Here is a 57671-nt window from a genome sequence, read left to right as displayed (position 1 = left end):
GACCCGGTCTCAGAGTGGTTGTTTTTACCCAGGGATGTCCACATCACTGCCGGGGGTGCCATAATCCGCAAACCCACGATCCTGCCGGAGGAACCCTAATAGATACCAGTGAGATTCTTTCCCAGCTTCGTGGGGCAAGATTAATTCGCGGCATTACATTTTCCGGCGGGGAACCGTTTCTCCAGGCCGAACCGCTGGCGCAGATCGCGGCGCAAGTGAAACGGGTTAACTACGATGTTGTAACATATACGGGGTTTGTATTCGAGAAATTACTAACCATGAGTTTACGGCGCAAAGGGATTTTGGATTTGCTGCAGCATACGGATCTTCTGGTGGATGGACCGTATCAAGAGGAACGGCGGGACTTGCGGCTGGCTTTCCGCGGGTCGGCCAACCAACGGCTGATTGATGTGCCGCGTTCTCTGGCGCAAAACAAGGTGCTTCTCTGGCAGGATCCTGCCGCAGTTCGCCTGGCCTGAAAGCTTATAGTTAATTTTATTAAGCTCACGTGGGTGCGTGAGCTGTTTTTTTTATATTAAGGAAGGAAAAGCTATAACCGGAGTCAAATGCCTAGTTTAGGAAGAAACCAATTTGGAGTGATGATTTTGTCCTGGTTTTTAAAAGAGCAGCAACAGCAGATATTGGCCCAAGAGCAGGGGGCTATGGTATATGCCCCCGGGTCGAGGCACGGCTTTGCTTTGGTCTATCCCAATACTTATCATGTAGGGATGTCCAATTTAGGATTTCATATAATTTATCAGCAAGTGAACTTGCGAGGAGATACGGCCTGCGAACGGTTTTTCTTACCGGACGCCAGAATGAGGCAGGAATATATCCGCACGAATACGCCATTACTAAGTCTGGAGACGCAGCGCCCGCTGTATGAATTTCCCCTGATCGGATTTGCCATATCCTTTGAGATGGATTACTTTCATATGCTTGACATACTTATGCAGGGAAAAGTTCCCCTGTTGGCCGCAGAGCGGGAGGATAAAGATCCATTGGTTATTATCGGCGGCCCTTGTGCAACATTTAATCCGGAGCCGGTTGCCGATTTTGTCGATATGTGCATTATCGGGGAAGGGGAAGAAGTAATTCAAGAACTGTTGGACCAGTATTATCAAGGACGTAGTCAGGCATTATCACGGGAGCAAATTCTGCGCAATCTGGCCCAAATTGACGGCGTATATGTGCCTCGGTTTTACCAGCCCGAATATGACCCGGAGGGAAGAATCCGTCAGTTTCATTTGCAGAGTGAAGTACCGGCGAAAATTAACCGGCGGTGGGTGAAGAAGATTGACGCCTATCCGGCACAAACTGTGGTTAGTACTGAACACACGGAATTTAAGGATATGTATTTAGTCGAATTAGCGCGCGGCTGCGGCCGGCACTGCCGGTTTTGTATGGCCGGCTACTGCTTCCGCCGGCCCCGCGTCCGTTCGCTTGACAAGGTTATGACCGCCGTGCGGGAAGCCAAACGTTTCAAGGGAAAGGTCGGGCTGATGGGAGCGGCCATATCCGATTATCCGGACATTGACACATTATGCCGCTTCATTTTGGAGCAGGATATGAAAATGTCCGTTGCTTCCTTGCGGGCCGATTCTCTGACCGAACCGCTGGTTAAGGCGTTGGCCGCCAGCGGGCAAAAAACAGTCACCCTGGCGCCCGAGGCAGGCAGTGAGCGAATGCGCCGGATTATTAACAAGGGCCTGTCCGACAGGCAACTGTATGATGCCGTTTCTCTGGCAATTCACGCCGGCATTCCCAATGTCCGGTTCTATATTATGGTTGGACTACCGTTCGAAGAGGAGGAAGACGTGGCAGCGATTATTGCTATGGCGGACCGGGTAAAAAAATATATGGAGCAGCTAGGCAGCAAAGGAAGGCTAACGCTGAGTATTAACCCGTTTATTCCTAAACCGTTTACCCCCTTTCAATGGGTGCCCATGGCTCCGCTGGATGTCGTGGAAGCCAGATTGCGGACAATTCAAAAGCAATGCCGCTCCTTAAAAGGAATTGAAATTCTTGTGGAATCACCCAGGGAAGCATATATTCAGGGTGTTCTGGCCCGGGGCGACCGGCGTTTGTCCGCTGTTTTGCTGTCGGCGCAGCAAAAAGGCGGCAGCAAAGGGTTCAAGGCGGCCATGAAAGAGCAGGGGCTGGAGGAATCGTTTTACTTGTACCGGGAACGGAAAACCGATGAGACATTGCCCTGGAGTTTGCTGAATATGGGATTGTCTCCTGACTATTTGCAGCAGGAGCTGGCGCGGGCCGGGCGGGAAGAGGCGACGGCGCCCTGCCAGGCCGGATGCAAACGCTGCGGGGTATGCAGCGATGAATAAAAAATTCTAAGAAAGAGTGTTGAAAATGCAAAAGTTTTTTTTACAGCAGGCCGACAATGGGGTGTGGTTCGGCATGTTTCCCCATTTACTCCGGAAAGGAATTGTCCATGGCATTTCGACCCGCTTGGGCGGAACCAGCTTGCCGCCGTACGCAACTTTAAATTTGGGACTCCATGTTGGGGATGATGCCGAACGCGTCCGGGAGAACCGGCAACGGTTCTGCCAGGCCCTGGAAATCGAAGCGGAGCGGGTTGTGAATGCCGAGCAGGTCCATGGCGACAAGGTGTTCCTGGTTACCGACCGGGAAACAGGGCGGGGAGCCCGGGACTATGCCGGGGCCATTAAGGGAGCCGATGCCCTGATTACCAATTCACCGAATGTGCCGTTAATGCTTTTTTTTGCCGATTGTGTTCCCGTCTTGATTGTCGATCCGATTCACCGCGCGGTGGGAATCAGCCACGCGGGGTGGAAAGGAACGGTTGCCAAAATCGCCCAGAAAACGGTCTTGGCCATGCAGCGGCATTTTGCCACCACCGCCGCCGATTGCCTGGTAGGAATCGGGCCGTCAATCGGCCCCTGCTGCTACGAAGTGGATGAGGTTGTCCTTAGTAAACTAAAAGAAAACTTTATCGCCTGGCGTGATCTGGTTGAACCGAGCGGCGAACGCTGGCGGCTCGACCTGTGGCAGGCGAATAGGCTGCAATTGGAAGAAATTGGCGTGCCGAGCGGGCAGATTGTAATTAGTGAAGTCTGCACCAACTGCAATACGGAATTGTTCTTTTCCCACCGGGGAGAAAAGGGCTGCACCGGGCGGATCGGGGCAGTCGTCATGTTGCAAATGGAATAACGATGAAATTTTACTTGTAATTTAAGCAGGTAGTTCGTTATAATAAAAGTGTCAGATTTTTGACATTAGCAAAGGCGCTTTCATCCGACAGGATGAAGAGCGCCTTTTTTGGAGGGGAAGACTATGCAGGAACTGACCGTCAAGGATGTGGTTGTATTTGATGTTGAAGTGGTTCCCGCCGGGATGCCCCGGCCGAATGTAAAAGAGTTGCTGGTCAAAGCAGGCGCTAAGGTACTGATTGTAAAGAATGCCGCCAATTGGGGCTATATTATGCCCGGCGAAGAACGGGCGGGGGAATGTGCCGGCGAAATGGCCCGCTATCCCTTGGAAATTTACGAGGAAAGTTTTTTGAACCGGAAAGTGGAGCCTGTTTTTGACTTGTTAATGGAAAAAGAGATCCTGATTTATAACGGACGGAAAGCGGTGGCGTTACATACCGGCAAGATATTTGCCCGGCAGCTGCAGTTGCGTTTCCGGGAACTGCAACTCAGGATGCAGGCTGTTTTGGACACGGTGGGTGAGGCGGTATGCCTGATTGACGGACGGAAGCAAGTCATAGCCTGGAATGAATGCGCGGAGCAGCTGTACGGTATTCGGGCCGGCGAGATTGTTGGCGCGCCGATTGAAAAATTTTTTTCCAACTTGTGGGTAACCCGGGTTATTCAGGATGGCCGGACGGTCAAAGCAAAATATCACCGGCCGCGTGCCGGCACCCATGTATTAATTAATGCTATGCCGATTTCTTTTGCGGGGATTACGGCCGGGGCCGTTTCATCGGAACGGGATATTACCGATGTGGTGCAGCTCAATCAGGAACTTTCCCGCACCAATCAGGAAGTGAAATCATTAAAAGAAGAGATTGATAAGATGAATGCTCAACCGGATGCATTTGCCGCCGTTTGCGGGCACAATCCGTTAATTATCAGCGCGGTCGACATAGCCAGAAAAGTAGCCGCAGCCAACGTTCCGATCCTGCTGCGCGGTGAGAGCGGCACCGGTAAGGAAGTATTTGCCCGGGCTATTCATGCCGCCAGCCGGCGTACGGGGAAATTCGTGGAAATTAATTGCGGCGCCATTCCGGCTAATTTGTTCGAGAGTGAATTGTTCGGCTATCGTCCGGGAGCGTTTACCGGTGCGGACCGGAAAGGGAAAGCGGGATTATTCGAAGTAGCCGACGGGGGAACCTTGTTCTTAGATGAAATTGGCGAGTTGCCGAAGGAAATGCAGGTAAAATTGTTGCGGGTGCTGCAGGACAACCGTTTTTATCATATCGGCGGCGATAAACCCATCCGGGTCAATGTGAGAATCATTGCCGCAACCCACCGTAATCTGGAAGAAATGATTGCAGCGCGGGAATTTCGCGACGACCTTTATTACCGGCTCAATGTAGTCAGCATTGTATTGCCGCCGCTGCGGGAACGGCGGGAGGATATTCCGGAATTGGTGCACCGGGGATTGGGCCATTTCGGAGCAATGCATGGAAAAAAAATTATGCGGGTGGAACCGGCGGTTATGACGGCTTTTCTGGATTATGACTGGCCGGGAAATGTGCGCGAACTGTATAATGTATTAGAGCGGCTGACCGTATTGGCGGAGGGGGACGTTCTTAAACCGGTTTATTTGCCGTCGGCTTTAACCGTCGTCCGTCTGCCGCAGAGGGACGGCAAACAACTGCAAACTACCGGTCTCACGGCCATGACGGCGATGATGGAAAAAGAGCTGATTGAGCGGATATTGACAGAGGTGCAGTATAATAAATCGCTGGCAGCTAAAAAACTGGGCATTCCCCGCAGTACTTTGTATTATAAAATGCAACAATTACAAATCAGCGACGGAAATTTGACGGTAGCGTCAAAAAACTGACGGTAATATGGGTAAAGAAATATCGTTGCATTCATTTTAAGCAGGTAGATACCCTGCTTTTTTTCATTGGCACGATTATTGCTTATATTTTAGGATGGGAGGTGCATTGGGAATGCGAATACAAAACCATCCAATATTACAGTTCGATAAACAAGAAAAAGTCCGGTTTCTGTTCAATGACCAAGAGCTGGAGGGGGTTCCGGGCGAACCCATCATAGCCGCCCTCCATGATGCCGGAATTAAAGTACTGCGCCATAGCCACCGCCTGGGGCGTCCCCGCGGGTTATTTTGCGCCATTGGCAACTGTTCATCCTGTTTGATGACAGTTGACGGCGTGCCCAATGTCCGGATCTGTGTCGAGCCTTTACGCGCCGGCATGAAGATTCAAACCCAGGAAGGGAAGGGAAAACTGGTATGACGGAGACGGAAATTGCCATAGTCGGTGCCGGGCCGGCCGGCTTAATGGCGGCTTCTTATGCCGCCGGCCTGGGAGCGAAAGTCTTGTTGCTGGAGCGGTCCGGTTATTTGGGCGGGCAGCTGATAAAGCAAACGCATAAATTTTTTGGCTCCAAAGCCGAATATGCCGGCGAACGCGGCATTGACATAGCACACCGCTTAGTCAGGAAAGCAAAAGGATATTCCAACATTACCATTTGGCAAAATGCCGCCGCCTTGGGATATTATGCCGACGGCGTTCTGACGGTGCAGCATGAGGGCCGGTTTGTTACCGTGAAACCGCGAAAAGTAATTATAGCCGCCGGAGCGGCGGAAAAAAGCCTGTCCTTTCCCAACAATGACTTGCCGGGAATTTACGGTGCCGGCGCGGTACAAACCTTAATGAACCTGTATGGCGTAGCGCCGGGAAAACGGATGTTGATGGTGGGAGCCGGCAATATCGGACTGATCGTTGCATACCAATTATTGCAGGCCGGCGTGGAGGTAGCGGGAATTGTGGAAGCGGCGCCGCAGATTGGCGGGTATTGGGTTCATGCCGCCAAAGTGCAGCGGGCGGGGGTACCTATTTATACTTCGCATACCGTGCAATGCGCCCATGGATATCCGGCCTTGGCAAGCGTGACCCTTCAGCAGCTGGATGCGAAATGGCAGCCCGTTGCCGGTACGGAAAAAGAAATTGCGGTAGACGGTTTGTGTCTGGCCGTTGGTTTGACACCTCTTGCCGAGTTGTTATGGCAGGCCGGCTGCAAGATGCAATATGTGCCGGAACTGGGCGGCCATGTGCCGTGGCGGAATCATAATCTGATGACTACCAACCGGGATATTTATGTGGCCGGAGATGTAGCCGGCATTGAAGAAGCTTCGGCGGCAATGGTGGAGGGCAAGGTGGCGGGACTTTCCGCGGCGTTTGCTTTAGGCTATCAAACGCATAGTTTGGCGGAAGAATATCATCAAGCCATAGAACAGTTAACCGGATTGAGGGCCGGGCCGGTGAGCGCCAAGATCCGGTCTGGGCTGGCGAAGGTTACATTGGAAGAGGTGATTTAAGTGTCGAATCAGGTGGGCTTGCCCAACGGCGAGCAAGTGCGCAGCGTACTCCCATCGCCGGAGAGGCTGGCCAAAGGGCCGGTGGCCATATTTGAATGTTTTCAGAACATCCCGTGCAATCCTTGTGCCGACGCTTGTCCGCGGGGAGCCATAAAGCCTTTTACCGACATCAATGACTGTCCGAAAGTAAATGACAGCCTATGTAACGGTTGCGGCATTTGTTTGACCGTTTGCCCCGGATTGTCTATCGTTGTTGTGGATTACAGCTATTCTCCCGACGAAGCATTGTTAAAAATCCCGTATGAATTTCTCCCATTGCCCGGCGCCGGGGATAAAGTAACTGCGTTAAACCGCACCGGACAGGCTGCCGGAACGGCCCGAGTCCTTAAAGTGCAGGAAAACCGGAACAAAACTGCCGTTATTTGGCTGGCGGTGCCCAAAGAATCGGTCATGGAGGTTCGTCATATACGGCCCGGGGAGGTAATGGAAGCATGAAGGACGATACAATCATATGCCGGTGTGAGGATGTAACCTTACGGGAAATCCGGGAAGCGATCCGGCAGGGATATCATACGATTGAAGAAATAAAACGTTTCTGCCGCTCCGGCATGGGGCCTTGCCAGGGCAGAACCTGCACACCGCTAATTGCGCAGGAAATAGCCAGAATTACCGGCAAACCGGTAGCCGAAATCGGTTTGCCTACGTTTCGGCCGCCAACAGCCCCGATTAAATTGGGAGCCTTGGCCGCCGGAGGTGATCCAAGTGATCAATAAAGCGGATGTTGTTATTATCGGCGGCGGCGTGGTCGGCTGCTCCATTGCCTATAATCTGGCCCGCCTTGGCGCCGGAAAAATTATTCTTTTGGAAAAGGGTTACTTAGCCAGTGGCGCCACGGGACGCTGCGGCGCCGGTATGCGAATGCAGTGGGGAACCAAAACCAATTGTCTTTTGGCCCGCGAAAGCGTGGCCATGCTTAAGCAGTTGCCGGAATTGCTGGCAGTGGAAGGCGACATTGAGTTTGAGCAGGGTGGTTATTTGCTGCTGGCCTATACGCCCCGAATGGCTGACCAGTTTAAAAAGAACTTAGCACTGCAAAATTCGTTGGGAATTCCCGCACGTTGGGTAACGCCGGAGGAAGCCAGGCAAATTGTACCCCACCTGAATACGGAAAATCTGCTGGGAGCCACCTTTTGTTCCCAGGATGGGCATTGCAATCCTTTTAAAGTGACGGCATTATATGCCAAAGCGGCCCGCAAGCTGGGAGTGGAGGTTAAAACCTATACGGAAATGACCGGAATCCGGCAATACCGTGACGGCGTTTTTTCCGTCCAAACCAGCCAGGGCAGTATTGAAACCGGAATTGTAGTGAACGCCGCCGGCGGCCAGGCAAAGCTGGTCGGGCGCATGGCGGGACTGGAATTGCCGATTTACCCGGAGCGGCATGAAATTTTAGTAACGGAACCGGTGGAACCGGTGCAAAAGGCGATGGTTATGTGCTTTCACCACAATCTATATTGCCAGCAGAGTCCCCATGGCAGTTTTATTATGGGGCTTGGTCACCCGGATGAACCGGAAACGTATAATATTCAATCGAGCTGGCAATTTTTGCCGGAAATGGCCCAACGGATAACTAAAATTCTGCCGCTGCTGGCGAGACTGAATGTAATCCGCCAATGGGCCGGACTTTATGATATGTGTCCGGACAGGCAGCCGATCCTGGGAGCAAACCGGGAAGTGGCCGGATTTTATACGGCAGCCGGCTTTAGCGGGCATGGCTTTATGATTTCGCCGATGACGGGAAAAATCATGGCGGAAATGATAATGGGCCAAACAACGTCTCTGCCGGTTCCTATGTTTGATGCCGGGCGCTTCGAACGGGGCGAATTATTTATTGAACCTTCCGTTGTTTAAGAAAGAATATAAATTAAGGAGGAATTTTACATGGTAATCCCCTATGCGAATGAACCGTTTACCAACTTCACTTTGCCGGAAAATAAAAAAGCCATGGAGGATGCGCTGAATCTGGTTGCCAAACAGAAAGGCGAACAGTATCCCCTGGTGATTGGCGGCGAAAAAATTACCACCGAAGCCAGAATTGTATCGATAAATCCTTCCAACACGCAAGAAATTGTCGGCAGCGTGGCGAAAGCGGATACGAATCTGGCGGAAAAGGCGGTCCAGGCGGCATTAAAAGCCTTTTCAACCTGGCAATACGTCGATCCGGCCGAACGCAGCCGTTATCTGTTCAAAGCAACCGCCCTTCTCCGGCGCAGAAAATTCGAGTTTTCCGCCTGGTTAGTGGAAGAGGCCGGCAAGACCTGGCCGGAAGCAGACGCCGATACGGCGGAAGCCATTGATTTCATGGAATACTATGGCCGCCAGATGCTGCAGTATCAAAAAGGCATGGCGGTAACCCCTTTGCCGGGAGAACAAAATGAATGCCACTATATTCCGCTGGGAGTTGGAGTAGTGATTCCGCCGTGGAATTTTCCGCTGGCCATACTCACCGGAATGATGGCAGCCGCCATTGTTGCCGGCAATACGGTCATTATGAAACCGGCCAGCACTACGCCGGTTATTGCGGCTAAATTAATGGCCTTGCTGGAAGAGGCCGGACTGCCGAAAGGCGTGGTGAATTATCTTCCCGGCAGCGGCGGTGTAATCGGTGATTATCTGGTCAGCCATCCCAAAGTGCGTTTTATTAATTTCACCGGCTCGAAAGAAGTGGGGCTGCGGATCAATAAGCTGGCGGCAGAAGTGGCGCCGGGACAAAAGTGGATTAAACGGGTAATTGCCGAGATGGGCGGCAAGGACGCAATCGTCGTCGACAAGGAAGCGGATATTGATGAGGCGGTCAGTGGAATTTTTGCCTCCGCTTTTGGCTTTCAGGGACAAAAGTGCTCCGCCTGCTCACGGGCCATTGTGGTAAAAGATGTTTACAACGCGGTTGTGGCCAAACTGGCGGCGAAAGCCCGGGCGGTGCAGGTTGGAAAGGCGAATGATCCATCTGTATTTATGGGACCGGTTATTGATGAGACGGCTTATAACAAGATTTTGGAGTACCTGGAAATCGGCAGGGCGGAAGGTAAAATCGCAGCCGGCGGCGGCAAAGCCGGTGAAGGCGGCTATTTTATTCAGCCCACGGTAATTGCGGAAGTAGCACCGGGAGCACGGGTTGCGCAGGAGGAAATCTTCGGACCGGTGGTCGCAGTGATTAAAGCCGATGATTTTGATCAGGCCCTGGCCATTGCGAATGATACCGAGTATGGATTAACCGGTTCGGTCTATTCTCTGAACCGGGAAAACCTGGAGAAAGCCCGGCGGGAGTTTTTTGTCGGCAATCTCTACTTTAACCGTAAATGCACCGGTGCTTTGGTTGGTGTTCATCCGTTTGGCGGTTTTAATATGTCGGGAACCGACTCCAAAGCGGGCGGAGCCGACTACCTGCTGCTTTTCATGCAGGCCAAGGCTGTGTCAGAAAAACTATAAACTAATTTTTCCCGGGAACCGTTTAAAAAGACGAGTGCTTTTTAGACGGTTCCTTGTTTATGGATCGAGCCTGCTTAAAAAGATGTGGATACTAGGCGCGGCGAGCATTCGAATGAGGCGTACTCAGGCGTACGTTGAGTGAGAACGCGCAGCCGTAACAACGATAGGTCCCACGTTTCGCACTCTGAAAATAATAACAGAGGACTGCGAAAAGTGGGATTGACGCGCTTTTTAAGCAGGCTCGGATCAGAAAGTATAACTTTTCGGATTATTTCTAAACATAAACGCATTTTTCTCAGACTCCCGAAAAGTAAAATACTTTCTTTCCACTTAAAGATCCTTTGGGTCTTTCTGGTCAAGAAAATAGATAGCAAGGCAATTTAATTAAGGGTATAATTAAATAAAAAGACGGACATCGGTAAAGGTACAGCCGGTAAACTGGGAAGGTGTCAGGCAAGAAGCAATGCAGGAAAATTTAAAATAAAGGGAGATGCCTATGCGTTTTGTTGTTGGTTTAAAATGTGTACATTGCGGCGAACAATACGCTCCGGAAGCTGTGGATTACTATTGTCCGCGGTGTGGCTACCACGATGGCATTCTGGATGTCATTTATGATTATGATGCGGTTCAGTCGGAATTGAACCCGCAAAGCATGCGCGGCAAAAAAGAACGTTCCATGTGGCGTTATCTGCCGCTTTTACCCATTGCGGACGAAGCCAACATTCAGCATTTGCAAGTGGGCTGGACACCGCTGTATCATGCGCCGCGGTTGTCGGCTTATTTGGGGGTGGCGCACTGCTGGGTTAAAGATGAGGGTCGCAATCCGACGGCGTCGTTTAAAGACCGGGCCAGTGCTGTCGGGGTTATAAAAGCGCTGGAAAAAAAGGCTTCCCGGATTACCTGCGCGTCAACCGGAAATGCCGCGTCTTCCCTGGCCGGCTTTGCGGCGGCGGCAGGTTTGCCGGCGACTATTTTTGTGCCCCGGCGGGCGCCGGAAGCTAAAATAGCTCAGCTTTTAATCTATGGCGCCCAGGTTTTTTCCGTGCAGGGCACCTACGATCAGGCCTGGGAGTTATGCATGCAGGCCAGTGAGCGGTTTGGCTGGTACAATCGTAATTGTGCGGTGAATCCCTATTTGATTGAGGGCAAAAAGACGGTATCTTTAGAGCTGGTTGAACAGTTCAATGAAATCGGCGCAGGACATTTTCCCGATTGGGTTGTTGTCTCCGTAGGTGACGGCTGTACTATCGGCGGGATATGGAAAGGACTGAAAGAAATGCACCGGCTGGGGTTCCTGTCCAAGCTGCCGAAAATACTGGGAGTGCAGGCGGCGGGCTGCCAGCCCTTTTTAACAGCCTGGCAGCAAGACAGTCCTTTGGTTCCTGTGGCGGCGGATACATTGGCCGATTCTATTGCCGTCGGTCATCCGCGCAATTTTTACAAGGGCATGCTGGCGGTCAAAGAATCCGGCGGCGCGTTTGTGGCCGTGACGGATAAGGCGATTCTTGAGGCCATGACTGCGTTGGCGCGAAACGCCGCTGTTTTTGGCGAACCGGCCGGTGTGGCGGGAATTGCCGGGATTAAGCAAGCCGTAGAAATGGGGATCATCGGCCCGGAGGAGAGCGTGGCGGCCATAGTAACCGGCAATGGGTTAAAGGATATTCAAAGCGCCGTTAAAGCGGCCGGCGCCCCCGTGGCTGTTGCTCCGGACATGGAAGCGGTGGCCGGGATAATAGGAGGTATACTATTATGAACAAGATTCCGTTTGGTCCGACCTATGATGAAATGCTTCACCCGGAAACAGTAAAGGCCGAGGTCCGGCAAAAGGCATTAAAGGCGCTGCAGGAAGACGAATTGGACCCGGTTAATTTATTTAATATTACCTGGAAAAACAACCGGGACGAAGTGCGGAAAATGGTGCTGCCTTCGGCTTTAACCGGAGTCGATGCGAATATTGTTGTTATGCTGGGCTGTGGTTTCCCTTCGGGCTCGCATAAAGTAGGGCCTGCCTACAGTACGTTGATTGAGGGGATGGTCGATAACGAAATCGTTCCCGGCGAACACACGATTCTGGGACCGTCTACGGGCAATTTCGGCATTGGAACGGCGTATATTTCAAAATTGCTGGGTTTCCGGGCCATCGTGATTATGCCCGACAATATGAGTAAAGAGCGGTATGAACGCATCCGCAAATATGGCGGGGAACTGGAATTGACACCTGGTTCGGAATCCGATGTGATTCTAACCCTGGAACGGACCCACGCCATGATGAAAGACCCGAAAAACAAAGCGCTGGCTCAATTTGAATTGTTTCCCAATTACCGTTTTCATCGTCATGTAACGGGCAATAGCGCGGTTGAAGCCGTAAAAGGCGTAGGAAATGGCCGGATTGCCGGTTTTACTTCCGCGCCGGGGTCGGCCGGTACGATCGCCGCCGGCGACCAGATTAAGAAAGTGTTTCCGGAAGCCAGGATTGCCGCGCTGGAACCCTATGAATGTTCGACCCTTGCCAATGGAGGGCGGGGACAGCACCGGATTGAGGGGATTGGCGACAAGATGTGCACGCTGATTCACAATGTGGGTACGACTGACTTCGTGATCCTGATAAAAGATGAGGAAACCATTCAGGGTTTGAAAATATTTCATGACGGAGCGGAAGCGCTGGTTCATATGGGGGTAGACCGGGAAATCGCCTTGAATCTGCAAAATTCATTTGGCCCTTCAGGCATTTGCAACATAATTGGTGCGATTAAACTGGCCAAATTCTTAAGGCTGGGTCCGGATGACAATGTAGTTACCGTTGCCACGGACGGATTTGACCGTTATCACTCTGTACTGGCCGACTTGAACGGCCGGTATTTGGAGACTACGGAGCAGGTGCTGCAGCGTTGGACCCGGAATATTTTTCTCGACGCCGGGGAGGATTCTGTTTTTGACTTCCGGCAGCAGGCCAGGAAAGAACAGCTTTACCGGCAAAAAGAAAATGACTGGCTTAAATTTGGCTATACCAAGCAATTTCTCGATTCGATGCGGGAGCAGACTTTCTGGGAACAGGAATATGCAAAAGTGCAAACGTACAATGAAAAAATTGCGGCCTTACGCTAAACCGGCGATTATGGCAGGGAAAATGGATTTTTTTCCTTGCCCTTTTTGTGGCTAGCTTATTTTGATATAAAAAATGCTTTTTTTAGTTTAAAAATACTTGTCAATTCCTGAAAATCGTAATACAATGTATAATCATAAAGAACAAAAGTTTTTTGAGCAATGATGCTTTTTGGAGAGTCTAAACGTTACACTTTCCAAAAAGCATTTTTTTATATATTTAAAAACGAAAGGAATTGGTGAGAAAATAACGGGAACGGAAGAGGTGAAAAGGAAAAAAGGGTGACTTTCCGTCATACTGGTATTAATTTTTTATTTCAAGGAGGATGTGCGATGAACCCCAAAATGTTAAAAATTTTGAGTGTCCTATTAGGCGTTGTTATGTTGGCCGGTTTATTGGCCGGGTGTGGTGGCGCCTCGGCCAGCAAGGATATTAAAATCGGTGTGGTTTATGAATTGACGGGAAATACGGCTTCTTTCGGCACCGCGGCCCTTAACGGCGCCAAACTTGCTTTTAAGGAAATTAATGCCAATGGCGGCGTGCTGGGTAAACAAATTAAACTTGTGATTGCCGACAACAAAGGGGAACCCGCTGAATCGACCAATGCAATGACCAAGGTCATAACCGAGGATAAAGTTATTGCGGTTACGGGCTTTACGACCAGTTCCAACGGAATTGCCGCCTCGACGGTGGCGGAAGCGAATAAAATTCCTTTTGTAGCAGCCGCTACCACGAATCCGAAAGTCACTTATGACGAAAATGCCAAAAAGGTAAAAGATTATACATTCCGTGTTTGCTTTATTGATCCGTTCCAGGGTACGGTGGGGGCAAATTTTGCCTTAAATACGCTGAATGCGAAGAAGGCCGTTGTTCTGATTGACAATTCCAGCGATTACAGCAAAGGGCTGGCACAATTCTTTAAAGCGGCCTTCACCAAAGGCGGCGGCACTATCTTAGATGAAGAGGCCTATTTACAAAAAGACCAGGATTTCAAAACCATTTTAACGAAAATAAAAGCGTTGAATCCGGACATGATTTATTTACCCGGTTATTACGAAGAAGTCGGTAAAATTATAAAACAGGCCCGGGAAATGGGAATTACCGTTCCCTTTGTGGGCGGTGACGGCTGGGATTCGCCGAAATTGGCTGAAATTGGCGGTGCAGCTGCCCTGAATAATACGTATTTTACCAATCATTATTCGGTGGAAGATACCAGCCCCCGGTCCAAAGCATTCGTGGATGCTTTCAAGAAAGAATACGGACAGCCTCCGGACGCAATGGCCGTGCTTGGTTATGATGCGGCGTATGTGCTTGTTGACGCTATTAAACGGGCCAACAGCACCGATCCCGCCAAGATTAGAGATGCGCTGGCCGCGACCAAGGATTTTAAGGCTGTTACCGGAGATATCACCATTAACGATACCCATGATGCCGTCAAGAGTGCGGTAATTTTGGAAATGAAAGACGGTAAACAAGTTTACAAAGCAACTGTAAAACCGTAGACATAAAAAAACTGCCTGGCAGCAGGCGGTTTTTTTTTTATGTTAAGGATACAATACAAGAGGAAAATAATGTTTATGGGCGAATATGCAATAATGGAGGGATTGCCATGTCCATTGCGGAAAATATTTTGCAAATTCAAACATCCATCGCGGCGGCCCGGGAACGAAGGCGCTCCTCGACAGGTGTCTGTGATAATGTCAAACTGGTTGCGGTTACGAAAAACCAGCCGTTGACTGCAATTGAGGCCGCTTTAGAGGCCGGCATATCTTCCATCGGTGAGAACCGGGTTCAGGAGGCAAAAGAGAAATATGCTGCCTTGGAGCAGAAGATAGAGTGGCATTTAATTGGCCATTTACAGACCAATAAAGTGCGGCAGGTTGTGCCTTTTATTGACCTCATTCATTCTGTGGACAATGAAAAGCTGGCAGCGGAAATTGACCGGGTGGCCTCAAAGTATGACAAGATTCAAGAGGTGCTTATCCAGGTTAATGTAGCGGGAGAAGAGACCAAGTATGGTATTGCGCCGGAAGGGATGATTTCTCTGGCAAAATCAATTTCGTTATTAAAGAATATGCGGTTGCGGGGTCTTATGACCATTGCCCCGTTTTTTCCTGATTCCGAAATGACCCGGCCGATATTTCGAACCATGTATCAGTTATTTTCTAAATTAAGGGCAGCGAATTTGCCCAATGTGCAGCCGGATTGGCTATCAATGGGAATGACGCAGGATTATGCAGTGGCTATCGAAGAGGGAGCCAATTTAGTCCGGGTCGGGACTGGTATATTTGGACCGCGTCAATAATAAAGGGGGTAGAAGAGCGTGAAGTTAATGGATAAAGTCTGGGGTAGTCTGGGGTTGTTTGAACCGGTCGACGGGGTTGAGGAAGAAAAGCACCCCCGGTTTGAAGAGCCGGAAGTCAAGGTCAAGAAAACAAATACCAATAATGTAGTCAGCCTGCCGACGAACCCAAAACAGATGAAAGTGATGATCGTGGAGCCATTTTCCTTTGATGACGCCCAACACGTAGCGGATCATTTGAAAAACCGCAAACCGGTGGTCGTGAATTTGGAAAGTACGGACAAAGATATTGCCAAACGCATTATTGACTTTATCAGCGGCACCACCTACGCGGTAAGCGGCAGCATTCAAAAGATTGGCAATCAAATCTTTCTGTGCGCTCCTAATAATGTAGATGTCGCGTATAGTCCCCAAGACGACAATATGGATAAGGTGTTCATGTCATGGAGCAGCAATAAGTAAAAATCCGGAGGAATTATGTTAGAGCACAAACAAATTGGTTTTATTGGTGGCGGCGCGATGGCGGAAGCCCTGATCAAGGGCATGCTGAAAGCAGGACTGGTGCAGCCCAACCAGATCACCGTCAGTGATGTCGTAGCGGACCGCCTGAGTTATTTGACGAATACCTATGATATTAGTCCCTGCGCCGATGCGCAGCAAACGGCGGGGAAAGTGGATATCCTCTTTTTAACGGTTAAGCCGCAGGTTATTAACAATGTTTTGGATACGATCGCTCCGGCTGTTTCGAAATCAACCATTGTAATTTCCATAGCCGCCGGTGTTACTATTGCCACGCTGCAAAACAAACTGCCGGCCGGCATTGCGATAGTCCGGGTTATGCCCAATACTCCCGTTGCTGTCGGCGCCGGTATGTCGGCCATATCTCTGGGGAAATATGCCAATCCCCAAACGGGTGAGTTAGCCGCCGCTATTTTTGCTTCCGTGGGGAGAGTGGTGACGGTAGAAGAATCAGTTATGGATGCGGTAACCGGTCTTTCCGGCAGTGGGCCTGCTTATGCCTTTGTTTTGATTGATGCTTTAACGGATGCAGGCGTACGGGTTGGTTTTTCCCGTCAGAATGCTTTGCTGCTGGCGGCGCAGACATTGTACGGGGCCGCAAAAATGGTTTTGGATACCGGCGAGCACCCGGCGAAATTGCGGGACATGGTAACCTCGCCGGGGGGAACGGCCATTGCCGGTGTGCATATGCTGGAACAAAAAGGTGTCCGCGCCGCGTTGATCGACGCGGTAGTAGCCGCAACCAACCGTTCGCGGGAGATGGGAAAACGCCAGCATGAGTGAAAAAGAAAAAATTCTGCGTTATTACCGCAGCAGCGGTGACGGGGAAATGGCGGCGCGGTTGCTGGATTCGGCAGAGAGTGCGCTGAAGAGCCGCAGATACAGAGTCAGTGATTTCATTGACCCTTTTGGCGCCGGGGTGGCGGAAACAATCAGCGCGCATTATGGCCAACTGGTTGTTACCCTTGATGGAGGGTATACCGGTGCGGAAAGAGTAAAAGCTGCTTTTGCCCATCAGGATTTTCTAGGTAAACCGGAGTTTGATCTGGCCGGCCTATCCATTGTCTGGGATACACGGTTTTATCAGCTTACACACCGGGATGTTCTGGGTGCGTTAATGGGACTGGGCATCAAACGGGATGTTCTCGGTGATATTATTATGACCGGGAACGGCTGTCAGGTTGTTTTGGATACATCCTTTGTGCCCTTTATTGCTCAAAACCTGCTTAAGGTGGGGAATGCGCCGGTTATAGTCCAAACGGTTGATTTGGCGGCCATTGCCCCGCATGAGGAAAAAATGAAGGAAATCCGGACAACCGTGGCGTCGTTGCGGCTGGATGTCGTGGCTGCCGCTGGGTTTGGCTTATCACGCACCAAAATGGCCAGTGAAATTTCGGCGGAAAAGATTAAAGTCAATTGGCAGACCGGAAAAAATAGCGCCCAGACCGTCAAAGCAGGGGATGTTATTTCCATGCGCGGACGTGGCCGGGTAGAAATATGCGAGATTATTGGACAAACTAAGAAAGGCCGTACTAGTATTCTGCTGAAGCGTTTTATGTAGGATAATTTATTTGGAGGTGTATATATGCTCACTCCGCTTGATATTCATAATAAAGAGTTTAAAAAAGGTTTCCGCGGTTACAATGAAGAAGAAGTCGACGATTTTTTAGATGCCATTATCAGAGACTATGAAAAGTTGTACCGCGATAATATCGAATTGAAAGAAACGGTAGAAAGGCTAAACAGCAAGCTGGACCATTATCAACATATGGAAAATACGTTGCATAGCACCCTGGTTATTGCCCAGGAAACAGCAGAAGAAGTGAAGCTGAATGCCAAGAAAGAAACGGAACTGATTATGAAAGAAGCGGAGATTCGGGCGCAAAAAATGGTGGAGGAAGCGATGGCCAAGGTGCGCCGGTTGACGGGCGAATACGAGGAATTGCAAAAGCAATCCCAGATTTATCGTACCCGGCTGCGTACCTTGCTGCAAGCCCAGATGGAAATGCTACAGCATGCGGAAGAGGATGAGAATTAAAATTGGCGGGGATTGCTTGGGATATCAGAGAGCTGCCGGATGGTCTTTCCTTTAAAGTAAAGGTGCAGCCGCGGGCAAGCCGGAGCCGGATAACAGGGATTGCGGACGGGGCTTTAAAGCTTGCTCTGACGTCACCGCCGGTAGATGGGGAAGCGAATGAGGCTTGTATCGCCTTTTTAGCCAAAGCATTTCACATACCGCTCAGGCAGGTTAGCATTTTGTCCGGTCAAAAAGGCCGTAACAAAATTCTTAAAATAACGGGATTATCAAAAGAAGCCGTTTTAAATGCGGTTGCCGATTTGACTAACAATGGTTGATTTTGTATAATGATTTTATCTTAAAATTTTATAGAATTCAGCAATGATGGAGCCAGTAGCCAGAAATGCGTTTTCCAGCGAGCCGGAGGGGGTGTAAGTCCGGCAGACGATTGTGGTGAAGATCTCTCCGGAGCAGCAAACTGAAGGTAGTAAAGTAAGTTTTGCCGTTTGACGGGCGTTATTCCGTTATAAAGTGGTTGTCGGCAATCAGTAGGGTGGTACCACGGGAATCTCTCTCGTCCCTTTGGGATAGGGGGATTTATTTTTTTGGAGGTGTTATTTTTGGATTACAGTAAAACCTTAAATTTGCCGCAGACGGATTTTCCCATGCGGGCTAATTTGCCGGAACGGGAACCGGAATTGCTGGCGTATTGGCAAGAAAACAAGACTTATGAAAAGAAGCAGGCCGCGGCCCAGGGAAGGCCAAAATTTGTTTTGCATGACGGTCCGCCATACGCGAACGGCAATATTCATATTGGTACGGCTTTGAATAAAATTTTAAAGGATATTATCATTAAATATAAGTTCTTGCGCGGTTTCGACACCCCTTATGTGCCCGGCTGGGATACGCATGGCCTGCCGATTGAGCATGCGGCCATCAAAATTTTAGGACTGAACCGTCATGAGCTGAATCCGCTGGATTTGCGGCGGGAATGCAAAAAGTATGCGTTGAAATGTCTGGATGCCCAGCGGGAAGATTTTAAGCGGCTTGGGGTGAGCGGTGACTGGGACCATCCCTACGTGACGCTCCATGCGCCCTATGAAGCCAAACAAATTGAAGTGTTTGGGGAAATGGCCAAGAAAGGCTATATTTATAAAGGACTTAAATCGGTGTATTGGTGTCCTTCCTGCGAAACGGCGCTGGCAGAGGCGGAAATTGAATATGCCGAGAAAAAATCGCATTCAATTTATGTTAAATTTCCGCTGGTTAACGATAAAGGAAATTTACCCGTTGGGGTCGATGCCGGCAATGTATATGCCGTAATCTGGACAACGACGCCCTGGACGATGCCGGCCAATGTAGCCATTGCCGTGAATCCGGAATTAGATTATATCTGGGCGGAATGTAACGGGGAAATTTATTTACTGGCGGCGGAATTGGCACAGCAGGTGGCAAAGGCGAACGGGATTGAAAGCTATACCGTATTGGCAACCATGAAAGGGGCCCAACTGGAAGGCATGGTATTTGCACATCCGTTCCTGGAACGGGAGTCGGTCGTTATTCTGGGTGAGCACGTTACTCTGGAACAAGGCACCGGCTGTGTTCATACCGCTCCCGGCCATGGCCAGGAAGACTTCGAGGTTGGTATGAAATACGGACTGCCCGTGATTAATCCGGTAGACCATTCCGGTCATTTTACGGCAGAAGGCGGAAATTTCCAGGGCCTGTTTGTAGGGGATGCCAATGTTCCCGTTATCAAAGAATTGGCGGAGCGGGGAATGCTGCTGGGCAAGGGCTCCGTTAAGCATCAGTATGCGCATTGCTGGCGGTGTAAAAATCCGATTATTTACCGGGCTACGGAACAATGGTTTGCATCCGTGGACGGGTTCAGGCAGGAGGCTCTGGGCGCCATTGCCGGGGTTGAATGGGTTCCGGCCTGGGGAGAAGACCGGATCCGCAATATGGTTGCCGACCGTCATGACTGGTGTATTTCCCGCCAGAGAGTCTGGGGTGTGCCCATTCCGATTTTTTATTGCAACCAATGTCAGGAACATATTGTTAACGATACGACAATCGCCGCCGTCAGGGATTTGTTTCAACAGGAGGGCTCCGATGCCTGGTGGGCGAAAAGTGCGGCGGAGATTTTACCGGCCGGCTTTACCTGTCCGCACTGCGGCCATGATTCGTTCCGTAAGGAAAGTGATATTATGGACGTTTGGTTCGACAGCGGTTCCAGCCATGCCGCCGTCCTGGAGCAGCGGGAAAATCTGACGTGGCCGGCGGATATGTATCTGGAAGGCAGTGACCAGCACCGGGGCTGGTTCCAGTCTTCGCTGCTTACTTCGGTCGCTACCAGGGGAAAAGCGCCGTATAAGACGGTTTTGACGCACGGCTTCGTCGTAGACGGGGAAGGGCGCAAAATGTCCAAATCCGTGGGAAACACAATCTATCCGCAGGAAGTTATTAAGAAATACGGCGCCGATGTATTGCGGTTATGGGTGGCATCGGCGGATTATAAAGCAGATATCCGCATTTCTAACGATATTCTGAAACAGTTGTCCGAAGTATACCGGAAAGTCCGCAATACCTTCCGCTATATCTTAGGCAACCTGCACGATTTTAATCCCGGGACGGATAAAGTTGCCTATGATTCCCTGCCGGAAATTGACCGGTGGGCTCTTTTGCGGCTGGAACAAGTCCGGGAACGCGTTACCAAAGCCTACGAAGACTATGAATTCCACTTGTTGTATCATACGGTGCACAATTATTGCGTTATCGATTTGAGCGCCGTTTATCTGGATATTCTGAAAGACCGGGTTTATACCGCCGTTCCTGATTCGCCGGAACGCAGAGCGGCGCAAACAGTAATGTACGAAGTGCTGAATACGCTGGTGATTATGCTGGCGCCGGTTTTGACTTTTACTACGGAGGAAGTATGGCAGTATATGCCTAAGAACGGGTCAATGCCGGAAAGTGTGCAACTGGCTGCCTGGCCGGCTGCCCATCCGGAATACTTGGATCCGGCTTTGGAAGCCAAATGGAGCCAGCTATTGTTGCTGCGGGGTGAAATCACCAAAGCGCTGGAGACGGCCCGGCGGGATAAAGTGATCGGTCATTCCCTGGATGCTGCGGTCGACCTTTACGCCGGTGAGGCCGAATATAAACAGTTGTCGGCCGTAGTCAATGATTTGGCCAATATTCTTATTGTTTCCCGGGTAAATCTCCTGCGGCAGGATGCTGCCGTACCGTCCGGCGCCTATCAGGCGGAAAATATGGCCTTGGCTGTTCATGTTTCTCCGGCCGGGGGCGCGAAGTGCGAACGCTGCTGGACTTACAGCGAAACGGTGGGCCAAGACCCGCACCATCAGACTTTATGTAAGCGGTGCGGCGATGTTGTTCAAAAGATGGGAATTTAACTCAATTAAACGGCACGGAGTTGGTGACAACTTCGTGTTTTTTTTTTCTGTACGGAGATACTAATTAACGGAGGCGGGTTCATGGAAAATGAAGGAGATAAAACAACCTTTATGGCGGTGCAGATGGAAAAACTGGTCCATCATCTGGAAACCATGCGGATAGCGGAGTATGTGGAATTAATGGAACGGCCGGCCAGGGTTATTTTCCTTAATTTTGTGGCCGGCATTTCACGGGGGTTGGGTATCGCTATCGGCGCTACCCTGATTTTCGCCATTATGCTCGAATTCTTAAGACGCCTGATTTTGCTGCACATACCGGGTATCGGCAATTTTATTGCTGAAGTTATGCATATTGTAGAGATGAAAAACGGAAAATTTTAAAGGAGGTATGATATATGACGAAAGATGTATTTGATTGTATGCGGGAATGCCACAGCGTTCGCTCTTTTCAGCCGGACCCGATACCGGACGCGACGCTGGGCCGGATTTTGGAGGCCGCCTCCTGGGCGCCAAGCGCCGGCAATTTGCAACCCTGGTATTTTTATGTTGTAATCAATAGCGAATTAAAACACCGTCTGGCGGAAGCGGCTTTCGAGCAGCAACAAATTGAAGCGGCGCCGGTCGCCATTGTTCTTATGGCCGATCCGGCCCGTTCCAACGAACGTTACGGTGAACGGGGCGCGCAATTGTATTGTATTCAGGATACTGCCGCCGCTGCTCAGAATATGTTGCTGGCGGCGGAAGGATTGGGTCTGGGAGCTTGCTGGGTCGGTGCCTTTGACGAACGGCGGGTGCAGGAACTGGTAGAAGCGCCGCCGAGGCTGAGAGCGGTAGCCATCCTTTGTATCGGCTATAGCGACGAGCCGGAGGATGAGTACAAAGAGCGGTTTAGTGTAGCGGAAGTGACCAAATTGCTTCACTAAGGAGGGGAAACTTTGGAGTCGCAAACAATACAGAATCTGAAAACAAGATTAATTCAGGAGCAGGAACGGCTCAATAAACAGATTGAACAACTGGAAGACACGGGGTTAGACGATAGCCTGGCCGACTCCACCAGTGAGTTGTCCCGCTATGATAATCACCCGGCCGATTTGGGAAGCGAAACCTTTGAGCGGAGCAAAGATTTTGCTTTGAGGGGAAATGAAAGACTGCTATTAAGCAAGGTAGAACGCGCTTTGGAAGACATTGCCGCCGGAACTTACGGATACTGTAAAAAATGCGGTAACCCGATTTCAGAGGACCGTTTGGAGGCCATTCCCTGGGCAGGTACCTGCCTGAGTTGTCAAGAGGAGGATGACCGGCCGGATCCGTTTCCACGGCCCCTGGAAGAAGAAATTTTGGAGACCCCTTTCTATCGCACGTTTCTTGACCGGGAGAATGAGCATCGGGAATCGGTCGGTTTCGACGGCGAGGATGCTTTGCAAGCCGTACTTCGTTGGGGCAGTTCCGACAGCCCCCAGGATATTCCGGGGTCCCATGATTATAAATCATTATATCCCGACAGCGAGGAACACGACGGGATTGTGGATCCGGCCGACCGGATCCCGACGCAGCCGCGCAGTAAGCGGTAGGAAGAATAGGAACCTAAACCGGGCTGGAAAAGTCGGCCCGGTTTACTTTGCAGGAATTTTCGCCGGTGCTATGGAAACTAAACGATGGAATTTTACGGAACAGAGGAAGGGACTGTGATTATCAAATGATACAACGGGGGGGAACGAAAATGGCGGAACGGACAGCAAAGGCCGTGTATATTCTAAAATTTGGCGTATTGGGCCTGGTTGTTGCGTCCTATTATTTGTTTCCCCCCGTGCATGATTTCGTTATTAACGGTGCCTCCTATTTAAAAGACCGGGACTTTGAAGGCTTGCGGCGGTTTATCCTGGCATACGGGATATGGGCCCCCCTTACGAGTATTCTCCTTATGTCCGTTCAATCGCTGCTTCCCTTTTTGCCGGGTATTTTCCTTACGATTACCAATGCCTGGATCTTCGGCTGGCAGTTTGGCTCTTTCTATTCCTGGCTGGGTGCCCTTTTGGGCGCTGTCCTGGATTTTGCTGTTGCCCGCTGGTACGGGCGTCCGGTTGTCCGAAAATTGGTCAGGGAGAAATATTTGGTTATTACGGACCGATTTTTTGTAAGATATGGCGTCATGGCTGTTTTAATAACCCGGTTGACACCGATTGTTCCATTTAAAGTAGTCAGCTATGGCGCCGGTTTAACAACGATTTCCACCGGGCAGTTTATCCTGGCAACAGGAATCGGACAAATACCGGCGATTATTGTGTATTCGATCCTGGGGCAGAATATCACCCATAGTATTTGCGCTGCCATAACAGCTACTTCCTTATTAATTTTATTTGCCGTTTTCGTTTATTTTTACCGGGATAGCATTGAGCACCTATTATTTTGTAAGAAAGACTCGTGAAATGGAAAGGATTGCATGATAATCCGGCCCGTTTGTGTTATAATAAAAGCAATCTGATTGGGAGGTGAAAGAATGTATAAAATCAGCAGTGAATGTATAAAATGTGGAGCTTGCGCATCGGTTTGTCCCGTAGGAGCGATTTCTGAAGGGGATACGCAATACAACATTAATGAAACCTGTATTGATTGTGGTTCCTGCGCCGCTGTCTGTCCCGTCGGAGCAATCAGTCCGGGAGAATAAGCAAGTCCAGAAAGACCTAAAAGGTCTTTAAAAAAGTCCAGGCTGCTGGACTTTTTTTATTTACAGGGTTATTGCGTCTTTACGTTTATGCTATTTTTGTATATTATGTAATTATTACGGAATATTGGCATAAAAATTAAAAAAGCAGGTGACATGATGAAAACAATCGCATTAATTGCGCACGACCGGAAAAAACAGGAGATGTTGAAATTTGCGCAGGACCACAGTGAGATTCTTATGCAATATAGTTTGGTTGCTACGGCTACTACCGGGAGAATCCTTAATGAGAATACCCAGCTAAAAGTGCAACCTTATCTTTCCGGTCCTATGGGCGGTGATCTGCAAATTGGCGCGAGGATTGCAGCCCAGGAGATTGACTTGGTGATTTTTTTACGGGACCCGCTTATGGCGCAGCCTCATGAACCGGATATTACGGCCCTGCTGCGGGTATGTGACGTACATAATATACCCGTAGCCACCAATGAAGGGTGTGCCCATTTGCTGCTTAAGGCGCTGGCGCAAATGAACGGATAGGAGCGAGTCTTTTTGCTGATATTATTGTTAACCTTTCTTGTTATTATTGTGGACCAGGCCGCGAAATATTATATTCAGGCGCATATGCTACCGGGAATGTCGATTCCGGTCATTCCGGGGATATTTCATATTACGTATGTGCTGAATCCTGGAGCTGCCTTTGGCATTATGGAGCATCAGACGGTTTTTTTCATTATAGCGGCATTGGGGTTATTGATTGCTGCTGTATACTTTTATCCCCGCATTCCAAGGCAAGGCTATCGACTGATGCGGTTTGGCGTTGGCCTGATGGCCGGAGGAGCTGTCGGCAATGTCATTGACCGGGTTAAGACGGGATATGTGGTGGATTTTTTTGATTTCCGGATCTGGCCGGTGTTTAATATGGCTGATATTGCAATCGTTACCGGTGTGATCTGCATTCTGGTCAATCTTGTTTTTATGCCGAATTTAAAAAAGGATGAAGTATCGTGACGACTCAGGTGCTTGTTGCGGGTATGGCGGATAAAGAGGAACGGCTCGACGTTTTTATTACGAAGCAAATGCAGGATGTTTCCCGCTCGCATATTCAGAAACTGATTCTTGCCGGCGATGTAACCGTGAATGATAAACCGGTCAAAGCCAATTATAAAGTTCAGCCGGAAGACAACGTTGCAGTGACGATGCCGGAGGCCAGACCAACGGAGATTAGACCGGAAACCATTCCGTTGAATATCTTGTATGAAGACGGCGACGTAATTGTTGTGAATAAAGCCCGGGGAATGGTGGTGCATCCGGCTGCCGGAAATTTCAGCGGTACCCTGGTTAATGCTTTATTAGAGCATTGCGGCGATTTATCCGGCATTAACGGGATGATTCGTCCCGGTATTGTACATCGTTTGGATAAAGACACTTCCGGGGTTATGGTGGCAGCCAAACATGATCTTGCCCATGCCCGGCTGGCGAAACAGATTAAAGACCGCTCCGCCAGCCGCCGTTACCAGGCAGTTGTTTTTGGCAATATTACGGAAGATCAGGGCATGATCAATGCGCCAATTGGGCGTCACACGGCGGACCGTAAAAAAATGGCTGTAACTTTTACGAATAGCAAAGAAGCCATTACTAAATTCCGGGTTTTGGAACGGTTTGGCGACTATACTTTGGTGGAATGCCGGTTATTGACCGGCCGTACGCATCAGATACGGGTTCATATGGCATATATTGGTCATCCCGTTGTCGGTGACCCCAAATATGGTCCGGTGAGAAATCCGTTTTGTATAAAAGGGCAGGCGCTGCATTCGGCGGAACTTCGGTTTACCCATCCCGTTTCGGGGGAACCGATGATTTTTACCGCGCCTTTACCGGATGATATGCAGGATATTCTGGTTGAGCTAAGAAATAAAAAATAAATATTGAGGGGGGATATCCGTGGTGCAACTGGCAGAAAAAGCGTTAATAATGGATGAACAGGGGATACGCCGGGCTTTAATTCGGGTAGCGCACGAGATTATTGAAAAAAATAAAGGCGTGAGCAAAGTGGTGCTGGTAGGCATCCGGACCCGCGGGGTTCCATTGGCGGAAAGACTGGCCCGGGAAATTGAAAAAATTGAAGGAATCGCTTTGCCTGTAGGTATTTTAGATATTACGTTGTACCGGGATGATTTATCAACTCTCAGTTATCAACCCATTGTCCATGAAACGCAAATTCCGGTGGATATCAATGGTAAAAAAATTATTTTAGTTGATGATGTGCTTTATACCGGGCGCACGGTACGGGCGGCTTTGGACGCGCTAATTGACCTTGGACGGCCCAAAACAATTCAGTTGGCTGTGCTGATCGACCGCGGCCACCGGGAACTGCCGATCCGGGCCGATTATGTAGGGAAAAATGTTCCCACTTCGCATAAAGAGATAGTGAGTGTGCAGCTTGCCGGCATTGACCGGGTTGACCTGGTGTTTATTAAAGAGATTGTCGAAGAGAACGGAAACGGTAGTATACAGGAGGAGTTATGCTGATACAGTTAGCCCGGCAGCGCGGCTTTTGCTATGGTGTAAAACGGGCGGTTGATATGGCCCTCAGTAATATTGATCCGTTAAAAGGAACTTGCACATTGGGTCCGATCATTCATAATCCCCAAATGGTGAACCACTTATCGGAGCGGGGCATCAAAGTGGCTGACCAGTTGACGGATGTTAGCGAGGGAGTCGTTATTTTCCGGTCTCACGGCGTGGGGCCGGAAATTTACCGGCAGGCCCGGGAAAAATCCCTGCAGGTGGTGGATGCCACCTGTCCGCATGTGAAAAAAGCGCAATTGACCGCTCATAAATTGATGACGGACGGCTATCAGGTCATTCTTGCCGGTGAAAGAAACCACCCCGAGGTTCAGAGTATTTACCAATGGACAGAACAAAAGGCAATTATCGTTGGAACTCCGGAAGAGGCAATGCAATTGTCTTTTTTTGCGAAAATCGGGGTTGTAGCGCAAACTACTTTTTCCGGAGCAATGTTTCAAAAGATTGTTGATATTCTTAAATCGAAATGTAATGAGCTGCAAATTGACCGGACGATTTGCACGGCAACCGATGAGCGGCAGCAGGCTGCGGTCGAATTGGCGCGCCAGGTTGAGGTCATGATTGTGGTGGGCGGCAAAAACAGTGCGAACACGGCACGATTGGCGGTTTTATGTTCTGAGGCCGGAGCCGGCGTGTTCCATGTTGAAACGGCAGCGGAACTGGAACCGTCCTGGTTTGAGGGTGTTCACAGCGTAGGTATTACCGCCGGCGCATCCACGCCGGAGTGGCTAATTGAGGAGGTATACAGAAAAATGCAGGAGTTTGACCAGACTTTAAACAGCGAAGTAAACACGTTGGAAACCGGAAGTATTGTAAAAGGAAAGGTAGTCGGGATCCGCAAGGATGAAATTTTTGTGGATATTGGTTATAAGGCGGAAGGGGTTATCCCTTTAACCGAGCTGGCCTATCCGGTTCCGGAACAAGCCGCCGACGTCGTTGCCGAAGGGCAAACAATTGACGTATATGTACTGGATGCGGATTCTGCCGAGGGGGCAGTCAAATTATCCAAAGTGAAGGCGGATAAGATTGTTGCCTGGGATAAACTGGAGCAGGCGCTGGAGGAAAAGTCTATCTTGCCGGTTCAGGTTGTAGAGGCTGTCAAAGGCGGATTGGCGGTATCCGTGTTCGGTATACGGGGATTTATTCCCGCGTCCCAGGTGGAACTGCGGTTTGTTGAGGACCTTGCCCCTTATGCCGGACAGACGATCGATGTTGTTCCGATCGAAATTGACCGGACCAAACAGCGGGTTGTACTATCCCGCAAGGTTCACTTGCTGGAGCAGGTCCGTCAGGCGGAAGAACGGGTTTATGCCGCGCTTAAGCCCGGGCAGACCGTTAAAGGAATTGTAAGCCGTCTGGCCAAATTTGGCGCCTTTGTAGATATTGGCGGCGTGGATGGACTGATTCATATATCGGATTTATCATGGCAGCGGGTAGCTTCTCCGGAGGAAGTTGTAAATGTGGGTGACGAGGTGGAGGTCGTTGTTTTAAAGGTTGATCCGCAAGCCAAACGGATTTCTCTTAGCCTGAAAGAAACCCGGCGTGATCCGTGGCTGGATGAAATTGACCAATTTAAAGTGGATGCGGTGGTACCGGGAAAAGTGTCTAAAACGGCCCGTTTTGGCGCCTTTGTAGAATTGAAGCCCGGTATTGAGGGCTTGATCCCCTTATCGGAGCTGGCCGAACGTCATGTTGCTAACGCTGAGGAAGTCGTCAAGGCCGGACAGCCGGTGAATGTAAAAATATTGAGCATCGATAAAGCGGCCAAACGGATTAGTCTTAGTTTGGTAAAGGCGCAGCAGGAAGCAGAAAGAAAAGAGTACCAGGGCTTTTTGGACAATCAGCGCAGCCTGGGTGTGACACTGGGAGATAAATTTGCTCATCTTTTTAAAGAAGGAGACTAAGGAGCTGGCACGGTGCGTCAATCACGCAAGTTAGATCATTTGAAATATTCCCTGACTCTGGAGGACGGTCCAACGCCTAATGGATTCAGCGATTTTACCCTGGTTCATCATGCTCTGCCCGATATTGCCAGTAATGAGGTTGATCTTAGAAGCCGGTGCGCCGGACTGCCCTTATCTCATCCCGTCATAATTAACGCGATTACCGGCGGCGCGGGAGACGTAACGGAGATTAACGGAATGCTGGCGGAATTGGCGCGTGCGACCCAGACTGCGATGGCCGTAGGGTCGCAGTTTGCGGCCGTTGAATGTCCCGCTGTCGAAGAGTCCTATAAAGTTGTACGGAAAAACAATCCCGATGGAATTATTTTCGCCAATATCGGCGCTCATGCTACCATTCAGGAGGCACGGCAGGTTGTGGCCATGATTGAGGCGGATGCAATTCAGGTTCATTTGAATGTAGCCCAGGAAATGGTTATGTTGGAAGGGGACCGGGATTTTTCGCACTACATCGAAAATATTGCCGCCATTGTCGCCGCCGTAAAGGTGCCGGTAATTGTGAAGGAAGTTGGCTGCGGGATCAGTAAGGAAGCGGCTGAGGAACTGGTCCGGGCGGGAGTGAAGACGATTGATGTCGGCGGGGCCGGCGGCACCAATTTTATGGCAATTGAATCGGCTCGCAGTCAAACCGGTTTAGACAGTGAACTGTTAACCTGGGGAATACCTACCGCAATCAGCGCGGTAGAAGTTGCTTCCATTTTGCCGGTGGGAGCGGACTTTATTATTTCCGGTGGTATTCGTACCCCGCTGGAAGCAGTCAAATCCCTGGCCTTAGGCGGCGCTGCCGTCGGTATGGCCACCCCCTTTATCAAAAGGCTGCAATCTTCCGGTTTGAAGAGCACCGTTCACTGGCTGGAAGATTTTTTAGCCGGAATGAAACGCTATATGGTTCTGGTCGGGGCCCGGACGATAGAGGATTTGAGACAGATTCCCGTTGTGATTACCGGTTACAGCCGGGACTGGCTTACAGCCCGTGAGATTCATATTGAACAATATGCAACGCGGGAAAAGCATGGCTTGTAGCCATGCTTTTTTCTTTCTTGTATGATTTTAATATTTGCCGGGCAATCTAAAATAGCGATTCAATTTAAATTAAAGTGCGAGGGGTGGAAAATAATGGGTATGCCGATAGGAATGATTGCACTATTAGTTGTCGGGGTGCTTGTCTATTTTGGAGTAACCCACCGGATACTAGACCGAATGAGAATGACGGATAAACAGGCACTATTATTTATTGGCGCCATAATTATCGGCAGTTTTATTGATATTCCGGTTATGCGCGCTCCGGTTGCCGTGAGTATCAATGTGGGCGGCGCGTTACTGCCGCTTTTATTGAGTGTATGGCTGATTTTCAAGGCCGATGAAACCGCGGAAAAAATCAGGGCCGTATTGGCGGCCGTTCTGGTAGCGGCTGCTGTATGGCTGGGCTCAAGATACTTGCCTTACGAGCCGGAGAATATGTTTATGGATCCTAAATTGATTTATGGCATAGCGGCCGGACTGATCGCCTATTTGGCAGGGCGGTCGCGAAGAAGCGCTTTTATCGGCGGCGTGCTGGGAATTGTTTTGAGTGATGTCGTTCACATGATAACATTGATTGGTTTGGGCGTGCCCGGTACAACCGCAATTGGAGGAGCCGGGGCATTCGATGTGGTAGTCATAGCCGGTGTTGTTGCCGTGATGATGGCGGAACTGGTAGGGGAGACAAGGGAAAAGTTACAAGGTGGGCCCGTTTTGGGAGCGCATCGTCCCGAGGGATTGTATGAATTTAGTGAAGAGCTTCATAAGAACCCCAAGAAAAAGGATAAAGAAACGGAAAATACTGAGGGGAGGGAGAAGAAACAATGAATAGGATATGGCGCGTAGTTGTTTTCGTATCCTTGCTGCTGCTGACTCTCCCTGCCGTAAGCTTAGCCCATGAACGCAGCGATGGCGGCTATTATAATATTGTTGACGAAAATGGCCGCGTAGTATTTGTGACAGGATGGGGCGTTCAGAACGGAGACCAGTTTTTGACAGCCGATAACAAACGATATGAAGTGACCAGTGTTCAGGGAGACCTGGCCCGGGCAAAATTTATCGGTAGTGTAAATTTGTCCCAATATATGGTAGACAAAGACTCAAAGCTGACTTTCTGGCAGAGAATCCTATCACCCAGTATTGCCCGGGCGCAAGGTGAAAAAGTCGCTATCTATCATACCCACTCCGATGAATCGTATATTCCGACCGATGGCAAACCAAGTATCTATGGTGCCGGCGGGGTATATAAAGTGGGGGATGCCTTTGCCAATGCCTTGCAGAAAGATGGGATCCAACCCATTCATTCTTATGCCAAACATGATCCCCATGATGATATGGCTTACGAACGGTCGCGCCGGACGGTGCTGCAGTTATTGAAACAAAAGCCGGACGCCATCTTTGATGTGCACCGAGATGCGACACCGCCGGAAGTATATAGAACAACGATTAACGGGCAAGATGTGACTAAGGTGCAATTAGTTGTCGGCAAATACGGACCGACCGGAAAACAAATCGAAGATTGGGCCTTGCATCTTAAAGCGGCCGCCGATAAAAAGCATCCCGGCCTTGTCAAGGGGATCTTTTTTGCCAAGGGTGGCGACTATAATCAGGATTTGTTTCCCCGTTCCATGCTGGTGGAAGTAGGATCGGACACCAACACCCGTGGGGAGGCGGAGCGCGGTATTGCCCTGTTTGCGGACGCTATCCCGGCCGTTTTAAGCGGAACCTCCCCCACTCCTGCCAATCAGGCGGGAACGGCGGGAGTAGGCACAGCGGCCTCGGGACCTTCGGGGGCCACGAAATCAATCGGCTGGATCCTGGGATTCCTGGTTGTCGGCACCATCGCCTTTTTGTTCTTGAGCACGGGCGGCATGAAAGAAGCCAAATCAAAATTGAAACATTTTGGAAAAACGGAATTTGCTAACTTCCTGGGCCCGGTAAAGCGAAAAAATAAAGCAAAAGAAAATAAGGAAGACCACGACCAGGAACCAAAGTGATCATTATTTATCAAGGAGCTCAATATTATTTACCCTGGCTGGCTTGCTGCGCTCATCTGGAAAATTTCTGTCTGAGTAGAATGGAAATGAGTCTGCACTCCTTAACCGGGACCAATCCACTAATGCCGGTTGGCACGGACCGGGACGGGAATCTGGTTTGCCTGCTTGTTTCCGGCCGGCATCGGCAGATGTATCAGCGGAACCTTAGCGATATTGCCACAATGTTTGCCGTGGAAGTAAAAATAATTGATGTGGATTGTCTATATTGGCAGGGCTTAAAAGGACATGCCTGGGGCAGGTGGTTGTCGTATATAAAATACTGCTACCTGCCGGCTTTCCTGCGTTGTTCCTTAAATTGGCCGGTCTATGACGTATTGCGGCAACAACTCGCATTACTCCGGAGGGAACCTGTTTGAAGATTATTTACTGCTGTTTTGCCGGGGCCCATGCGTCGGTCGTTGCGTCAGCCATTCATTGCGGTTTGTTGCCTGCCGGCTGTATTCCTACCCGGGACCATATCCTGGCTGTGCCTTATTATGACCGGACCGAGCCGGAACTGATCGGTAAAGTATACTTTATGGGCATGGATGACAAAGAGAATCAAATTTACTTCGCCGGGATGAAGAACGAACGGGCAAGAATGATGGCAGCTATTATGCTCTTGTTAGATGCAGCGGGGATTTGCCGGCAGACCTACATTTTACAGGATACGTTTCCGCTGATTAATTTTTCCACCAAGTTTGGCGGCTTATTATCGAAACGCATCTATTTGACGAGGCTGGGAAGAATTTTATCCGTCTGGGGAATTCAGCGTCAATATGAACAATTTGTCAAGCTGGTAGACAATGTAAAAAGGAGACGGGAGTGATGTTTTTTCTCATCACTCTTTTCTTATTTGCAGGAGAAATAAGCTGGAAAAAGGAATAAATTACTTGAGGTGAGTTTTTTGAAATTGCAAGGCGTCATAGCCAAAGTGGTACCCGGCAGCATCGCCGCTGAAACCGGTCTGGTCCCGGGGGATAAACTGCTTGCTGTTAATGAGCAGCCCCTGCAGGACATTATTGATCTGAGTTTTTCCCTGGCCGAGGAAGTAATCGAGTTATTAATCGAAAAAACAAACGGTGAGCAGGAAATTATCGAAATAGAGAAAGAGTACGATGAAGAACTGGGTATTGAATTTGAAAACGCAGTATTCGATCAAGTGCGTTGTTGTGCCAATCAATGCATTTTTTGTTTTGTTGACCAGATGCCGGCGCACCTTCGCGCCAGCTTATATGTAAAAGATGACGATTACCGGTTATCTTTTTTATATGGCAATTTTATTACCCTGACGAATTTGACGGAGCAAGATATAAACAGGATACAGCGGCTGCATTTATCGCCTTTATATGTTTCGGTTCATACGACGGATGGCCAATTGCGGGCTCAAATGGTGGGGTCAAAAAAAGCAGCCAACATCATGAGCCAGTTAACCCGGCTGGTGGAAAGCGGCATTGAACTGCACACCCAGATCGTTTTGTGTCCCGGAATGAATGACGGTGCCGTATTGGAGCAAACGGTCCGGGATTTATTTCAGTTTCAGCCGCATATTTTGTCGGTGGCTGTTGTACCGGTCGGTCTCACTCAATTTCGTGAAACTTGTTATCCCTTGCGTGTATTTACAGCGGAAGAAGCTGCCAATATAATAAAAAAGGCGGAACAATGGCAGCAGGAATATTATCGGCAGAGTGGGAGTTATTTTGTCTATTTGGCGGATGAATTTTATTTAGCTGCCGGTTATCCGGTTCCGGCCGATGAAAGATATGACGGGTTTCCCCAACTGGAAAATGGTGTCGGCCTCGTTCGCAAGTTTTTGGCGGAGTGGGGAAAAGACGGAGTGGGCAATGGTTCCTATACGGAGCCTGTTTATTTGGATGTGGTCTGCGGCATGTCGGCGGAGAAAATTCTCCGGCCCTTGCTGGAAGCAGTCAAGATACCCAATTTACATATTCGTTTGGTTCCTGTTGCTAATCAGTTCTTTGGGCCCCACATAACCGTAACCGGTTTACTGACCGGAAAGGATATCGCTCAATGCCTTTTGGCTCAGGACGGTTTGCGGACCGGTGTCATTATACCGGGCGTTGCCTTGCGAACCGGCGAGGATGTCTTTTTGGACGACATGACCCTCACCGAGTTGGAGACCCATTTAAAGGTTCCGGTACGCAAAGCTTATTTTGCCAAAGACTTACAATCCTTACTGAGGAGGTGGCAATAAATGCCGGAATTTGGTCTCATTCAAGTATATACCGGTAATGGGAAAGGAAAAACTACTGCTAGTCTGGGGTTGGCCCTTCGCGCCTGCGGACATGGTTTTCATGTATATATGGTTCAATTTATGAAGGCAGCCGGAGTTTACGGTGAAAATAAGGCTGGTTTACCCGGGCTGACGATCGTGCCGGCGGGACGCGCCAGTTTTGTCAATTTACAGGAGCCTGACCCGGTGGACCGGAAGCTGGCCCGCGAAGGCTGGGAGAAAGCCAAAAGGAAGATTGCGTCGGGTGACTGCCAAATTGTCATTTTGGATGAGATTAATGTCGCTCTTTCCTGTGGGCTGTTGGACGTCGATGAGGTTGTCGCCTTTTTAAGGGAGAAAAAATATCCCGTGGAAATTGTTCTTACCGGTAGAAACGCACCGTCCCCAATTATTGAAATTGCCGATTTGGTAACGGAAATGAAGGAAGTAAAACATCCCTTTCAGAACGGGGTGGACGCCCGGCAGGGAATAGAATATTGAAATGAATTTATAAGGGTGATATAGCATGAGTAAACCGATTGTTGCCATCGTAGGCCGGCCTAATGTAGGCAAATCAACATTATTTAACCGGATTGCCAAAAAAAGAGTTTCCATTGTGGAAGATATTCCCGGGGTTACCCGTGACCGGATTTACATGGAAGCGGAATGGACCGGCCATGAATTTACCATGATTGATACCGGTGGTATCGAACTGGAATCGTCGGACCGGATTACCTCCGCCATGCGGCAGCAGGCCCAACTGGCTATTAAGGAAGCGGACGTAGTTGTGTTTGTGGTTGATTGCAAGACCGGATTGACGGCCGCCGATGAAGATGTTGCCACGATCTTGCGCAATGCTGATAAACCGGTATTGCTGGTGGTAAATAAAGTAGACAGTATAAAAGACGAGAATGAGATTTACGAATTTTATAATCTGGGACTCGGCGATCCGCTGCCCGTTTCCGCCGTCAATGCCCTGAATATGGGGGATTTGCTGGACAAGATTGTCGATAACCTGCCGTCCGAGCCGCAAATCGCCGAGAATAGCGATGAAATCAAGGTAGCCGTTATCGGCCGGCCGAATGTGGGAAAATCGTCGCTGGTCAATGCGCTGATTGGAGAAGAACGGGTCATCGTCAGTGATATCCCCGGTACGACCCGGGATGCGATTGATACCCATTTTAACAAGGATGGCACCGATTTTGTCCTGATTGATACGGCGGGAATGCGGCGTAAAGCTAAAATTGATATGCCCGTGGAACGGTATAGTGTAATCCGCTCTTTACGGGCTGTGGATCGTTCGGATGTAGTGCTGATGGTCATTGATGCCGTAGACGGAATCACGGAGCAGGACAAAAAAATTGCCGGGTATGCCCATGAAGCCGGCAAGGCTGTGGTTATTGTCGTGAATAAATGGGATTTAGTTGAAAAAGACGGCAAAACCTCCCTGCGGTTTACCGAAACCATTCGCGGGGAACTGGCCTTCATGCAGTATGCACCGGTTTTGTTTGCCTCGGCATTAACCAAACAACGGGTGCACCGGGTTACGGAACTGGTCAAATATGTAGCCGAACAGCACGCCATGCGGGTGGCGACCAGTGTCTTAAACCAAGTCATTGAAGATGCGGTGGCAATTAATCCTCCTCCAACGGACAAGGGGAAACGGTTGAAGATTTATTTTGCCACGCAGCCCGATGTGAAACCGCCAACCTTTGTGTTTTTTGTGAATGAACCGGAAATTATGCATTTTTCTTATTTGCGGTTTTTGGAAAATAAGTTGCGGGAAGCTTTTGGGTTTGAGGGGACACCGTTAAAATTGGTTGTGCGCGGACGCAAGGAGGACGAATAACAGATTTATGAGTGGGGGAGAAGGAATGAATCTGCTTGCGGTGATTGGCTTGAGTTATTTAATTGGGTCCATTCCCAACGGTTTGCTGATCGGTAAAGGGTTGACGGGAGTCGATATTCGTCAGTTTGGCAGCAAAAACATCGGTGCGACCAATGCGTTCCGGGTATTGGGACCCTGGCCCGCCCTGGCCGTGTTCGTCTCGGATATGTTAAAAGGGGTGGCCGGTGTTTACTTGGGGTCGTGGCTGGTAGGAACGCCTTTGGCGCAGCTGCTGGGCGGAATTGCCGCCATTGCCGGTCATAATTGGTCTGTTTTTTTAGGCTTCAAAGGGGGACGAGGTGTATCCACCGGCCTGGGAGTCATTGCGATGCTGGTTCCCAAGGTGACTTTAATTATTTTCCTTGTTTGGGGGGTCATTGTTTTTACGACCCGTTATGTCTCGCTGGGTTCCGTTGTCGGCGCCGCTTTGCTGCCGGTCCTGGTCTGGCTGTTTCGTGAGCAGACGGAGTATTTATATTTCAGCATTATTGCCGCTCTCTTTGTCATTATCCGGCATAAAGCCAATATAGAACGTTTATTAAAAGGAACAGAATTAAAGATTAAAGCGGGCAGTATGGGCAATGCAAAAAAGGAGAAGTGATTGATCCATGAAAATTGGCGTAATTGGCGCCGGCAGTTGGGGAACGGCTATTGCAGGCATGCTTGGCCGGAAGTACCCAGTCGTATTGTGGGCGCGCAATTCCCAGTTAGTCGATGTGATGCGGCAAACCAGGCAAAATGCGGCGTATCTGCCGGATGTGCTGTTGCCGCAGACCGTTCGTATTACGGCGGACCTGTCGGAAGCCGTCCATAAAGCAGATTTGGTGGTAATTGCCACACCCTCTCACGCCGTTCGCCGGACGGCAGCGGCAATCGCCGCGGCAACGATTGATAAAGATACGATTTTTGTTAATGCCGCTAAAGGATTGGAACTGAATTCCCTAAAACGGATGTCGGAAGTACTCGCAGAAGAACTGCCTGTCTGGTCGGACCGGATTGCCGTTTTATCCGGTCCCAATCATGCCGAAGAAGTAGGCCTGCAATATCCCAGTACGACTGTGGTAGCCGCCCGGTCGCGCCAGGTGGCGGAAACAGTACAGGATATTTTCATGTTGCCTTATTTCCGGGTCTATACCAATCCGGATCTTATCGGTGTAGAATTGGGCGGCGCGTTGAAGAATATCATTGCCTTATGCGCCGGTGCCGCGGAAGGACTGGGATTTGGCGATAATACCAAAGCGGCATTGATGACGCGGGGGCTTGCCGAAATTACCCGTCTGGGGGTGGCCATGCAGGCCAGCCCGCTTACTTTCTCCGGACTCGCCGGGATTGGCGACTTAATCGTAACTTGCACAAGCTGCCACAGCCGCAACCGGCGGGCGGGAATTCTGCTTGCCCAGGGAAAAACCACGCAGGAAATTGAAACGGAAACCAAAATGGTTGTGGAAGGGATCCGGTCTACCCTTGCCGCTTATCAGCTTGCCCAGGGGCTGGGGGTGGAAATGCCGATAACGGAACAGGCCTATAAAGTATTGTATCAGGCCCATTCTCCCCGGGATGCCGTTCTCGACCTGATGTCCCGGGGCCGAACCCATGAAGTGGAAGAAGTTGTAATTGACCCTGTGAACTGGGAAAAAAAATAGACTGGCAGATTTTAGAGTATGGAGTTTCCATACTCTTTTTTACTTTGTAATATTCTGGGCTGCCTGTCATATATTTATAATGATTAATTGGGGTTTTCCTGCATTTTTGGCAATACCAGTCCTTCTCGCCGTAGGTACTCAAGATCAAGGGAGGGATGACTGAGGAGCTTTTGGGCTTTGTGCTCATAGTCTTACATAAATGCAATATGGGGAGGGAAAATGGATAAAATGGAAAAATTCGACCTGTTTAAAGATATTGCCGAACGTACGGGAGGTGATATCTATATTGGCGTCGTAGGTCCGGTGCGGACCGGAAAGTCTACCTTTATTAAAAGATTTATGGAAACCATGGTATTACCAAACATTAGTGACCCCTATGACAAAGAAAGAGCCAAGGATGAACTGCCGCAGAGTGCCGGCGGCAGGACAATCATGACGACCGAACCGAAATTTATTCCCAATGAAGCGGTCAAAATTGATATTAATGATAATGTATCGGTAAAAGTCAGAATGGTTGATTGTGTGGGATATACTGTGGAAGGCGCTTTGGGCTATGAAGAGGAAGCTGGTCCGCGGATGGTTTTAACCCCCTGGTTTGATGAGGAAATTCCTTTTGAAGAAGCAGCGGAAGTAGGAACCCGGAAAGTCATTGCGGAACATTCCACGATCGGTCTGGTAGTCACTACCGACGGTTCAGTGACCGAATTGCCCCGGGAAAAATACATAGCCGCCGAAGAGCGGGTTATTAATGAATTAAAGGAATTGCAGAAGCCATTTCTGGTAATCCTCAACACCAGCCAGCCAACAATTAAGGAAACGCGGGAATTAGTAGCCAAGCTGGAAAGCAAGTATGATATACCGGTTATTCCGGTAGACTGCGCGCAGTTGAATCAGGATGATATCTATGCTATTTTACAGGAAGTACTTTATGAGTTTCCGGTTAAAGAAGTTAATATTACCTTGCCCAAGTGGGTGGAAGAACTGGAAGAGCAGCAATGGCTCCGCCAGAAATTTGACGAGGCTGTACGGGAAGTGGTGCAATATGTGCGCCGGTTACGCGACATTGACAGAGCCATTGACGATTTGTCCGGATATGATTTTATCGCCGACGTGATCCTGCATGATATGGATTTGGGGTCCGGAATTGCGGTCATTGAAATTACCGCCCGTAACGACTTATTCTATCAGGTGCTGGAAGAACTGACCGGCTTTACCATTGAAGGGGAGCATCATCTTCTGCGTCTAATGAAAGATTTGTCGGTGGCGAAACGGGAATATGACAAAATGGCCGATGCCCTGGAGCAGGTTCGTCAGACCGGCTATGGAATTGTTCCGCCTCAATTGGATGAAATGGTGCTGGAAGAACCGGAAATTATCCGTACCGGCAACCGGTTTGGCGTGAAATTGCGGGCGTCCGCGCCTTCACTGCATGTGATCCGGACGGAGGTCCAGGCTGAAATATCGCCCATTATCGGCACTGAGAAACAAAGTGAAGACTTAATTCAATATTTAATGCGGGAATTCGAAGGCGAACCGGAAAAAATCTGGCGTACCAATTTATTTGGCAAGTCATTAAATTCGCTGGTCCGGGAAGGTATTCAGAACAAATTGGCAAGCATGCCCGAAAATGCCCAGGGCAAAATGCGGGATACATTGCAAAAAATCGTTAATGAAGGCAGCGGCGGTCTGATATGCATTATTTTTTAAAAAAAAAAGTCAGTCTGTATAGGCTGACTTATTTTTTTTATATTTTACTTGTATTCTATGTTAGGCTAATGATATAATGTCTACTGTGAAAAGATAATTATCCATAGGTGCAACACCGGGGGAGGAAAATAAAATGATAATGGGACAAAAGTCAATTTTTTATCTTGTCCGGGAAGAAATTCTGCCGGAAGCAATTAAAAAGACTATCAAAGTAAAGGAACTTTTAAAACGGGGAGAAGCCCGGACAATTAACGAAGCTGTGGAAAAAATGGAATTAAGCCGCAGCGCTTATTATAAATATAAAGATTATGTATTTCCCTTTTACGAAGCCAGCCAGGAGAAAATTGTTACGCTGGCCTTATTGCTCGAGCACAAGCCGGGGGTATTATCGAAAGTATTAAATACCATTGCGAATGAACGGGGCAGTGTGTTGACCATTAATCAGGGTATACCACTGCAGGGAGTGGCTAACGCTACCATCTCGATCGAAACAGCGAACCTGGCAATTGACCTGGAAGCCCTCTTAGATAAACTGCGGATGGTGGACGGGGTGAAACGGCTGGAAGTACTGGGACAAGCTTAACGGGAGGCACGCTTTATGAAAGAAGTAATCAATATCGGTCTGCTGGGTTTTGGTACGGTAGGAACGGGCATCGTAAAAATATTGACGGAAAACGCCGGCAGTATCGCGCAAAAAGTCGGCGCTCCGGTTGTAATAAAAAAGATATTGGTCCGCAATCCCAAAAAAGCGCGGGGAAGTAAGATTGATGCGGACATTGTAACGGACGCGGCCGAGGTGATTCATGACCCGGATATTGATATTATCGTGGAAGTCATGGGCGGAGAACAACCGGCTAAGGATTACATGCTGCAGGCATTAAATGCCGGTAAACACGTTGTCACGGCCAATAAGGACGTTGTGGCCAAATATGGACGGGAACTCTTTGCGGCGGCGGAAAAGAACCATGTGGATTTTCTGTTCGAAGGCAGCGTGGGCGGCGGTATTCCCATAATTACGCCCTTGAAACAGTGTCTGGCGGCCAATCAGATTACGGAAGTAATGGGAATCGTAAATGGTACTACCAATTATATGCTGACCAAAATGACCCGGGAACATCTGGATTTTGATAGCGTATTAAAGGAAGCCCAGGCCCAGGGATATGCGGAAGCAGACCCGACGGCCGATGTCGGTGGCTGGGATGCAGCCAGAAAAATTGCCATACTCGCTTCGATTGCCTTTGGAACCAGAGTTTCGCTGGAGGATGTATATGTAGAGGGCATTACGAATGTTTCTCTCGAAGATGTCGATTATGCGAAAGAGTTAGGTTATGTTATTAAACTGCTGGCAATTGCCAAACGGGACGACCAGGGAATTTCTGTCCGGGTTCATCCGGCGTTTATTCCGGCCACGCACCCTCTGGCAGCGGTGAACGATGTATATAATGCTATTTATGTTAAAGGCGATGCAGTGGGGGAAACGATGTTTTACGGCCGGGGCGCCGGTTCATTGCCCACGGCCAGTGCGGTTGTCGGTGATATTATTGATGAAGCAAGAGACCTGCAGAATCAGGTCAGCAGCCGGATCTTGTGCACTTGCTTTGAACAAACGCCGATTTATTCGGTGGAACATACAGAGTCGCCCTATTATATTCGCTTATTGGTGCAAGATAAACCCGGTGTGCTGGCTGCGATTGCCGGAGCGTTCGGCGCCCAGCAGGTAAGCTTGCATTCGGTAATTCAAAAACGGAAAGTGGATCATTATTCAGAAATTGTATTGATTACTTACCGGGTTTTGGATGCCAATCTCCGTTTGGCCATGAGCACCATTTCCGGCATGCATGTTGTCACTAAAATTCGCAGTGTAATCCGGGTTGAAGCGGAAGAAATTGATTAATCAGGGTACGTGGAGGGGAAATGGGAACTTTAGTTAAAGTGCGGGTCCCCGGAACGACAGCAAACTGCGGTCCAGGATTTGACAGTATCGGTATGGCTTGTACGATCTATAATGAATTGGAATTGACCCTGTCCGGACGAGAGAGACTAAGCATTGAAGTATGCGGCGAAGGGGCCGGAATGATTCCCTGTGATGAGCATAATATTGCCTTGCAAGCGATTCAGGCCGTGTTAACCCGGGTTGGGACAAAGGAGCGGGGAATTGTTCTGCGGATGGAGAATACTATTCCCCTGGCCCGCGGGCTCGGCAGCAGCGCGGCAGCGATTGTAGCCGGTCTGGTAGCCGCGAATGTGGCTACGGGCAATCAACTGTCCCGGGAAGAAATTTTCAATATGGCAACTCAAATCGAAGGGCATCCGGATAATGTAGCCCCCGCTCTCTATGGCGGAATTACGCTCAGCGTTGTCGAGGGGAAAAACGCTCATTGCCTGAATTTTACCCCGCCGGCGGAACTGAAGCTGGTTGTGGCTATACCGGCCTTTGGACTGTCAACGCAAGTGGCCCGCCAGGTTTTGCCGGATGCGGTATCCCTGGAAGATGCTGTTTTTAATATTAGCCGCGCCGCCCTATTGATTGGGGCTTTAACCCAGGGAAAACTGGATTTTTTGCAATATGCGCTGCCGGACCGCATCCATCAGCCTTATCGTGAAAAATTGATTCCGGGTATGGCCGCTGTTTTTCAAAGTGCTATCCAGGCCGGTGCGCTGGGGGCCGCTATCAGCGGGGCAGGGCCTTGTCTGGTGGCGTTTACCCGGCAAAATTGCGACACCATCGGGGAGGCTATGGTAGCAGCGTTTGAAAAACACGAAGTGGTGTCCCGGTATATAGTAATGGATATCGATTTGCGCGGTGCCGTTGTCATATAAAAATGCCGGTTTTGCCAATAAGAATAAGAAGGAACAGGTTCTCTCATACTAATGGGGAGAGCCTTTTTTGTTTTTTAATACGGTCAAATCGGCGTAAAAAGGTTGCAGCTTGTGTTTTCATTTTTTTAAGCTTAAAAAAGGGTAAGGAGGTTATTAAATGAGTGCGGAAACGAAACTTAAGGAACTTGGAATTTCTGTTCCGGAGGCGCCAAAACCGGTGGCTGCCTATGTTTCTGCCGTAAAAATCGGCGAATATGTATATACTTCCGGTCAAATTCCCTTTGAAAACGGGCAATTAAAATATAAGGGAAAAGTGGGTAAGGATTTGAATGTGGACCAAGGCTATGATGCGGCCAAAATTTGTGCGATAAACTGTCTGGCGGCGATAAAAAGTCTGATTGGTTCATTGGATAACATTGAAAAAGTAGTGAAAGTAGTTGGCTTTGTGAATAGCGCTCCGGGATTTATCGACCAGCCCAAAGTGATTAACGGCGCATCGGAGTTAGTGGGAAGTGTTTTTGGCCAAGCCGGCGAACATGCCCGGTCGGCGGTTGGCGTGGCGGAATTGCCTGTTAATGCGCCCGTGGAAGTAGAATTTATTGTGAAGGTAAAATAAGGGGGCCAAAGAATGCGCAAGTTCAAGTATAAGTTTCAAATGTATCGCAACTTGCAGGCGAATATTGCCAACATTTATAATGAGGCCCGCCGGGCTGCCGACGAATTGAATATTCCCCAGGAACTGCGCGGTCGGTTTGGTTTGACAGGTGCTATTTCCGGTTGTCCCGCACCGCTGCGGGACGATATTTTACATGCCGGCGAAGCGGGAGCTACGGAAGTCATTCCTTTGGCTAAATTAGTCGATGAAATTCGGGAATTGGTGAAAGATGTTTATGGCGATGATTTTGACGCGGCCCCTGCCTCCACTTGTGAGGCGGGTTTGTGGGTTACTTTTGACAGTCTGTTCAGTCCACCGATGATGGGGCGCGGCGACAATTACCGGTCCCGCTATATCGCACCCTACGAAAAACACATGCATCACCAAGGGGGATATGGACGGCCCTTTCCACCGCGGTTTAAAGATTTCTTAGCCGACAGAGGATCGACAGCGGGTGAACTCGGTTTTTATGGCAAGCGTCAGAACAATCTGGACACGGTCATTGTTCCTTTGGCCGGCGCCTGGTATGATGTCCATGGCATAAAATATCATCCTGTTCCATTATTGACAAATGTTGATCCGGAAGAATCCATCGAGATTTTGAGTCAGTATGCCGATATTCATGCCCCCTTTCTTGCCGGTATTACGTCTTTAGGCTATGAAACGCCCGGTTATGGCTACGGCGCGAAAGATGAAGAAGGGACACCGGTGCTGCAGAAATATTTATCGGAACTGGCCCATTCCTACGATTTGCCATATGTTATTGATAATGCCTGGGGCTTGCCGTTTGTTGGCGCCAGTCCGCTGAAAAACGGAGCCGATGTTATTGTCTACAGCATGGATAAGGCGACCGGAGCGGCAACGAGCGGACTGATTATCGGCCGGGAAGAATATATGGTTCCGATTCGCCGGGCCATGGGACTGCACGGTGACCGCTACGGAACAACCGCTTCCTATGGAAGAGCTGCCTATGTAACTTACGATCCCGGCAAGGAAGCTTTATTGACTCAAATTCAGGCGCTAAAAGTGCTGCGGGACCGTCCTCAAGTGCTTACCCAACCGGTTGATGACCTGGAGCGAATTATAAAAGAAGAATTCGCTCAGATTCAACTGCCCGACCATTTGAAGGATGGCATCCTGATATCCAAGTCGTACAACTCAACAGCGGTGGAAGTAAACTATGAAAAAACATGGCAAAACCGGGAAATGGGAATTCCCATTTTTTCGATTGAAGACATGTATGCCGGCACAAACCTCTTCCAGACCGGGCTGTCCCAAATGGGCGTCATTCCAACAGTGGCCTATGACGGCAACATCTATATATCTCCCGGCCTGGGCACCTGTGACAGCAAGGGACAGCTTATTGAAGAGAATACACGGTATGCAATTAAGGCATTGGTACGATTGATAGAAATTGTCTGCCGTTATGCCGGAATTACCGAATAGCTTCCAGACGGATTACATACGGGAAACAAGCCTGCAATGGTAATCGGAAGATATAGCTTGACATAGGAGCCAAAAAGAAGTAAAATAGTCTTTGTCAGTCGGGGCGTAGCTCAGTTTGGTAGAGCGCTACCTTGGGGTGGTAGAGGCCGCACGTTCAAGTCGTGTCGCTCCGACCAGTAAAATAAGTAATATCTAGAGTTCGCGGGAACGCGGACTCTTTTATTATGGTAACATTTCCTCGAGCTGTCCTTCAAAGGTGTTTTTAGTGGACAAATAGGATGAAATGTATATATAACGAAATTCAGTGAATATATTAATAGGGAAGAGGAGGAATAAAAGCCATGACTACCAGACTTCAAGAGGGTTATATGAAAAAAGGTCTCGTAAATTCTAGACCTACTACACCACGGCCTCAAAAGCCAAGGGCAAATGAAAATTCCAAAGGCCGCTAATAACTAGTGCGTTAAGGAGGCTATCTGGTACCTGGGATGGTAGAGGCCGCACGTTCAAATCGTGTCGCTCCGCCAGTTTGAAAATTAATAGATACAGTAGAATCAAGAGTCCGTGAAAATACGGACTCTTTTATTTTTGTCACTTTTTTGTCACAAATTTATTATAAGCTTTAAAAAGAAAAATTTTCCATTCCATATTATTGATTTAAGGGAATTTTATCCCATTTCAAATGAAGGAGGTTGCTATGTCATTGAAATACATGGACGAAGAAATTATAAAACTCATGGTGGAACAAGAAGAACGGGAAGAACTCGCAGCGAGGGAAGCCGCAGTCCGGGCGGAAACAACATCGCAAACCATTTATGACGGACAAGTCACCGTTTTGGGGGAAACAATCCAGTTTGCTCCCCGTGATTTGCTGGCGGGAACGATCCGGATGGTCTTACCGGAGGAATGGCAGGATATGCCGATGGAGCTGGTAAAGACCAAATATCCTTATGAATCCCGCCCGCAAGTAATTCTTACCGATTACACCACTACCGTCAACCTAACCATAAAACCATTGGCGCAACGGTTGCGCAACGAACAGGTAGCCGATTTTGCGGCGGCTTTAAAACTGCTGACGGGTAAAAGCATGAAAGCCTCCTTTCTAGAAGAAGGTTTTATCGAAAATAGAGAAAACCGCCTGCCGGTCGCCTGGTATGACTTTATCCTGCCGGCTGCCGATGAAGAGATCTATAACCTAATGGGCTGTATAGTATTAGATGGGCAGGCCGTACTGATTACCTTCAATTGCTTGGCGAAAGAGCAAGCACGCTGGAAGCCGGTTGCTCTGGAAATGATGGGCACATTACAGTTTGTATATCAGGAACAAAGGTAGAGGAGGCCGAAAGATACGATGGATATCAGCGCAACGGGCAGCATAAAAGAAGCTGTCGCCAACGCAGGGCAAGCCGCCGGTGGAGTCAAAACGCCGGCGGCTCTGGGGATCAACAACCTAGCCAATATTTCGCAATTTGTCAATGCCGCATCCAGCCTGGGCCTTTCGGGTGCCGGTAAAATCAGTTCCTTTATGAACGGAGCCGCCGGGGTAGGAGCCTTATCAGGCGGCAAATTAACGGCAGAAACGGCAGCAAGCTATATCGGCGGCGCGGTGCAAAGCGGTCTGGTAGAGTCCAATTTGGCCAAACCGGAACAAGCCATGGCTCTGGTCAATACCGGAAAAGTTTTGGGAATTACTTCCGCCAATATCTCCGACAAAATACCGGCAATCCTGGAGAAAGCGGAAAAAATGGGAATCAAGGCGGTCGAACCACAGAATGATGAGAATAACGGCAGCGGGTTGCCCGCTTCGGCAGGACCGGCCATAGCCGTCCACAAGCTTCGCTTTGTTCCCTTTGATTTCTCGGACATTTTGGATGTGCGCATTCGTCAGGAAATCAATGAACACGCTGCCTTAACCGTAAAAGGCGTGTTAAGAGCAACGGAGGATTACACTGTCCAGCATACCGGCGCAGGTACGGCGGCCGCTCTGTACAGTGTGGATGAAAACGGCCAGACCGAATGCCTGTTTCAGGGAATCATCCTTACGGTGGAGCAAAAGCAAACGACCGATTTAAAATATATCGAAGTGCAGGTCGTCAGCCCCAGCTATAACCTGGATGTAAAGAAAAACAGCCGTTCCTTTCAGCGTATGACCGCCACGTATGATGATGTTATTCAGGCGGTAGTCCGGGGAGAAGCCGAAGTCAACAACCGGGAGGGAAAAAAACAAACCGGAAAACTCATCGTGCAATATAAAGAAACGGATTGGGAATTTATGCGCCGTATGGCCTCACACTTCAATACCGGCCTTGTACCGGTCGTCACCTCCGACAAAGTCCAGATCTACTTTGGCGTACCCATTGGGCAGCAAGCCAAAACTATCACGACAGCCTCATACCGGGTAAAAAAGGAAATTGGAAAATTTCGTACCGCTCAGGCCAATGACGCGGTCCATTCTCAGCCAAGTTTAAGCGAGGCGGATTTTATCTGCTATCAGGTAGACAGTATTGACCGGTTTACGATTGGAGACTGTATTCAATTTTTGCAGCATACCTTGTACGTAAACTCCATCGAAGCGGCGTTGGAACAAGGCGTGCTTACCTATCATTATTTATTGGTCAGCAAAAACGGACTTTTTCAGAAAGACCGGTTTAATCCCCTGCTTGCCGGTGTATCCGTTATGGCGCAGGTAAAGGTCGTTACCAAAGACCAAATCAAAGCGTATCTGGTAGAAATTGATCCCGCATGGGATAGCGGGGCGGACTGGTATTTTCCTTACTCTACCGTGTTTTCCTCGCCGACGGGCAGTGGTTTTTATGCCATGCCGGAACCGGGCGATACGGTCCGCATTTATTTTCCCACCCATAAAGAAGAAGACGCGGTAGCGGCAAGCTCGGTCAACCGGGACGAATCCCTGCAAAGCCAACAAAGAACAGCCGGCGGCATCGGCGATAATCCGCCACCCCGGACCGACCCGGACAGAAAATCCTTCAGCAACAAATACGGTAAAGAAGTGCTCTTTACGCCGGAAGGAATCTATATTACCGGTCAGGCCGGAAAAATCTTCATTTATCTTACCGACGCCGACGGCATTACCATTGTCAGCGAAAAGGATATCCAGATCAAAAGCCAGGAAAGCATTCTTATTCATGCGGACAAAGACGTGGTTTTTCAAGGGGGCGAAAGCGTAAAAATCAATTGCGGGCCGGCGCTCATCCAAAGCGAGAAAAGCGGTCTGATTACAATCAAAGGGGAAGAAGTCAAGACCAACTAAACCCACATTCCGCACCCTGAATGTATGGCGACAATATTTCTCCCAATTATAGCCACGAAGTAAATAATTAAGTTTACATTCCGTTTAAAATTCATCAAGTTGATTTTTCTCTGGAGAATTATTGTCGATTGACAGAGGACTGCGGAAAATGGGACTGATGGAGGGTATCCGTTTCTATGAACCAATATGAAGCACTGCTGCATCTCTTGAAAAACGGCGCCGCCGAGCCATATTACCAAAACCTGGAGGCTTTGGACGCCTACTATCTATCGCATCTAGAAAAGCTGACCGAAGACTTCGTGCTGGTTTTCTGCCGCTTCTGCCGGAAAGTCCGTAAACAGCAAGAACAAGGCCGGAAAGGCAAAATTGCCTATATTCACTGTTCTTTCCTCTATACCTCGTTAATGGAGGGAAAAGGGGGCTATCGCCTGGATGCATTGGATGAAAACTGGTATCTCGATAAACAGGAATGCGCCGGTTCCTACGATGGCGCCTGGGCCTATTCCTTTCTCCATGAATTTTGCTGCCGGCTGAATGACGCCCGAAAAAAATATGCCGGCCGGATTACCGTTTATGACATTGACTTAATAAAAAGGACGGAAGCCGCCCGATATGGCGCCTATGTAGAAGCAATCGCCCGCCGGGGAATGAAAAAAGCGGTAACCTGTCCGGAATTCATCGCCATGGAAAAAGAAGACGTAGTCCACATAACCATTGGCGAATACAAAGACCAGTCCCGTGAGATATACCGTTATGATATTCGTCCCAAGGACTGGGAAGCCGTCCAAACCAGTCTGGCCCAACAGGAAAGGCGCTTTACCGGCGAAGTGTGGACCGCACTGGACTTTCCGGCCATGAATATGGACCAACTGGAATTACAATACGTTCGCTTTGCGAAAAGTACATTTCAACAAACCCAGCTTCGCTACAGCGAATTATGGGGAGCGGATTTTACCGGCGCCCGGATTTCTAAGTCCGATTTCTTCCACAGTGTCATGCCGGGAGCGGACTTTAGCCAGGCGGAAATTACCGGCAGCCGGTTTCACTATATTGACGGAGCCCAATGCAATCTAACCAGAGAACGATTCATCGGGATTCTGCCGGGCATCTCTTTTGCCCAGGCGACACTGCGCAACGTGAACTTTTATCACGCACAATTAAACCAGGCCAATTTTCGGGAAACCCGGTTCATTGATTGCGATTTTATGGATTGCTGTTTAACCGGCGCCGATTTTTCCCGGGCGGAATTTACTCACTGCCACTTCACCCGGGCGCAAATGGGGGCAGCGGTCTTTTCCCCGGACACGAACCTGGAATGTCTGGGGTTGGATCCGCGGCAAAGACAAGAAGTCATTCGGCGGGGGGTATAAGGCGATGGAATATTTTAGCTTAAAATCAGGCGAACACACCGGCAGACTTCGCCTGCCGGCTCCTGCCGTCCTGGCTAATAAGAAACTACTGACCAAAGAACAAGCCGGGCAACGGGATGACATGAACCTGGTGATGCAAGCCGGCGGCAGTACGGAACGATATGCCGACGTCATAACCAGTCCGGTTTGTCTCGTCAGCAATGAAATCAAAGAACTGTTCGCCAAATACGACAAAACCCTGATATTCAAGGCTTGCCGTATCATCCGGGAAAAAAGGCAGGACCAGGCTCTGTATTGGCTTTTAGGAGTCGAAGAACTCGACTGTCTGGCGGCGAGCGCCGTTTTTTACCCTGACAAAAGAATCAAACATCTGGTGCTTGACCCGGCAAAAATCGGCAATAAGCCAATCTTCAAACTGGCCGAAACCCTGGAAATGTTCCTTGTCGTCCGGCTGGACGTGGCGGAGAGCCTGCTAAGGCGTCTAACCTACGGCATTGAATTGAAACGGATCGCTACAGAAGGGGAGGAAATAGAAGATGAGCAAGGGCCTGTATGATATGGGGACCAATCTTTCGCCCGCCGGAGGCGGGGAATTCACCTATGTGGTTCGCGGCGCGCAAACCGCCTGCGACAAAGGCAGCAAACCAAGCAACCTGAATATTCCTTTTTCTCACGGCGTCTTTTTAAAAAATCAACCGCAATTAAACACAATGGACTATGTACCCAATGTAAACATCATGCCCTACGGAACCTGCAGCGTATTGGACGGGCCGTGCCAGCCCGCCACCAGTCCCTGGGCCGGCGGGAAAACGGACGTGCTGATTGAGACACAACCGGCCTTGCTCAACCGCTGCACAACCGCCTGCGCCGTCGGCGGAAAAATCAGAATTACCAATGACGGACAAGGCGGTTAGAGCGAGGGAGAAACCCGATTCTTGCACAATAGGGAGGGAGAACGCTGAAACAGCAAGAACAAGAAAAAATAAACCAGGCAGACTCCGGACAGGGCGGCCAAAACCCGACGAACCCAATTCCCGAGGCGTATACCTTTAGCGATATCACCTGTACTCTGCCGGTGGAGCTAAGCCGTATAACGGCCCTGGAAATTGTACATTCTCTCAATGAACATGGTAAAATATACATAAAGGGCATCGCCCCGGATACCTTGGAAGCGAAAGAGATTGAACAAGTCGCAGACAAAGCGAAAATCGAAATCCATCTTCCCGGGCAGCCGCAGCCGTTTTTTGCCGGGGTATGTATACGCATCGAACTGTGCTATCAAGCGGGCCTTAAAATCGTGGAAATCGAGGGACGTTCCTGGACCTATGAACTGGATATCGCCAAGAAATCCCGTTCTTATCAGCAACTGGGGATCAGCTACCAGGAATTGCTCAATGAGGTTCTGAAGGACTATCCTGCCAAAGCCTTTTTAATTACTCTGCCGGATAGCAAAAAATACGACCGGTTTGCCGTACAGTACTGGGAAACGGACTGGGATTTCCTCCGGCGAATTGCTGCCAGAGAGGGGACTGTACTGGTTCCCGAATACTGCGATAGCAGCCACCGGCCGCGCTTTTGGCTGGGACTGCCCAACCTTTCCGCCAAGTCGTTGACTCAAACAGCGGAACAGGCAAGCCGCAGCGAACTGGGCAACTATCTGAAAGTTGCCCTGAACGCCGATGACAGCGTGAAAGAAAAAGATTTTATCACCTATCAGGCAAAGGGGCACGAAATACTGCGGCTGGGAGATCTCGTCGACTATGGCGGCAAAAAATTGACCGTTGTCCATATTGTCAGCAAAGTCGACAAAGGTGTGCTAACCAGCGCCTATATGCTGGCTGGTTCGGAAAAAATGGCGCTGGCCAACCCGGAAAACCGTAACATTCAGGGGGTCTCCCTACCCGGCAAAGTACTGGACAGCCGGGGAATCAACTCCCAGGTCCACCTGGATATCGACGCCAGGCAGGAGAAATCCGCAGCGCTTTGGTTTCCTTATGCTTCGGATTTAGGCAACTTCCTCTACTGCATGCCCCATAACGGGGAAAGCGTCAACCTGTACTTTAAAGACGGCTATGAGGCCAATGCGATCCTCGTGACCAACGCCCGGAAAAACGGCGGTCAATGCCCCAAGACAGCGGACTATAACAACCGCTACTTCACCAACTATGAACGCAAAGAACTGTTCCTTTCCCCGGATACCGTATCCTTTACCGTCGATGAAAGCGCCGCTGAAAAAATAGCCATAAAACTTAACGATGCGGACGGAATCACCATCGAAAGTACTAAGCCCATTGTATTCGGGGCCAAACAGGGCCTCCGTCTGGAAGCGGCAAAGAACATCGACATCGAAGGGATGCTGGGAGTCTATGGCTTTTCCGGACCGGCCAGCATCATCCTGAAAGACAACAAAACTAACTTCTATGGCGGCAACGTACTTGTCGACGGCGCCAATAAATCCCCTTGCCCGCCGGTGGAACAACCGGCAGAGCCGAAAAAGAAATCTATTTTGGGCAAAATTGCCAGTGTAGGTGAAGCGGCCTGGGAGACTTTCAAAAAAGAGCCGCTAATCGACAAAGTCCAGACCGTGCTGGACATAGCCAGCTGCTGTCCGGTCATTGGTTCGGCCGCCAGTGTCGTCAATGGGGCTATCTCCATAGGCCGGGGCAACTACGGGGAAGCCGCCCTGAACTTTGCCTGTGCCGTACCGGGGGCCGCCTGGGCCAAAGCCGGAGCTAAGCTCGCCGAAGGGGTAAAGCTAGGGGCCACAGCGGCCAAAGAGGCATCGGTAGTGGCCAAAACAGCAATTAATGCTGCCGAAGATGCCGCCAGAATAGCGGCCAGAGGGGCGAAAATCGCCAAAACGGCGGCCGAAGAAGCCGGCCGCGTGGTCTTAGGCAAAGGCAAAACCATGGCATTAAAGGCCCTGGAGAAAATACCCAAGCCGAAGATTGTCTGGGAAGAATCCCTCGTCCTCTGCGCCGACGGCATGGGCCATGGAACTCCGTTTCGATTTCCAAGATTGCTGATTGAAGCTGGGGAAGGAAGCGGGAAGGCTGCGGAGAACATGGCAAAAAAATATGCTAAAGAGATTGAACAATCTCGGGCAGCGTATAAACGGGCGGCAGAAGTTGGAGAGCAGTATGAGGAGAAATTTGGTACAAAAACTTTTGCATCAAATGGAAAGAAAACTATGAGTGGATGGGATGGTAAAACTACGATAGCCCCAACAGAATGCACCCGAGTAGAACCTAGAGAAGTTATGGATTATAGTGAAGAGATAGGGCATAAATTAAAGAACTCTGGAAGTAACGATCACGGAATCCCAGGGCAGTTCCAAGCTTGTCATGCAGAAAAACAACTTTCTCTTCTAACGGATAGTCCTATTGGGGTAAATCGAAAAATGTGTACAGATTGTCAGGGATATTTTCAAAAACATGCTGCGTACACTGGTGAGGAAAAATTTGTGACAGATCCCGAAATGACAAGAATCTTTCATCCAAATGGAGAAGTTTCTAAGATATTATGGTAAAGGGGGATAAAACTGTTGTCCACAGAATTATTGGTGATGTTAGATGAAGCAAAGCGAGGCGTTTTTTCTCATCCAAAAGGTGAATTAGTTCTACCTATCAGAAGAAAGGTATGGAATAAATTTGGGGAATACGGAGCTAAAGATGCTGGAAAAGTAATTCAAACAATAGGCTTAAGAAGGCGAGCAGAGTTAGATATTCTATGTGTAAAACATGTTATGAATATATGGAATAGTGAACGACCTAATGATAATAGGTTGATAGAAATACTCAAAATGATAGATGACTATTTTAATAGTAATATTGGAAAAGATGCATTGCGGCATATAAAAAATAATTTTTGGACTGATTGTGAAGAGATGCTTTATGAAAATGAATCTTCGATGGCATGTTATGTAGGTTTTGCAACTATTGGTGCAGTATGCACTTCTTATCTTGATAAATCCCTTGTTAGTGATCATATTGATAGTAGAGTTCTCGATGATGAATTAGATCCTTTCAGTTGGGATGCATCATATTATGCTGCTATAGCATATGCGGGAGGAGCTTCTACCGAAGAAAATTCTAGTATTGATAAAAGAAGAGAATTCTGGCTTTGGTACTTAAATGAAGCTGTACCAAAGGCTTATGAGGCTTATAAAGATTAGAAAATTGTCTGTCGGGGGGACGGAGTTATCAACAACAAATTTAACTTATTTGTCGATAAACCCGTCCTCTATGAAAGACAAGGTAATCATGATTTCCGGTACGGATTAATTTAAATCTTCTTTATAAAAATACAATTCCCAAGAATCGAGGGAGAGATATGAAAAAAATATTATATTTGTTATGTCTTGGATTGATCGTGTGCGTAGTATGCAATTTTGCATTACCTGATGTTACCTATGCAGCGCCCGGCGGGATGATAGTAAAGGCGGCCACTAAAACCTGGTATGGAAAGGCAATTGTAATTATTCTAACAATAATCTTTTTGCCTCTACTTCTATATATTATGGTTAAAGAAAAAGTAGCGAGTAACAGGGCTAGCAAGGCTTTAACTGAATTAGCAAAAATAAACAACATCTTTCGCTGGACGGTATTAAATCAAAGAGCTTATGAAGTAATTACTCATGTATACTATGCCTGGAAAAAGAGCGATGTGAGTCAGGCAACAGAATGGATGACAGACTGGTACTGGCAAAATCAGAAAATTACGGTGTTGGATGAATGGGAAAGCGAAGGGTTGAGCAATTATTGTAAGTTAAATAAAATCCTCTCCGTTAAGCCGTTGTACGTAGAATATAACGAAAAAACAACCGGTGATGGAGAAGGCTCCCGGGTAGTATTGCTGGTCAAAGTTAAATTAATCGACTATCTTATAAATGATAAAACCGGAGAAGTGGTTGAAGGCGATAAGAAAAACAAAAATTTCGAGTCAGTGTGGACCTTGCTCCTTGAAGAAGGGCAATGGAAGCTTACCTTGATTGAAGAGGGAGCATTAAGCCTCCGATATGCGAAAATGAAAAGTGATATTGAAGGTGCAAACCAGCATTTAAAGGCAGGCGGGGACAGTACCTGTTCCAAAGCCGATTTAAATATTAAAACGGATTAAGTCTCAAATCGACTGAACAACAGAAATCTTAAAGGGGACGGGGTTAATGACACCTGTGTGTCGGCAACCCCCTCCCTTGACACTATTGTCTTTGACACTATTATCCCGGCTGCAACCTGACTGAAATGAAAGGAGTTGACGATTGGATTATTTTAGAGTAAACTTATATCCATAATAAATGAACGTTCATTCCTAAACGCTAAAATCATACAGAGCCTAAGCCTGATGATGCCACTATTAACGCGGGAGTAGAAGTTGTATGGGATGCAATCAAACGTTAATACTATTACAATTAAGGAGTGAATATTCATTCTCTACCGTTAAAATATTTCGGATAGGCCGGTTATTAGGATATTGGAAAAGTGTATGAAGGGAGGGAACATTTGAAGATGATGAATACCATTTATGGTATTCCGGTTGCTGCAGACTTGGAATTGCCTTATTCAGAAAAGGAAAAAATCGTCAAAGAACTTATGACTGAATGGGCTTGGAATGGGAGGCAGCTTGGTAAAGTGGAAATAATTAGCGACGAGCAATTCATTCATGTATGTGCTTATGAGAAACCGATAGTCAAAGTTTATAAGGAAATAATAAAAAAATATTAATTCTTGCTAAAATTATTTTGTGGAGGTCAGTATGACATATTTAGGTGAAAATATTCCGAAACTCGGTTTTGGATTTATGCGGCTGCCGATGATCGGTGAAGAAATTGATATGGAACAGACAAAAGAAATGGTCGATCTGTTTATGTCCAAAGGATTCAGTTATTTTGATTCCTCCTGGGGCTATATCGGCGGCAAATCCGAAGCGGCGATGAAAACTGCAATCGTTGACCGCTATCCGCGCGAGAGTTTTCAAATCGCGACAAAGTGCCCTGTATGGATTGTGAAAACGGAAGAAGAAGCCAAGAATATGTTCTGGACTTCACTGAAGCGCACCGGAGCAGGCTATATCGATTTTTATCTGCTTCATAACTTGGGCGAAAGCCGTACGAAAATTTTTGATGACTTCGGGATGTGGGATTATGTTCGGGAATTGAAGGAAAAAGGACTCATACGTCATATCGGCTTTTCCATTCATGACAAAGCAGATGCGATAGACAAAATCCTAACCGAGCATCCTGAGATGGAATTCGTCCAGTTCCAACTCAACTATGCCGATTGGGAAAGCTACTCCATCGAGGCGCGCAAGTGCTACGAGGTGGCTCTGAAACACAACAAACCCATCGTCGTTATGGAACCGCTCAAAGGAGGCGCTCTGGCAAACCCGGTTGACAGCGTTAAAAAAATATTCGAAGAAGCGAATCACCAAATGTCTGTTGCTTCTTGGGGAATCCGGTATGCGGCTTCGCTGGACAATATCGTCACTGTACTGAGCGGGATGTCATCCATCGAGCAGGTCAGAGACAATGTTTCCTATATGGAACATTTCCAACCACTTACTGAAGGCGAGAGAGCCGTTGTTGAGAAGGCGCGGCAGGCATTTAGTGAGATACCGTGCATTCCCTGCACTTCCTGCGAATATTGTGTTGAAGGCTGCCCGCAGAAAATACACATTGCCAATGTTTTTGCGGCGTATAACCGTAAAATGGTCTACGACGATTTTCTCCACGCAAAGCAATTTTATCAGTTTGCGGCCAGGCAGGGAGGAAAAGCTTCGGACTGCATCGCCTGCGGCAACTGCGAAAGAGTCTGTCCTCAACATATTAATATTATTGAGAACTTAAAAATTATAGCTGAGGAACTGGAAAAATAAAAAGGCATGATGTTACATCAAGTACATTCATGTCCATCTTACAGGGGACGGGGTTGCTGACACCTGTGTGTCGGCAACCCCGTCCTTTTAATTATGTAAAATGGTTTTCATACGGTCTGCCGTTCCCTGGACACGATTTCAACCCTAAACAGCCAATGTTTTCTTTTCACCCGACATGGTTTGGCAGACCGCCTGTGCATCGTCTAAACAGAATATCTCAAATTTGCCATCACCCACGGCGTACATCTTACCAAGAGCAGGCATGACCTCCAGAGCCTTCCGTTGTGTTTCCGCCGAAGTGCAGAACACCGCCTTGCCGCAGAGGCGAAGGGTATTATAGTTGGCAGCAACACAACAAATTTCCACATTGGGATTAAGCGTAAGCTGCTGATACATGTCTTTTTGATTGGAAGTACAAAAAGCCAGTTTTCCGTTATACTCCATTACAAACCCCATTGCCCGGACATGTGGCTGATCTCCGCTGGTTGTTGCGAGGTAAAATACCTTGTTTTCCTTTAAAAAATCCAGAACCTCTTTCACGCCGAATCACTCCTCAATAAATTTTCTTTTGTTTCTTGACTAGCTTATGGTATTATTCTATTATAAAATCAGTTTAATACAAGTACGCAGATTTAAATGATTAAGTATGAAAAACATACCTGGCGAAAGGAACTGTACATGAGTAAAGAAGTTATGGAGGAAACAACTGCCGGAGAGAATCTACTTTGCCCGATCCGCTATGCCATAGATATCGTAGGCGGTAAGTGGAAGCTGCCAATAATTTGTATGCTTGCCGGGGGATTGCCGACAAGGTACAGCAGTATTAAGCGTAAATTGACGGGGGTAACTAATATGATGTTGGCGCAGTCGTTAAAAGAATTGGAAGCAGCCGGTCTTGTCCATCGTGAACAGTACAATGAAATTCCCCCGAGAGTGGAATACACGCTGACAGAAAAGGGGAAAAGCATGATCCCCCCCTTGGTAAAGCTGGCCGAATGGGGCGCCGCCCATATTCGGGAGGATAAGACATGCGCGGCTTTCTGTGAAAGGTGTCAATCGATGAAATAGATGAACCATCCAACACATTTCCCATATCCGGTATACGTAAAGACATTAGATGTTGTTAGATTAAATTATTCTTATAAAGCCGAACAAGGGAAGCCGACTGGCTTCCCTTATTTTCGTCCGTCAAGGGGATGGGTTATTAGATCAACAAAATTAGTCATGGCTGCCGTTGGGGTTACATCTTTTCTTTGTATTAGCATTGTTGTGCAAATTTGTATATGAGGTGGCAACTCGTAGGCGGTTAGTACGCCTGACTGAAGCTTATCTTCTATAACAGACCTGGGTAATAAGGAAATTCCGATGCCAGCCGAGACGCCACCGATAATAGCATCTAGAGAACCAAATTCAAAACGCCTCAGGGGTATAATATTACTCTCCAATAAATATCGCTCAAGCAATGCCCGATAAGAGCAGCCCGGACGGAAAACCAATATCGTTCTATTTCTTATCATATCCAAAACATTTTGGGTATTTTCTTTTTTTTCGGCAACCAGGACCATCTCTTCTCTAAAAATTTCAATTTCTGTAATTTCGGGATGGTTAACAGGTGCTGCCACAAAGGAAAGGTCAAGTCCATAATTTAGAACTTGATTAATTAGGTATTCCGTAGGACCCGTCTGAAGGGACAACTCGACCATATCGTATAAGGAATGATATTTCTTGAGCAGTGAAGGCAGGCGAATCGCTGCAGTTGTTTCCATAGAGCCAAGTCGCAGCAATCCGCCAGGTATTTCACTTGAACTTAAGCGGTGGTGCAATTCTTCCACAAGTCGTGTAATCTTTAATCCCTGTTCTAAGAAAATTTGACCGGAGGGAGTGAGCTGCACTCCTTTTGCATTGCGATAAAATAAATTTACTTTTAAGTTTACTTCTAGCTTTCGTATGCGAGCAGTAATGCTGGATTGCGCATATCCCAGAGCTTCCGCCGCTTGGGTCATGGAACCATGTACTGCTACCTCACGGAATACTTTTATATCTTCCAAATCCATCTTTAACAGCTCCCATAGATAAATCCGATTGCCATCATAGAAACT

At 48.7% G+C, this 57671-nt stretch carries 59 protein-coding genes, 1 tRNA gene and 1 other annotated feature (1 of these 61 running past the window's edge); of the genes, 58 read left to right on the top strand and 2 right to left on the bottom strand.

All coding sequences use genetic code 11. The features are described from left to right. From nrdG to LUCIF_RS06695, 57 genes are all read left to right on the top strand, one after another. Positions 1 to 479, top strand: partial view of an anaerobic ribonucleoside-triphosphate reductase activating protein gene (gene nrdG / locus LUCIF_RS06975; protein WP_122627142.1) — the 3' portion only. The gene continues 46 nt to the left of window position 1, outside the view; the window shows 479 of its 525 coding nt (coding positions 47–525); the start codon falls outside the window, past its left edge; its stop codon occupies positions 477 to 479. A 183-nt stretch (positions 480 to 662) separates the two neighbouring features. After that, the gene (locus tag LUCIF_RS06970; protein WP_370744945.1) at positions 663 to 2342 is read left to right on the top strand and encodes a TIGR03960 family B12-binding radical SAM protein; all 1680 of its coding nucleotides are present in this window, start codon (positions 663 to 665) and stop codon (positions 2340 to 2342) included. A gap of 25 nt (positions 2343 to 2367) precedes the next feature. Continuing rightward, a complete protein-coding gene (pgeF, locus tag LUCIF_RS06965; RefSeq protein WP_122627141.1) occupies positions 2368 to 3189 on the top strand; it encodes a peptidoglycan editing factor PgeF in 822 nt (273 codons plus the stop codon). Positions 3190 to 3312: 123 nt separating this feature from the next. Then, positions 3313 to 5052 carry a sigma-54 interaction domain-containing protein gene (locus LUCIF_RS06960; RefSeq protein WP_207857143.1) on the top strand — a complete coding sequence of 580 codons (1740 nt, stop codon included), beginning with the start codon at positions 3313 to 3315 and terminating at the stop codon, positions 5050 to 5052. 112 nt (positions 5053 to 5164) lie between these two features. Further along, on the top strand, positions 5165 to 5470 hold the full coding sequence (locus LUCIF_RS06955) for a (2Fe-2S)-binding protein (RefSeq protein ID WP_122627140.1): 306 nt from the start codon (positions 5165 to 5167) through the stop codon (positions 5468 to 5470). Further along, positions 5467 to 6555, top strand: coding sequence for an NAD(P)/FAD-dependent oxidoreductase (locus tag LUCIF_RS06950; protein WP_122627139.1), 1089 nt, complete (start codon positions 5467 to 5469; stop codon positions 6553 to 6555). Before LUCIF_RS06955 ends, LUCIF_RS06950 begins: the two co-directional genes overlap by 4 nt. Continuing rightward, positions 6556 to 7050 (top strand): 4Fe-4S binding protein, encoded by a 495-nt coding sequence (locus tag LUCIF_RS06945; protein ID WP_122627138.1) that lies wholly within the window; start codon positions 6556 to 6558, stop codon positions 7048 to 7050. Beyond that, positions 7047 to 7328, top strand: coding sequence for a (2Fe-2S)-binding protein (locus tag LUCIF_RS06940; protein WP_122627137.1), 282 nt, complete (start codon positions 7047 to 7049; stop codon positions 7326 to 7328). The genes LUCIF_RS06945 and LUCIF_RS06940 overlap by 4 nt, the downstream gene beginning before the upstream one ends. Then, the gene (locus tag LUCIF_RS06935) at positions 7318 to 8466 is read left to right on the top strand and encodes an NAD(P)/FAD-dependent oxidoreductase (RefSeq protein ID WP_207857136.1); all 1149 of its coding nucleotides are present in this window, start codon (positions 7318 to 7320) and stop codon (positions 8464 to 8466) included. The genes LUCIF_RS06940 and LUCIF_RS06935 overlap by 11 nt, the downstream gene beginning before the upstream one ends. A gap of 30 nt (positions 8467 to 8496) precedes the next feature. After that, positions 8497 to 10044: an L-glutamate gamma-semialdehyde dehydrogenase gene (gene pruA, locus LUCIF_RS06930; RefSeq protein ID WP_122627136.1), complete on the top strand. Its 1548-nt coding sequence runs from the start codon at positions 8497 to 8499 to the stop codon at positions 10042 to 10044. Between the two features lie 496 nt (positions 10045 to 10540). Beyond that, on the top strand, positions 10541 to 11797 hold the full coding sequence (gene thrC, locus LUCIF_RS06925; RefSeq protein WP_122627135.1) for a threonine synthase: 1257 nt from the start codon (positions 10541 to 10543) through the stop codon (positions 11795 to 11797). After that, positions 11794 to 13149: a PLP-dependent cysteine synthase family protein gene (locus LUCIF_RS06920; RefSeq protein WP_122627134.1), complete on the top strand. Its 1356-nt coding sequence runs from the start codon at positions 11794 to 11796 to the stop codon at positions 13147 to 13149. The genes thrC and LUCIF_RS06920 overlap by 4 nt, the downstream gene beginning before the upstream one ends. A 330-nt stretch (positions 13150 to 13479) precedes the next feature. Beyond that, on the top strand, positions 13480 to 14649 hold the full coding sequence (locus LUCIF_RS06915; protein ID WP_122627133.1) for an ABC transporter substrate-binding protein: 1170 nt from the start codon (positions 13480 to 13482) through the stop codon (positions 14647 to 14649). A 107-nt stretch (positions 14650 to 14756) separates the two neighbouring features. Next, a complete protein-coding gene (locus tag LUCIF_RS06910; protein ID WP_122627132.1) occupies positions 14757 to 15452 on the top strand; it encodes a YggS family pyridoxal phosphate-dependent enzyme in 696 nt (231 codons plus the stop codon). Positions 15453 to 15479: 27 nt separating this feature from the next. Then, the gene (locus LUCIF_RS06905; protein WP_243638698.1) at positions 15480 to 15911 is read left to right on the top strand and encodes a cell division protein SepF; all 432 of its coding nucleotides are present in this window, start codon (positions 15480 to 15482) and stop codon (positions 15909 to 15911) included. Positions 15912 to 15926: 15 nt separating this feature from the next. Beyond that, positions 15927 to 16751, top strand: coding sequence for a pyrroline-5-carboxylate reductase (proC, locus tag LUCIF_RS06900; protein WP_122627130.1), 825 nt, complete (start codon positions 15927 to 15929; stop codon positions 16749 to 16751). Next, positions 16744 to 17529, top strand: coding sequence for a YlmH family RNA-binding protein (locus LUCIF_RS06895; RefSeq protein WP_122627129.1), 786 nt, complete (start codon positions 16744 to 16746; stop codon positions 17527 to 17529). Before proC ends, LUCIF_RS06895 begins: the two co-directional genes overlap by 8 nt. A 24-nt stretch (positions 17530 to 17553) precedes the next feature. After that, a complete protein-coding gene (locus LUCIF_RS06890; RefSeq protein ID WP_122627128.1) occupies positions 17554 to 18006 on the top strand; it encodes a DivIVA domain-containing protein in 453 nt (150 codons plus the stop codon). Positions 18007 to 18008: 2 nt separating this feature from the next. Beyond that, positions 18009 to 18323 (top strand): DUF167 domain-containing protein, encoded by a 315-nt coding sequence (locus tag LUCIF_RS06885; RefSeq protein ID WP_207857134.1) that lies wholly within the window; start codon positions 18009 to 18011, stop codon positions 18321 to 18323. Between the two features lie 34 nt (positions 18324 to 18357). Then, positions 18358 to 18570: a binding site (T-box leader), on the top strand. Between the two features lie 35 nt (positions 18571 to 18605). Then, on the top strand, positions 18606 to 21401 hold the full coding sequence (gene ileS, locus LUCIF_RS06880) for an isoleucine--tRNA ligase (protein WP_122627199.1): 2796 nt from the start codon (positions 18606 to 18608) through the stop codon (positions 21399 to 21401). Between the two features lie 81 nt (positions 21402 to 21482). Beyond that, positions 21483 to 21782 carry a DUF5665 domain-containing protein gene (locus LUCIF_RS06875; RefSeq protein ID WP_122627127.1) on the top strand — a complete coding sequence of 100 codons (300 nt, stop codon included), beginning with the start codon at positions 21483 to 21485 and terminating at the stop codon, positions 21780 to 21782. A 14-nt stretch (positions 21783 to 21796) separates the two neighbouring features. After that, on the top strand, positions 21797 to 22324 hold the full coding sequence (locus LUCIF_RS06870; RefSeq protein WP_122627126.1) for a nitroreductase family protein: 528 nt from the start codon (positions 21797 to 21799) through the stop codon (positions 22322 to 22324). Between the two features lie 12 nt (positions 22325 to 22336). After that, positions 22337 to 22972, top strand: coding sequence for a TraR/DksA C4-type zinc finger protein (locus LUCIF_RS06865; protein ID WP_122627125.1), 636 nt, complete (start codon positions 22337 to 22339; stop codon positions 22970 to 22972). A gap of 149 nt (positions 22973 to 23121) precedes the next feature. Beyond that, a complete protein-coding gene (locus tag LUCIF_RS06860; protein WP_122627124.1) occupies positions 23122 to 23826 on the top strand; it encodes a TVP38/TMEM64 family protein in 705 nt (234 codons plus the stop codon). Positions 23827 to 23898: 72 nt separating this feature from the next. After that, a complete protein-coding gene (gene fdxA, locus LUCIF_RS06855; RefSeq protein WP_122627123.1) occupies positions 23899 to 24066 on the top strand; it encodes a 4Fe-4S ferredoxin in 168 nt (55 codons plus the stop codon). Between the two features lie 153 nt (positions 24067 to 24219). After that, complete coding sequence (locus tag LUCIF_RS06850) at positions 24220 to 24600, top strand: methylglyoxal synthase (protein WP_243638696.1); 381 nt, start codon at positions 24220 to 24222, stop codon at positions 24598 to 24600. Positions 24601 to 24612: 12 nt separating this feature from the next. Further along, complete coding sequence (gene lspA, locus LUCIF_RS06845; RefSeq protein WP_207857132.1) at positions 24613 to 25071, top strand: signal peptidase II; 459 nt, start codon at positions 24613 to 24615, stop codon at positions 25069 to 25071. 23 nt (positions 25072 to 25094) lie between these two features. Further along, positions 25095 to 25985, top strand: a complete 891-nt coding sequence (locus tag LUCIF_RS06840; protein WP_122627197.1) for an RluA family pseudouridine synthase — start codon at positions 25095 to 25097, stop codon at positions 25983 to 25985. Between the two features lie 28 nt (positions 25986 to 26013). Beyond that, the gene (pyrR, locus tag LUCIF_RS06835; RefSeq protein ID WP_165865915.1) at positions 26014 to 26592 is read left to right on the top strand and encodes a bifunctional pyr operon transcriptional regulator/uracil phosphoribosyltransferase PyrR; all 579 of its coding nucleotides are present in this window, start codon (positions 26014 to 26016) and stop codon (positions 26590 to 26592) included. Further along, on the top strand, positions 26586 to 28553 hold the full coding sequence (locus LUCIF_RS06830; RefSeq protein WP_122627120.1) for a bifunctional 4-hydroxy-3-methylbut-2-enyl diphosphate reductase/30S ribosomal protein S1: 1968 nt from the start codon (positions 26586 to 26588) through the stop codon (positions 28551 to 28553). Before pyrR ends, LUCIF_RS06830 begins: the two co-directional genes overlap by 7 nt. A gap of 12 nt (positions 28554 to 28565) precedes the next feature. Then, positions 28566 to 29633 carry a type 2 isopentenyl-diphosphate Delta-isomerase gene (fni, locus tag LUCIF_RS06825; RefSeq protein ID WP_122627119.1) on the top strand — a complete coding sequence of 356 codons (1068 nt, stop codon included), beginning with the start codon at positions 28566 to 28568 and terminating at the stop codon, positions 29631 to 29633. A gap of 93 nt (positions 29634 to 29726) precedes the next feature. Then, a complete protein-coding gene (locus tag LUCIF_RS06820) occupies positions 29727 to 30458 on the top strand; it encodes a DUF1614 domain-containing protein (protein ID WP_122627118.1) in 732 nt (243 codons plus the stop codon). Further along, positions 30455 to 31627 (top strand): stage II sporulation protein P, encoded by a 1173-nt coding sequence (spoIIP, locus tag LUCIF_RS06815; RefSeq protein ID WP_122627117.1) that lies wholly within the window; start codon positions 30455 to 30457, stop codon positions 31625 to 31627. Before LUCIF_RS06820 ends, spoIIP begins: the two co-directional genes overlap by 4 nt. After that, positions 31624 to 32043 carry a hypothetical protein gene (locus LUCIF_RS06810; RefSeq protein WP_122627116.1) on the top strand — a complete coding sequence of 140 codons (420 nt, stop codon included), beginning with the start codon at positions 31624 to 31626 and terminating at the stop codon, positions 32041 to 32043. The genes spoIIP and LUCIF_RS06810 overlap by 4 nt, the downstream gene beginning before the upstream one ends. After that, positions 32040 to 32495, top strand: a complete 456-nt coding sequence (locus LUCIF_RS06805) for a DUF3189 family protein (protein WP_165865910.1) — start codon at positions 32040 to 32042, stop codon at positions 32493 to 32495. The genes LUCIF_RS06810 and LUCIF_RS06805 overlap by 4 nt, the downstream gene beginning before the upstream one ends. 69 nt (positions 32496 to 32564) lie before the next feature. Continuing rightward, entirely contained in the window at positions 32565 to 33881 is a 1317-nt protein-coding gene (locus LUCIF_RS06800; RefSeq protein ID WP_207857130.1) for a DUF512 domain-containing protein, read from the top strand. Continuing rightward, positions 33882 to 34400, top strand: a complete 519-nt coding sequence (gene cobO, locus LUCIF_RS06795; RefSeq protein ID WP_122627114.1) for a cob(I)yrinic acid a,c-diamide adenosyltransferase — start codon at positions 33882 to 33884, stop codon at positions 34398 to 34400. Positions 34401 to 34425: 25 nt separating this feature from the next. Further along, positions 34426 to 35748 carry a ribosome biogenesis GTPase Der gene (gene der / locus LUCIF_RS06790; protein WP_122627113.1) on the top strand — a complete coding sequence of 441 codons (1323 nt, stop codon included), beginning with the start codon at positions 34426 to 34428 and terminating at the stop codon, positions 35746 to 35748. 25 nt (positions 35749 to 35773) lie between these two features. Next, positions 35774 to 36388 carry a glycerol-3-phosphate 1-O-acyltransferase PlsY gene (gene plsY / locus LUCIF_RS06785; protein ID WP_122627112.1) on the top strand — a complete coding sequence of 205 codons (615 nt, stop codon included), beginning with the start codon at positions 35774 to 35776 and terminating at the stop codon, positions 36386 to 36388. Between the two features lie 7 nt (positions 36389 to 36395). Continuing rightward, positions 36396 to 37430, top strand: coding sequence for an NAD(P)H-dependent glycerol-3-phosphate dehydrogenase (locus tag LUCIF_RS06780; RefSeq protein WP_122627111.1), 1035 nt, complete (start codon positions 36396 to 36398; stop codon positions 37428 to 37430). A gap of 219 nt (positions 37431 to 37649) precedes the next feature. Beyond that, complete coding sequence (gene spoIVA / locus LUCIF_RS06775; RefSeq protein WP_207857128.1) at positions 37650 to 39137, top strand: stage IV sporulation protein A; 1488 nt, start codon at positions 37650 to 37652, stop codon at positions 39135 to 39137. Positions 39138 to 39270: 133 nt separating this feature from the next. Further along, a complete protein-coding gene (locus LUCIF_RS06770) occupies positions 39271 to 39720 on the top strand; it encodes an ACT domain-containing protein (RefSeq protein ID WP_279386948.1) in 450 nt (149 codons plus the stop codon). A 15-nt stretch (positions 39721 to 39735) separates the two neighbouring features. Then, positions 39736 to 41031, top strand: a complete 1296-nt coding sequence (locus LUCIF_RS06765; protein ID WP_122627110.1) for a homoserine dehydrogenase — start codon at positions 39736 to 39738, stop codon at positions 41029 to 41031. A 20-nt stretch (positions 41032 to 41051) separates the two neighbouring features. Continuing rightward, positions 41052 to 41957 carry a homoserine kinase gene (thrB, locus tag LUCIF_RS06760; protein ID WP_122627109.1) on the top strand — a complete coding sequence of 302 codons (906 nt, stop codon included), beginning with the start codon at positions 41052 to 41054 and terminating at the stop codon, positions 41955 to 41957. 157 nt (positions 41958 to 42114) lie between these two features. Beyond that, positions 42115 to 42573, top strand: coding sequence for a RidA family protein (locus tag LUCIF_RS06755; protein WP_122627108.1), 459 nt, complete (start codon positions 42115 to 42117; stop codon positions 42571 to 42573). A 12-nt stretch (positions 42574 to 42585) separates the two neighbouring features. Further along, on the top strand, positions 42586 to 44058 hold the full coding sequence (locus tag LUCIF_RS06750) for a PLP-dependent aminotransferase family protein (RefSeq protein ID WP_122627107.1): 1473 nt from the start codon (positions 42586 to 42588) through the stop codon (positions 44056 to 44058). 99 nt (positions 44059 to 44157) lie between these two features. Then, a tRNA-Pro gene (locus LUCIF_RS06745) sits at positions 44158 to 44234 on the top strand. Positions 44235 to 44755: 521 nt separating this feature from the next. Continuing rightward, the gene (locus tag LUCIF_RS06740) at positions 44756 to 45391 is read left to right on the top strand and encodes a hypothetical protein (RefSeq protein WP_122627106.1); all 636 of its coding nucleotides are present in this window, start codon (positions 44756 to 44758) and stop codon (positions 45389 to 45391) included. An 18-nt stretch (positions 45392 to 45409) separates the two neighbouring features. Continuing rightward, a complete protein-coding gene (locus tag LUCIF_RS06735) occupies positions 45410 to 47329 on the top strand; it encodes a contractile injection system protein, VgrG/Pvc8 family (protein WP_122627105.1) in 1920 nt (639 codons plus the stop codon). A 176-nt stretch (positions 47330 to 47505) separates the two neighbouring features. Beyond that, on the top strand, positions 47506 to 48699 hold the full coding sequence (locus LUCIF_RS06730) for a pentapeptide repeat-containing protein (protein WP_122627104.1): 1194 nt from the start codon (positions 47506 to 47508) through the stop codon (positions 48697 to 48699). Between the two features lie 4 nt (positions 48700 to 48703). After that, complete coding sequence (locus tag LUCIF_RS06725; RefSeq protein WP_122627103.1) at positions 48704 to 49255, top strand: imm11 family protein; 552 nt, start codon at positions 48704 to 48706, stop codon at positions 49253 to 49255. Next, positions 49236 to 49613 carry a DUF4280 domain-containing protein gene (locus tag LUCIF_RS06720; protein WP_207857116.1) on the top strand — a complete coding sequence of 126 codons (378 nt, stop codon included), beginning with the start codon at positions 49236 to 49238 and terminating at the stop codon, positions 49611 to 49613. The genes LUCIF_RS06725 and LUCIF_RS06720 overlap by 20 nt, the downstream gene beginning before the upstream one ends. 161 nt (positions 49614 to 49774) lie before the next feature. Further along, complete coding sequence (locus LUCIF_RS06715) at positions 49775 to 52228, top strand: contractile injection system protein, VgrG/Pvc8 family (RefSeq protein ID WP_122627102.1); 2454 nt, start codon at positions 49775 to 49777, stop codon at positions 52226 to 52228. Positions 52229 to 52243: 15 nt separating this feature from the next. Further along, entirely contained in the window at positions 52244 to 52873 is a 630-nt protein-coding gene (locus LUCIF_RS06710) for an Imm5 family immunity protein (RefSeq protein ID WP_122627101.1), read from the top strand. 158 nt (positions 52874 to 53031) lie between these two features. After that, the gene (locus LUCIF_RS06705; RefSeq protein ID WP_122627100.1) at positions 53032 to 53817 is read left to right on the top strand and encodes a TIM44-like domain-containing protein; all 786 of its coding nucleotides are present in this window, start codon (positions 53032 to 53034) and stop codon (positions 53815 to 53817) included. A gap of 383 nt (positions 53818 to 54200) precedes the next feature. Then, a complete protein-coding gene (locus tag LUCIF_RS06700) occupies positions 54201 to 54422 on the top strand; it encodes a hypothetical protein (protein WP_207857114.1) in 222 nt (73 codons plus the stop codon). Between the two features lie 31 nt (positions 54423 to 54453). Beyond that, the gene (locus tag LUCIF_RS06695; RefSeq protein WP_122627098.1) at positions 54454 to 55572 is read left to right on the top strand and encodes an aldo/keto reductase; all 1119 of its coding nucleotides are present in this window, start codon (positions 54454 to 54456) and stop codon (positions 55570 to 55572) included. A gap of 144 nt (positions 55573 to 55716) precedes the next feature. On the opposite strand, the gene LUCIF_RS06690 is transcribed toward LUCIF_RS06695, so the two are convergent. Then, positions 55717 to 56112 (bottom strand): pyridoxamine 5'-phosphate oxidase family protein, encoded by a 396-nt coding sequence (locus LUCIF_RS06690; protein WP_122627097.1) that lies wholly within the window; start codon positions 56110 to 56112, stop codon positions 55717 to 55719. Between the two features lie 138 nt (positions 56113 to 56250). On the opposite strand from LUCIF_RS06690, the gene LUCIF_RS06685 reads away from it, so the two are divergent. After that, complete coding sequence (locus LUCIF_RS06685; protein ID WP_122627192.1) at positions 56251 to 56640, top strand: winged helix-turn-helix transcriptional regulator; 390 nt, start codon at positions 56251 to 56253, stop codon at positions 56638 to 56640. A gap of 107 nt (positions 56641 to 56747) precedes the next feature. Here the strand turns inward: LUCIF_RS06685 and LUCIF_RS06680 are convergent, their stop codons facing one another. Next, positions 56748 to 57626, bottom strand: coding sequence for a LysR family transcriptional regulator (locus LUCIF_RS06680; RefSeq protein ID WP_122627096.1), 879 nt, complete (start codon positions 57624 to 57626; stop codon positions 56748 to 56750). Between the last annotated feature and the right edge of the window lie 45 nt (positions 57627 to 57671).

The organism is Allolucifera butyrica (genome assembly GCF_900476375.1).
GTDB lineage: Bacteria > Bacillota > Negativicutes > Sporomusales > UPPP01 > Lucifera > Lucifera butyrica.
This window is presented reverse-complemented; position numbering and strand designations above follow the sequence as displayed.

Coding starts and splice junctions, on each gene's coding strand:
- LUCIF_RS06970 (WP_370744945.1), top strand. CDS start 663: ATGGTATATGCCCCCGGGTCGAGGCACGGCTTTGCTTTGGTCTATCCC.
- pgeF (WP_122627141.1), top strand. CDS start 2,368: ATGCAAAAGTTTTTTTTACAGCAGGCCGACAATGGGGTGTGGTTCGGC.
- LUCIF_RS06960 (WP_207857143.1), top strand. CDS start 3,313: ATGCAGGAACTGACCGTCAAGGATGTGGTTGTATTTGATGTTGAAGTG.
- LUCIF_RS06955 (WP_122627140.1), top strand. CDS start 5,165: ATGCGAATACAAAACCATCCAATATTACAGTTCGATAAACAAGAAAAA.
- LUCIF_RS06950 (WP_122627139.1), top strand. CDS start 5,467: ATGACGGAGACGGAAATTGCCATAGTCGGTGCCGGGCCGGCCGGCTTA.
- LUCIF_RS06940 (WP_122627137.1), top strand. CDS start 7,047: ATGAAGGACGATACAATCATATGCCGGTGTGAGGATGTAACCTTACGG.
- pruA (WP_122627136.1), top strand. CDS start 8,497: ATGGTAATCCCCTATGCGAATGAACCGTTTACCAACTTCACTTTGCCG.
- thrC (WP_122627135.1), top strand. CDS start 10,541: ATGCGTTTTGTTGTTGGTTTAAAATGTGTACATTGCGGCGAACAATAC.
- LUCIF_RS06920 (WP_122627134.1), top strand. CDS start 11,794: ATGAACAAGATTCCGTTTGGTCCGACCTATGATGAAATGCTTCACCCG.
- LUCIF_RS06915 (WP_122627133.1), top strand. CDS start 13,480: ATGAACCCCAAAATGTTAAAAATTTTGAGTGTCCTATTAGGCGTTGTT.
- LUCIF_RS06910 (WP_122627132.1), top strand. CDS start 14,757: ATGTCCATTGCGGAAAATATTTTGCAAATTCAAACATCCATCGCGGCG.
- LUCIF_RS06905 (WP_243638698.1), top strand. CDS start 15,480: ATGGATAAAGTCTGGGGTAGTCTGGGGTTGTTTGAACCGGTCGACGGG.
- proC (WP_122627130.1), top strand. CDS start 15,927: ATGTTAGAGCACAAACAAATTGGTTTTATTGGTGGCGGCGCGATGGCG.
- LUCIF_RS06895 (WP_122627129.1), top strand. CDS start 16,744: ATGAGTGAAAAAGAAAAAATTCTGCGTTATTACCGCAGCAGCGGTGAC.
- LUCIF_RS06890 (WP_122627128.1), top strand. CDS start 17,554: ATGCTCACTCCGCTTGATATTCATAATAAAGAGTTTAAAAAAGGTTTC.
- LUCIF_RS06875 (WP_122627127.1), top strand. CDS start 21,483: ATGGAAAATGAAGGAGATAAAACAACCTTTATGGCGGTGCAGATGGAA.
- LUCIF_RS06870 (WP_122627126.1), top strand. CDS start 21,797: ATGACGAAAGATGTATTTGATTGTATGCGGGAATGCCACAGCGTTCGC.
- LUCIF_RS06860 (WP_122627124.1), top strand. CDS start 23,122: ATGGCGGAACGGACAGCAAAGGCCGTGTATATTCTAAAATTTGGCGTA.
- fdxA (WP_122627123.1), top strand. CDS start 23,899: ATGTATAAAATCAGCAGTGAATGTATAAAATGTGGAGCTTGCGCATCG.
- LUCIF_RS06850 (WP_243638696.1), top strand. CDS start 24,220: ATGATGAAAACAATCGCATTAATTGCGCACGACCGGAAAAAACAGGAG.
- LUCIF_RS06840 (WP_122627197.1), top strand. CDS start 25,095: ATGGCGGATAAAGAGGAACGGCTCGACGTTTTTATTACGAAGCAAATG.
- LUCIF_RS06830 (WP_122627120.1), top strand. CDS start 26,586: ATGCTGATACAGTTAGCCCGGCAGCGCGGCTTTTGCTATGGTGTAAAA.
- LUCIF_RS06820 (WP_122627118.1), top strand. CDS start 29,727: ATGGGTATGCCGATAGGAATGATTGCACTATTAGTTGTCGGGGTGCTT.
- spoIIP (WP_122627117.1), top strand. CDS start 30,455: ATGAATAGGATATGGCGCGTAGTTGTTTTCGTATCCTTGCTGCTGCTG.
- cobO (WP_122627114.1), top strand. CDS start 33,882: ATGCCGGAATTTGGTCTCATTCAAGTATATACCGGTAATGGGAAAGGA.
- der (WP_122627113.1), top strand. CDS start 34,426: ATGAGTAAACCGATTGTTGCCATCGTAGGCCGGCCTAATGTAGGCAAA.
- plsY (WP_122627112.1), top strand. CDS start 35,774: ATGAATCTGCTTGCGGTGATTGGCTTGAGTTATTTAATTGGGTCCATT.
- LUCIF_RS06780 (WP_122627111.1), top strand. CDS start 36,396: ATGAAAATTGGCGTAATTGGCGCCGGCAGTTGGGGAACGGCTATTGCA.
- spoIVA (WP_207857128.1), top strand. CDS start 37,650: ATGGATAAAATGGAAAAATTCGACCTGTTTAAAGATATTGCCGAACGT.
- LUCIF_RS06770 (WP_279386948.1), top strand. CDS start 39,271: ATGATAATGGGACAAAAGTCAATTTTTTATCTTGTCCGGGAAGAAATT.
- LUCIF_RS06765 (WP_122627110.1), top strand. CDS start 39,736: ATGAAAGAAGTAATCAATATCGGTCTGCTGGGTTTTGGTACGGTAGGA.
- thrB (WP_122627109.1), top strand. CDS start 41,052: ATGGGAACTTTAGTTAAAGTGCGGGTCCCCGGAACGACAGCAAACTGC.
- LUCIF_RS06755 (WP_122627108.1), top strand. CDS start 42,115: ATGAGTGCGGAAACGAAACTTAAGGAACTTGGAATTTCTGTTCCGGAG.
- LUCIF_RS06750 (WP_122627107.1), top strand. CDS start 42,586: ATGCGCAAGTTCAAGTATAAGTTTCAAATGTATCGCAACTTGCAGGCG.
- LUCIF_RS06740 (WP_122627106.1), top strand. CDS start 44,756: ATGTCATTGAAATACATGGACGAAGAAATTATAAAACTCATGGTGGAA.
- LUCIF_RS06735 (WP_122627105.1), top strand. CDS start 45,410: ATGGATATCAGCGCAACGGGCAGCATAAAAGAAGCTGTCGCCAACGCA.
- LUCIF_RS06730 (WP_122627104.1), top strand. CDS start 47,506: ATGAACCAATATGAAGCACTGCTGCATCTCTTGAAAAACGGCGCCGCC.
- LUCIF_RS06725 (WP_122627103.1), top strand. CDS start 48,704: ATGGAATATTTTAGCTTAAAATCAGGCGAACACACCGGCAGACTTCGC.
- LUCIF_RS06720 (WP_207857116.1), top strand. CDS start 49,236: ATGAGCAAGGGCCTGTATGATATGGGGACCAATCTTTCGCCCGCCGGA.
- LUCIF_RS06705 (WP_122627100.1), top strand. CDS start 53,032: ATGAAAAAAATATTATATTTGTTATGTCTTGGATTGATCGTGTGCGTA.
- LUCIF_RS06695 (WP_122627098.1), top strand. CDS start 54,454: ATGACATATTTAGGTGAAAATATTCCGAAACTCGGTTTTGGATTTATG.
- LUCIF_RS06685 (WP_122627192.1), top strand. CDS start 56,251: ATGAGTAAAGAAGTTATGGAGGAAACAACTGCCGGAGAGAATCTACTT.
- LUCIF_RS06680 (WP_122627096.1), bottom strand. CDS start 57,626: ATGGATTTGGAAGATATAAAAGTATTCCGTGAGGTAGCAGTACATGGT.